The organism is Ochrobactrum sp. RH2CCR150 (assembly GCA_014138095.1).
GTDB lineage: Bacteria > Pseudomonadota > Alphaproteobacteria > Rhizobiales > Rhizobiaceae > Brucella > Brucella gambitense.
The window spans coordinates 57,672-104,337 of sequence record JACGXE010000015.1; the positions used below are offsets into that span (position 1 = coordinate 57,672).

Here is a 46,666-nt window from a genome sequence, read left to right on the forward strand (position 1 = left end):
CGAGTATCAAAGCCTTTCGTTCACTTGTCAGCATATTCATTGCACGAAAATCCTTGACTATGCATGATATTGCACGAATATCACAACGATCTGGCGACGGCTAGCGACTTATCGTGTTTGTGTGGAGGTTATTGTGAGTATTGCGCATCGTGTTCAGGTGGAGGAAGTCACCCTTCTCTCAAACGATTGGTATGTCCTGAAGAAAACCAAGTTCTCATTCCAGCGGGCTGATGGAAGCTGGCAGAGCCAGTCACGAGAAACCTATGATCGCGGCAATGGCGCAACCATTCTGCTGTACGATCCGCGTCGGCGAACGGTTATTCTCACCCGCCAGTTTCGATATCCGGCCTTCGTGAATGGGTATGACGATCTGCTGACCGAGGCGCCAGCCGGATTGTTGGATGATGTGGAACCGGCGGTACGCATTCGTGCGGAAACAGAAGAAGAAACGGGCTTTCAAGTAAGCGAAGTGCGGCAGATCTTCGACGTCTTCATGAGCCCCGGGTCGGTGACAGAACGCCTCCATTTTTTCGTTGGAGAGTATGAGCCCGGAGACCGGGTTTCACTGGGCGGTGGAAAGGAAGAGGAGGGCGAGGATATTGCAGTCTTCGAAGTGGATATCGATGCGGCATTGGGCATGATTGGCACCGGCGCAATCCGGGACGCCAAGACGATCATCCTGCTGCAATATGCAGCTTTGAACCTTTTCCGGTTTCCGAGTTGCGTCAACGACTAGGTGTCTAACGTAGACCTTCACGGCACGTGTAGCGCGCGGTCCTGCGTCTTAAGAGACGTTATCGAGAAACGTTAGTGTCGGCACAAAAAACAAACACCCGGTCACGGCTCGGCTGAAATCGAGAATGTGGTCGTACGTACCGGGGGGATTACCGACAAACATATTCTCCAGCATTTTCTCGATCCGGGATGGGGAACGAGCGAAGCCAATGAAATAGGTGCCAAATTCGCCCTTTCCGACTTCGCCGAACGGCATATTGTCACGCAGAATCTGAATCTGCTCCCCATCTTCCTCGATATTCGTCAGAACGTTATGGGCATAGGGCTTCTTCTGGGACCCAAGCTGTTCAATATCGGAGAGCTTATGCCGACCGATGATATTTTCCTGCTCTTCGACAGAAACGTTGTTCCACTTCGCCAGATCGTGCAAGTATTTTTGGGTGATCACATAGCTGCTTCCTGCAAAGTCCGGATCTTCATCGCCGATGATCGTGGCAGATAAAGCGGCCTGGTCGACCGGGTTTTCGGTGCCGTCAACGAACCCAAGAAGATCGCGATCATCAAAAAATTTGAAGCCATGCACTTCATCAACAACAGACACATGGATCGAAAGCCGTTCCATAAGGTGGCTGGCTAGCTCAAAACACTGATCCATGCTGCTCGCACGGATATGAAACAGAATATCGCCGGGCGTTGATACAGCATTGTGCACGCCATGGATTTCGCGAAACGGATGCAGCTCCTTTGGTCGTGGAGCGCCAAACAGGCGGTCCCATGCCTCCGAGCCGAACCCTGTTATGCAGGAAAGCTGCCCGTCCAAGCGCCGAAAACCAACGCCGCGGACCAGACTTGAAATATCCGCGCATAAATCACGAATAGCTTCTTCGGCTTCTGATCCAGGGTTGATCGTCACGACGAGAAAAATTGCCGCTTTCGTCAGTTTTCCAACAACGGATTGTGAAACGGGAAGCGAAGAAATGCCGTCTATTGTCATCGAGAATCCGTTTCAGCCCGTGAGTTTTTAGCGTTCACTGAAATTAAGCGTGAGGCCGCTTAATTGGCAAATGTTCTTTTTGATGGGTCTTAAGAGAATGCTCCCTGCCCGAATGACCCATTTTTGCCGGAGGGGAAAGCCGCTCAGTTGCAATCCAGCATGTTCCTTTTTTGTTCCTAATGTTCTAATAGAGATGTCTTGAGAGCACTTCGGCGGACACGCCGTGATCCAGTGATCAGATAAATTCTTGCATGACGAGGACACATGGCAGCGGCCCATCTGGAAAAACTGAATGATCGCCAGCGCGAGGCGGTCGAGCACGGCATCGCCATGCCGGATGGTGCCATTGGTGGACCGCTTTTGATTATCGCGGGCGCTGGATCGGGCAAGACCAACACATTGGCTCATCGTGTTGCTCATCTCATCGTTAACGGTGCTGACCCGCGTCGGATATTGCTGATGACGTTCTCACGCCGGGCAGCGTCTGAAATGGCGCGCCGCGTTCAGCGTATCTGCAAGCAGGTTCTTGGCGATAATTCCGCTGTCATGACGGATGCGCTGGCATGGGCAGGCACATTTCACGGAATCGGTGCACGGCTCCTACGTATTTATGCGCAACAGATCGGGCTTGGCGCCGACTTTACTATTCATGACCGCGAAGACAGTGCGGATCTCATGAACCTCGTTCGCCATGAACTGGGTTTCTCGAAAATGGAAAGCCGCTTTCCAACCAAGGGGACATGTGTTGCGATCTATTCGCGCGTGGTCAATTCCGAGAGTTCCATCGGCGAAGTTCTGAAGAACGCCTATCCATATGTGCTAGGCTGGGAAGAGCAGCTCAAGCAGCTTTTCGCGGCCTATGTTGAGGCCAAGCAGCACCAGAACGTGCTCGATTATGACGATCTTCTGCTCTATTGGACACAGATGATGTCGGATCCGGCACTTGCTGGCGATGTCGGCAACCGCTTCGATCACGTTCTGGTCGATGAGTATCAGGATACGAACCGTCTTCAGGCATCAATCCTGATGGCGCTGAAACCGAGTGGATGTGGTCTCACGGTTGTCGGTGATGATGCCCAATCGATCTATTCCTTCCGCGCTGCAACTATTCGCAATATCCTCGACTTCCCGCAGGAATTCTCGCCGAAGCCTGCCGACGTCATCACGCTTGACCGCAATTATCGCTCCACACAGCCCATTCTGGCTGCCGCCAATGGTGTGATCGATCTCGCCCGCGAACGGTTCACCAAGAATCTCTGGACCGACCGCCAATCGGAACAGCGGCCCATGCTCGTGACGGTGCGAGACGAAAGCGATCAGGCGAATTATATCGTTGAGCAGGTTCTGGCCAACCGTGAGGTAGGCGTCACGCTCAAACAGCAGGCTGTTTTGTTTCGAACATCGAGCCATAGCGGCGCGTTGGAAGTCGAACTCACCCGTCGCAATATCCCTTTCGTAAAATTCGGTGGCCTGAAGTTTCTCGACAGCGCGCATGTAAAGGACCTGCTTGCTGCCTTGAGGTTTGCGCAGAACCCGCGCGACCGCGTTGCTGGCTTCCGACTTTTGCAGATGCTACCCGGCGTTGGTCCCCAGACGGCTGGCAAGATTCTCGACACCATCGCCCTGGACCCGGAACCTTTGCAGTCGCTTGCCGAAATTCCGCCGCCGCCCAGAAGTGGTGATGACTGGCCAGCCTTTATCGATATGCTCTCAAGCCTTCGAAAAGCCGAAAGCGGGTGGCCTGACGATATCGGTCTGGCGCGCAGCTGGTACGAGCCGCATCTCGAACGTATTCACGAAGATGCCGATACACGAAAAGCAGATCTGGAGCAGCTCGAGCAGATTGCCAGCGGCTATCCTAGCCGCGAGCGCTTTCTGACCGAGCTTACGCTCGATCCACCGGATGCAACGAGTGATCAGGCTGGTGTGCCGCTTCTTGATGAGGACTATCTGATCCTCTCAACCATCCATTCCGCCAAGGGACAGGAATGGCGCTCCGTTTATATGCTCAACGTCGTTGACGGTTGCATGCCTTCGGATCTCGGAGCTGGAACGACGGCCGAGCTGGAAGAAGAGCGTCGTCTGCTCTATGTCGGAATGACGCGTGCGCGTGACAATCTCACACTCATCACGCCGCAACGGTTTTTCACCTATGGGCAAAATGTGAAGGGCGATCGGCATGTTTACGCCTCGCGGACGCGGTTCATTCCAGCTTCGCTCCTTCATTTGTTCGAGAAGACGAGCTGGCCAAAAGTTACCGCCTCTGCAAGTGAGCGCAGTTTGCGCGATGTGCGTATAGATGTCGGCGCGCGGATGCGCAGCATGTGGAAGTAAGTTCGTTCGCCGTCTGGTATGGTTTATCCCATGGATCAGGTGACGGTCTCGGTGCGTGAGGTTGTGATTTTGGTTATCGGTTCTAGAGCCTTCCGGCTTCGATAATACTTTGAAGAAATTTTCGTGTGCGCTCTTCGCGCGGGTCTCCAAATATCTGTTCCGGCGGTCCTTCCTCATGGACCTTCCCGCCATAGAGAAAGCATATCTTGCTTGCAACTTCGCGTGCAAATCCCATTTCGTGGGTGGCAAGCAACATCGTCATGCCTTCCGCAGCGAGATCGCGGACGATGTTTAGCACTTCGGACACAAGTTCAGGATCGAGCGCGGAAGTGATTTCGTCCAACAGCAAAACCGACGGGCTCATCGCCAGCGCACGGACGATCGCGACGCGCTGCTGTTGCCCTCCAGATAACTGATCCGGATAGGCCGTGGCTCTGTGTTCAAGTCCGATGCGCGTCAGCAGCGACATGGCTCTGGCCTGGGCATCCTCGCGTTTCCGGCCCAGCACTTTCATCGGCGCGAGCATGACGTTTTCGACCACGCTCATATGCGGAAAGAGATTGTAGCTCTGGAACACAATGCCGACATCGCGCCGCAGCGCATTGACGTCGACGCCAGGACCCGACATGCGGTCGCCATGGATGCAGATCTCGCCGCCCTGTATTGGCTCCAAACCGTTGAGACAGCGCAGCAACGTCGACTTGCCGCAACCGGAAGGACCAATCAGGCAAACCACCTGATGTTCGTCCACGCTGAGGTTTAGTTCGTCGAGGATTTTAACCTGTCCATAGGACTTTGTTACATCGCGGATTTCTATCATCGCCATCGTTCATACTCTCCGGAAAGGCTATGACTGCGTACGGCGCTGTTCACGCTCAAGCAGCCGATCAACGAACCGCGCCTGCGGGATCGTTATCAGGATGAAGAGCAGAGCAACCGTTGTCACAGGCGAAAGATTGAAATTGTTTGCGCCAATGATACGCGCCTGATTGAACGCATCGATCGAGCCGATGACATTGACGAGCGCGGTATCCTTTTGAAGGCCGATGAAGTCATTCAGAAGCGGCGGTATGATTCTGCGAACCGCCTGCGGCACGACAACATAACGCAATGTCTGGAAGTAGGACAGACCAAGGGAGCGCGCGGCGGCAACCTGACTGCGGTGGATACTCTCAATACCAGCCCGGTAAACTTCGGCGACATATGCGCCATAGGTGAGCGTCAAAGCGATAATCGCATAGGATTCCGGCGACAGATCCTTCAGATAAGGCAGGCCTGTCAGTGGAATTCCAAAGCCGATCAGATAGATATTGATGATCGCGGGTAAGCCGCGAAACATATCGGTATAAACCGTTGCGATCAGCCGGACGGGTCGCCCCGCTTCTCCTGGCATCAAACGAGCGATTGCAACGATGAGGCCCCAGATCAGAACCAGAATCTCTGCAATAACAAAGATATAGACGTTGACCCAGAAAGCCTTGAGCACCAGCCAGAAGGAACTGGCTATGAGCGGCAGTTGCAGAAATGTGCGGCTGACGGCAAGGTCGTTGGCCAGAAGAAACTGGATGCCGATAAGCACCAGCACCGTTACCGCACCATAACCCAATGTCGAATAGGCGGCTTCGCGCGCTATTGCCGTATTGGCACGCGCAGCAATCAGATCATTCGCAGCAAGCGCCTGGCGGGCAGCGGTCGATGTTCGCCATGATAGCATCGCAGGCTTCAACAACAGGAGTACTGCCAAGCCGCAAAGAAACAACAAAGCTGTTGCGAGAACTCCGCCCGCTCCAAGCTCTGTCAGAGCGCCGTTGACATTATGCAGGGTTTTCCAACTGGCGAATATGACGACCAGTGCGACGATAAGGGCTGTGACTGCCCAGTTCATCGTATCACGCGGCGGCGCGCTGGCGCTCCATCCGCGTTCGCTGTCATAAAGACCAAGGGTAGGCTTGGTACCGGATTGAGGAGTGTTGGCGGTCATCGCGCGAGCCTCCGTTTCTATACGTCGTAATCTCGCCTGTTCTGTATCAGGCAAAGACGAACGATCAGTGGAACGGGTGCATCGGACCGCTATTTGCAGCGATCCGATGCGCAAACGCGATTACGGCTTGAGATAAGGAATCTTGGCCGGATCAGCACCCCAGGCGTCGGCGAGATAAGTTTTGGACAAGGCAGCGAAGGTGCCGTCTTTCTTCATATCTTCGATCATCTTGTTGAAGACGGCCTCGTTGGGCGATCCTTTTGGATAGAGAGCACCATAGGATTCACCAGTGGAATACTGGAATGGCACTTCAACCATGCCATGCGAGTTCGACGCGACGCCGAGCATGATCGACGTATCGTGCAGCCCTGCATCGATCTGGTTGGCCATCAGAGCTGTCGACAGCGCGCCCGTATCGGCAAAGACCTTGACTTCCTTCGGCTTCAGCTTCTGATCGACAAAAGAAGCGCCCGTCGTGCCCTGCATCACGCCAATGCGCAGGTCCTTGACGGTTTCAGGGGTGTAGCTGGTTCCCTTTTTAATCGCCACTCCAATATCAGAATCAAAATATGGCGTGGAAAAATCGACCACCTTCTTGCGCTTATCGGTGATGGACACTTCGGCGAGCGCAATGTCAAAATCCTTGGTCTGGGCTGCAACCAGCGCATCAAAGGACACATTGACGACCTTCACCTTGTCGAGACCCGCACGGTAAGCCATGTCCACTGCCATGCAGTATTCATAGCCGTCTTTCATCGCGTCCGGTGAATCGCCATTCCACCAGGCGGGCGCAGGCAGCGTGGTCTGTACCGTGAGCTGACCTGGAACCGTTGGTTTGATTGGGTCTGAGCCCTTCGTGCCGGTGACCTCACAATTGCCGATTTTCTCGGCCTGGGCGGTTAAACTCGCGCCAAGCAGAGCTGTCGAAACGATCAAGCACTTCGCTATAGAATGTGTGGTTAAGCCAGTTTTCATGTTCTGATTTCCCCTTATTATAATTATTAGAATGTAACGATACGCAACAAATCCTTGGCCTTCACCCAAGACGTAAAGCAACATCCAGACTGTATTTGTGACTCAGTCCATTTCAAAATACAAGCGGGCCTTTTTTGCCCTTGATGATGCCGATGCATCAAAGGGATGTGTCTGATCCGCACAAGGTAGAGCTGGCAATGGTTTTGAACCATGCGGACCCTCTGCGAAGAACAGCGCTCAATAACGGTTATATAATTGCCAATTTCCGAGAGCTGTATCGATATTAATTATGTCTGACTTCGCCAATAAGAAGTTGTAATATTATTCTTGGATTTTTATGTCTTGCATTAATAATAATATTGTTTTCATTATCTGTATAAATATAAAATTTATAATAAAATATCCTGATATTTGCTTTATATAGGCGCAATCTATCAGTTGGAGCCAATCGCCAATTATCGTGGCGCATATCGTTCGATATCCCGATTGCGCAGATATATTATGATGGAAATAATCATAATATACACCATATTGTGAATATTTTTCTATTCTCCAAATTGTCTGAGAAAAATTATAGCTTGCCCCATCGAAGTTGCTTTTGGCGCGCTACGATTGAAAGGAGGGGTCCAATGGTTTCTCCGATGACCGGAGATCCGGCTTGACTACGCCGATCTCATTCACGATCATAACAACATGATTGAAAAGGACACCCATATTGTCTCCCGCTTGGCCGGTATCTCTTTCGCGGGATGCCGGGACGTCAAGCGCGTGATTTGATCAAGCGGATTGCCAATGCCGGTCTTGCCCTTTCGGATGGGGTGTTTTGGCTCGGCTGGTGCCTCGTCCAATCTTTCATAGGAATTGAAAATGGCACAAAACATCTACGACAATCCGAAATTTTTCGCCGGATATAGCCAGCTTCCAAGGCAGGTGCATGGTTTGATGGGTGCTCCAGAGTGGAGTGCAATCAAAGCGCTGTTGCCTCCCTTAAATGGCGCGCGGGTCGCGGATCTTGGTTGCGGTTTTGGATGGGCGTCGCGCTGGATACGCGAAAATGGCGCCGCGTCGGTTATGGGTTATGACCTGTCTGAAAACATGATCAATCGTGCGCGAGCGGATACAGGCGACGACCTGATTGACTATCGCATTGCCGATCTTGACACATTGGAGTTGCCCGCTGATAGCTACGAACTCATCTACAGTGCGCTGACTTTTCATTATGTCGAAAACTTCCACCGCCTTGTCAGGATGATTCACAAGGCCTTGGTAGACGGCGGCGTTTTGGTCTTCACTATCGAGCATCCCATCTTCATGGCCGCGACACAGCCGGGTTGGATTGAAGATAGCGAAGGACAGAAGACGTGGCCGGTCAATCACTATTCTATCGAGGGGGAGCGCCGAACAAACTGGTTTGCGGATGGTGTTTTAAAGTATCATCGCACAATCGGAACGACGATTAATACGCTCATCCAAGGTGGGTTTCATATCGACCGCGTGGATGAATTCGCTCCGACCAGAAGTCAGATCGATGAGAACCCGGGTCTCGCTGAGGAACTGGAAAGACCGATGATGCTGCTGGTTGCGGCCCACAAAGGCTAGTTTGAGTGGTACGTAGGGTCGTCCTGTTCACTTATAAAAACAGGGTGGCCTTTAATAGAGGCTCCAACCAGTCGGCAAAAACCTGAACCCGTTGCGAAAGGTGCTGGCGGTGCGGATAGAGCAATGTGATAGGCAGAGGTTCGGCACGGTGGGCGGGCAGGATTTCGATCAGCTCGCCCGCCTCAATATGATGACGAACATCATAAGAGGGAATCTGGATTAGTCCGAGCCCGGCAAGGCAACAGGCTATATAGGCTTCGGCATTGTTGACGGTTACCCGCCCCCGCAAGAAGACAGAATGATACTGACCATCCTCCAGCCATTCCCATGGTTCTACTCGACCGTTAGACGGCGAAGCATAATTGACTCCCACATGATTTTTGAGATCAACGGGACCGGACGGCACGCCATGCCGGGCAAGATAAGCGGGGCTGGCTACGTTGATAAGCGGGAGTTTGCCAATTGGACGCGCGATGAGAGCGGAATCGCTCAAGGGACCGACACGCAGCACGCAATCCACGCCGTCCCCAATCAGATCTATGGCGCGATCCGTCACGCCAAGATCGATATCGACATCGGGAAAAGCATCAAGAAAGCTGGATATAGCGGGGGCAATGATCAAACGGCCAATACGTCCCGGTACATCGATACGCAGCTTTCCAGAAGGCACGGCGCGATTGCGCCGGAAAAGGCCTTCCGTTTCCTCCACGTCGGCAATCAGCATGACGCAGCGATCATAAAATGCTGACCCTTCCTGTGTAGGTGCAACCTTCCGCGTCGTACGATGCAAAAGTCGAGCGCCGACACGGTTCTCCAGTTCCGCGACTGCTGTCGAGACGGATGAGCGTGGCAGGCCAAGCGTATCGGCAGCGCGCGTAAAGCTTGCCGCTTCGACGACACGAATGAAGATACGAAAAAGATCGATACGGTCCACGCCGCCTCCAAACCAATTGTTCGGCTATTTTGACATATGTTGTCAGAATGATCGTCTTTATGGAAACAATCCAGTCGATAAATTCGAGCTTCAACAGGACTGTGTCGCATATCGTCCCCAAGGAGGCCCATTCAATGACTGATCATTCCATCAAAGGTAAAACCGTCCTCATCGCCGGTGGTGCAAAAAATCTGGGTGGGCTCATTGCTCGCGATCTTGCAGCGCATGGCGCTAAGGCAATCGCGATCCATTACAACAGCGCCGCAAGCAAAGCCGATGCCGATACGACTGTTGCCGCTGTGAAGGCAGCAGGTGCCGAAGCTGTTGCCTTTCAAGCCAATCTGGCCACAGCCGGCGCGACGGAGAAGCTGTTTGCCGACGCCGTTGCTGCCATTGGCAGGCCGGATATCGCCATCAATACCGTTGGCAAGGTTTTGAAAAAGCCGATGACAGAGATTTCGGAGGCTGAGTATGACGAAATGTCTGCGGTCAATGCCAAAGCTGCATTCTTCTTCATTAAAGAAGCAGGCAAGCATCTGAATGATAACGGCAAAATCTGCACATTGGTCACGTCTCTGCTCGGTGCCTACACTCCGTTCTACTCAAGCTATGCTGGTACCAAGGCTCCAGTCGAGCATTTCACACGGGCAGCATCAAAAGAATTTGGCGAGCGCGGGATTTCCGTCACCGCTATCGGGCCCGGCCCGATGGACACGCCTTTCTTCTACCCCGCTGAAGGTGCTGACGCTGTGGCCTATCATAAGACTGCCGCAGCGCTATCAGGTTTCTCCAAGACCGGCCTGACCGATATTGGCGACATCATCCCCTGGATCCGCCTGCTGGTTTCGGAAGGCTGGTGGATGACCGGCCAGACCATTCTCGTCAATGGCGGATACACCACCAAGTAAAACGATTGCGACCGGGCAAGACCCGGTCGCATTCTATGCCTGCAGGTAAATTGGAGCATCGCCGGATCAAAGCGAGTGCTTCCCGATCATTTCTGAGCTTTCTGATATCGCTTGATAAGGCGATCGCGCTTTAACTTCGACAGGCGCTGAAGCCAGAATATGCCGTTGAGCTGATCAATTTCATGTTGATGGCACACAGCAAGCAGACCATCGCATTCTTCCTCCTGCTCCCGGCCATCCAGATCCTGGTATCGAATGCGGATACGCGCATGACGCTCGACGTCTTCTACAATACCCGGCATTGACACACTGCCTTCCTGATGGCGGATTTTTTCATCCGATACCCATAACATCTCAGGATTGATGTAGGTCTTTTCACTGCCAATGCCGGAAAGTTGCAGCACAACGACCCGTGCTGAAACTCCGATATGGGGAGCCGTGATGCCTATCCCCGGCGCAGCACGCATCGTGTCCAGCAAGTCGGCTGCGAGAGCACGCAGATCGTCGTCAAAGGTGATGACAGGTTCGGCGGTTGCCCGTAAACGAGGATCAGGATAGGCGACGATCTCTCTAACTGTCATTCTGTCTCTCTGTTCTTTCCGATATTTAGTGGCAGTGCTACCTGACTAGCGTCAGAGGTTCAATCTTTCGCGCCGGTTTGCGGGGAGACGCGTTGCCGCGCCGTAGTGACTTGCCAGCAGAAACACCACCGAAATACGCGCCGGTTGCGCTATAATAGGAACTCTTGGGCCGAGAAAGAGGTAATGCCGCCTGGCCGAAGAAGGAGTACTTTCGATGGAAACGCCCCTCAGAATTAGAAATGTCCTGCTGAAGGCCTTTGTCATCAACCTGCTGTTCATCATTTTTGCGTGGCTGATGTCGCTCACAGGCGTCACAGCCAGTGCAATGTCTGTATTTTTTGGCTTCAGCGCCGATCAAACGCACATCTATATGGCCAACATCATCGGGTTCTGGAAGGTCTTGAACGTCGTCTTTTTCCTGATACCCGCGATAGCGATTCATTGGGAATACCGAACAAAGAGATAATCGCTGGATTTCGGTATCTAAGCGAGTTCATCGGTGAGAAATTTCGAAACGAAATCGACAAAAGCGCGTACTCGTGACAACGGATAACGACTTGCGGGCCAAAGAAGATAAAATATCCCCGTATTATTGGCTGCTCCCGGGAGAACATCTATCAATGATCCGTCCAATATTTTTCCTTTAACAGCAAAACTCGGCAACATCGCAATTCCATTTCCGTCCAGGGTCAACTGTATAATAGAATCGACAGTTGTTACTGTGAGCGTCTCCGGCGCTCTGGAATTGTCGTCCTCCTGCCCCGCCAGTTCCCATGGGGCAATCTTGCCGGTTTCCGAATAACGGTGCCGGAGACAGCGATGATTCTGGAGATCGGCGACGGACTGAGGCGCACCGCATCGTGCGATATAGTCCGATGATGCGACGAGACACCACGAAAACTCCCCCACTTTTTTATAGAGCAGGCGGCTGTCCTTCGGCTTTCCCGTGCGGATCACCACGTCGAAACCTTCGTCGATGACATCGGCAAAGCGGTCGCTGATATCTATTTCGAGATCGACCTCGGGATAAGCCTTCATAAATGCGCTGACGGCTGCCACCAGCAGCGTGGAGGAAATCGGCAAGCCGATCTTCAGACGCCCATGGGTGCCCTGGGAAGATTGCGACAACTCCGCCTGCGCCACTTCCAACTCGCCCAGAATACGACGGCATCGTTCGAGAAACAGCTTTCCTTCGGTCGTCAACGTGATCGAGCGCGTCGAGCGATGAAACAGGCGCACGTCGAGCTGCTCTTCCAGCTTCTGGACCGATTTGCCGACGGCAGACGCCGAAAGGCCAACAATCTGGCCCGCTTCGCGAAAACTTCTTTTTTCGGCGGCGTGTACGAATGTCTGCAGCGCGCCGAAATGATCCAATTTCAGTTTCATACCGGAAAATCCTTCCGCAATGTTCTGAATTCAAGCCTCATTTAGCTGCCGCGTCAACGGTCATATAAAACTCCCGAGAAAAATTAATTGACGCCGTTCAGGAGAACCAGAACATGAGCAGCCTTTTCAAGCCGTTTAACCTTTCGGGTCTGGCACTGCCCAATCGCATTGTCATGGCGCCGATGACCCGTTCGCGGAGTTTCAGTGGCGCAGCCGATGAGCTGGTCGCACTCTATTACAGCCAGCGTGCGACAGCCGGACTGATCGTTACCGAAGGCACGCCGATTTCCCGCGAAGGGCAGGGCTATCTTTTCAACCCCGGTATTTTCACCGAAGAGCAGGTCAAGGGCTGGCGTCTGGTCACGCAGTCCGTCCACAGCGCGGGCGGACGCATTTTCGCGCAGCTTTGGCATGTCGGTCGCATTTCTAATCGTTCGATTCAGGAAGACGGCAAGGCACCGGTGAGTTCGACGGGTCGGGTGGCATCGGGGGCCATGTCTTTTGTTCCCAATGCCGATGGGCAGCCGGATTTCGTGCCTGTCTCTGAACCGCGCGCCCTCACCACCGATGAAGTGAAGCGGGTTATCGGAGATTTCGTTCAGGCCGCACGCAACGCGGTGGAAGCTGGCTTTGACGGTGTCGAATTGCATGGCGCAAACGGCTATCTGCTGGAGCAGTTCATCAACCCGCTGGTCAATGATCGCGACGATATCTACTCCGCTACGACTATCGAAAATCGCTTGCGTTTCGTGCTTGAAACGGTGGATGCCGTATCCGACGCTATCGGCGCCAGCCGCGTTGCCATTCGTCTGTCGCCTTATGGCACCATTCACGACAACCCGCTTTTCCCGGAACTTGAAGAGACCTATGTGGCTCTGGCTGCGGAACTCGGCAAGCGCGGCATTGCTTATGTTCACGTCATGGATCAATCTGGACAGGTCAAGCTGCCATACGGTGAACGCCCCGTCAGCGATGCGATTCATGGTCTGATGGAACAATGGCGCCCCTTGCTGCCGGATACGGCGCTCATTCTGGCCGGTAGCCTCGACCATGCACGCGCACAGCGTCTGATCGATGCCGGATTGATCGATCTGGCTGCATTCGGTCAGCCTTACATCGCCAATCCCGATCTCGTCGAGCGTCTGCGCAACAACTGGCCCCTGACCGAGCCGGATCGTGCGACTTATTATGGTGGCGGACGCGAAGGCTACGTCGATTACTCGCCTTATAGCGGACGTCCGCTGGTCGCTTAATCACGGGGTTCTCTTGGGAAAATTCACGCGCGCCTCACCGGGCCGGTGGATTGCTTCGGTCTGATCGCGCCGCCTTACAACCCCTTCATTCCTATTGGCACCGGTGTCCCTCTCATTATGCAAGTTGGGGATGCCGGGTCACTTCGCCCGAGATCATTCGTATCGGGCTTTCTCGAGAAAGGACGAAACCGTGTTTTCTAAAATCATATCCGCCGGAGCACTATTGAGCGCTACAATGCTGTTTTCGCCGCCTGTTCTGGCGCAGGAAAACGTGCTGCCTTCTATCAATACGCCGCCGGAAGTTTCCAAAGCGAACCTGGCGAAAGTCAAAGCCGAAAAGCACGGTCAGTATGCCGTTCCTGATGGCTTCAAGAGCGGCATGGTGGAAACCGATGGTATTCGCCTGCACTATGTCAGCGGAGGCGAGGGTAAAGGTGATCCGATCATCTTCGTGCACGGCTTCGGCTCTACCTGGAAAATGTGGGAACCAGCTCTGAAGAAGTTCTCAGCAAACCATCAGGTCATCGCTCTCGACCTGCCTGGTTTGGGTCAGTCGGAACCTTCTGCTGCGGGCTATGATGCAGAAAAGATGAGTACCTATCTTCTGGGCGCGATCAAGAGCCTGACCAACAACCAGCCTTTCACCTATGTCTGCCATGATCTGTGCAACTCGGCTTCCTATCCAATGGTCGCCAACAATCAGGATATCATCAAGAAGGTGGTGTTCATGGATTCGCCGATCCCCGACAAGGCGATGTGGACCTATCCAGGTTTGACTCCAAACGGTCCAGGCCTTGGCTGGCATTTCGGCTATTTCTCGTTTGGCGATATCGCTGAAAAGATGGTCTCCACCGATCCGGTCCTGTTCATGAGCTATTTCATCAAGGAATATGCAGGCAAGAAGGACGTTTTCACGCCTGAACTGCTGGATGAGCTGATCGAGCCCTATTCGACCCGTGCCAATCTGCATGCCGCCTTTGGCTATTATCAGTCGCATTCCGACAGTATCCGCCAGAATGAAGCTCTGCTCGCCGCTGGCAAGCAGTTGACCATCCCGGTCTATTCGATCAGCGGTGCAAAGGGCGTCAACGACGTTCTGCTGAAGCAGCTTGAAGCGCGCTTCGTAAAGGACACCAGCAAGCTGGGTTCGACCATTCTTCCAGATACCGGCCATTGGCTGCTTGAAGAATCGGCCCCGGAAGTCAACGCGCTGCTTGAGAACTTTATCGACAAGTAAGCTGCGCCCATCTTCATCACTGGTTTCGCGATCGTAACAAGCCACGTAACGGTCGCGAAACCATGTTGGTGTTGCAAATGGCGAATATCGTGAATGTGGTTGTTGAAACGAGCAATTGGAGACCCAAATGACTGTATCACCCATGATCCGAACGATGATGGCTGTCATCGCCCTGGGAACCGCTACGCCTGCGATGGCTGACCCTCTGCTTGGTGATTTCGACTACGGCTGGCCGGTCCAGCGACAAACCATACTTAGCCAGAACGAGGCCATGACAATGGCCTATATTGATGCCCGTCCCGAGCAGGCCAATGGCCAGACGGCCGTTCTTTTGCATGGCAAGAATTTCTGCGGCGGCACATGGGAAACGACGATCAAGGCTCTGACAGGAGCTGGATACAGGGTCATCGCTCCCGATCAGATAGGGTTCTGCAAATCAACGAAGCCAGCGCGCTATCAATATGGTCTGCACGCGCTTGCCGACAACACGCATCAGCTTTTGACCGCGCTTAACATCGAAAAACCGGTTCTCGTCGGTCATTCGATGGGCGGGATGCTGGCCATACGCTACGCGCTGCAATATCCGGATGAACTCCAGAAACTGGTCGTGGTCAATCCATTGGGGATGGAAGACTGGCGCGCCAAGGGCGTACCCAATGCGACAGTCAATGCGCTCTACGCCGGCGAACTGAAGACCACACGGGCGAGCATCAAGGCCTATCAGCAATCGACCTATTATGCCGGAACGTGGAAACCTGAATTCGACCGGCCCGTCGATATGCTGGCATCCATGTATGAAGGTCCGGGTGGAAATATCGTTGCCTGGCATCAGGCTTTGACTGCCGACATGGTTTTCAACCAACCGGTAGTCCACGAGTTCGAGAAGCTGCGTGTGCCAACCGTGCTGATGATCGGCCTGAAGGACAATACCGCCATGGGTAGGAACCGCGCCGATAAGGAACTCGCGGCAACGCTCGGCAATTATCCGGTGTTGGCAAAGGAAGCTCAGGCGCGTATTCCGAATTCGCAGCTGATCACCTATCCTGACTACGGGCATAGCCCGCAGATGCAGGATCCAGAGCGCTTCAATGCCGATCTTCTGAAAGCAATCGCACCGGCGCAATAGCGCGATGTCTGTCGTTTCGGCGGCTTCAAAAATGTGCAGAGCCAGATCGAGGCTCTCACATTCCGCTTGGTTGAGTTGCTGAACCTGACTGAAACGAGGGTCGAGAGCGGTTTTGTCGATTGGCTCTTGACTTAGAGTGCACTCTAACAATTAGCTTCTTCTGCGTCGTGACGAAAGAAGGGCTCCGATGAAGATTGGCGAGTTGGCGAAGAGATCAGGACTGTCGGCCTATACGATCCGTTATTATGAGCGGATCGGGCTGCTTCCCTTTGCCGACAGAGATCAATCGGGCCAACGTGATTACGACGCATCGATCCTGACCTGGATAGAATTTCTGGACCGTCTCAAGATGACTGGAATGCCTATTCGGGAAATGTTGCACTATGCAGCTTTGCGGGAGCGCGGCGTTGGCACGGAAGAAGAACGCGGCGCGTTGCTGGAACAGCACCGTGAGCGTGTCCGTGCACATGTGGCCAAACTACAAGCCTGCCTTGTCGTCCTCGACACCAAGATTGCCGGATATGCCGGCGAGGAACAGAGGATGAAAAACTATGACGCATCAATTACCGAACCAGGGCGAAAGCAGGCTGGAACGCGGCAAGCGCGCACTCGCTGAAATTGACGGCAATGCTGGCCACAATGTCATCGCCGCTTTGGCTGACATTGCCCCCGATTTTGCAGATTACGTTTTCGAGTTTTCATTTGGTGACATTTACAGTCGTCCCGGCCTTGATCTGCGTGCTCGCGAGATTGCGACGATTGCAGCGCTGACAGCGATGGGAACGGCCACTCCACAACTGAAAGTCCACATCGAGGCTGGGCTGAATGTTGGTCTGACCAAAGACGAGATCATTGAAATCATCATACAGATGGCGGTCTATGCAGGCTTCCCTGCGGCGCTCAACGGACTGTTTGCAGCCAAGGAAGTCTTTACCGCTCGGTTTGCCGGGCAGCAGGGGGCCGCGGCTTGAAACTGGATTGGCGATATTGCGCTCCCATTGGGGGCGCAATATGCGGCTTTGGATTGAAATCAGATTTCTTGAAGCTTCCGCACCAGCGTATAATCTCAGCCTTAGAAACGTAAGAATAAGAGAGGCGGGGTCACTTGGATATTCGCAATTTCAATGGATTTGTCGCAGCTGCGGAGCTGATGAATTTTACACTTGCTGCACAACGGCTCAATATCACCCAGTCAGCATTGTCACGCCAGATCAAGGGGCTTGAAGATTATCTGGGTGTCGAACTCTTCGAGAAAAGCGGGCGGAACGTGAAGCTCACGGCCTATGGCGATGCTCTTCTGGAAAAAGTAAACGACATTGTACGGGCTGATCGCAGTCTGAGGGTTCTGGCCGATAACCTCGGCAGCGGCGAAAGCGGTGTCTTGAAATTGGGTGCCTGTTCGCAACTCATTGAACGTTATTTACCGAAGTTTATCAAGAATTGGAGCCGGGAAAATCCGGGCGTGAGCATTCGCATTGAAGATGGCGGCGGACCGGAACTGGCTGATAAGTTGCGGGCGGGTGCTGTTCATCTGACGATCAGCGCGCGTCCTCTCGCGCCAGTCGATCTATTTGAATCGGTTTCCCTCGGGCGACTGAGCTTTCTGGCTGTCACAACAGAGGAATTTTTATCCGACGAAGTCCAGTCCATCGAATTAAACGACCTCCTGCGTTTGCCAATCCTGACACTTAATCAGCGCCACGCGTCACGTGAAGTCTTTGACGCAGCATGTAAACTGGCAGGGATTGCACCCACAATCGTGCTCGAGAGCTATTCACCGCATACATTATTCTCAATGGCCGAGGGTGGAATTGGCGTGGCCGTCGTTCCTTCTTCGGCCGTCAAATTTGGGCCGCCATTGATCGGGAAACCGATTACTTTGAAGGGCCAGCGGGTTTACTTTGATATATGCGCGATGTGGAGCTATGCGTCGCCTCTGCCCGAATACGGGATGCGTTTCGTTGAAGCATTAAAGGATCACATCATTGCCGAGACTATCTGATCGGATTCGCCCCATCTATTCATGAGCGGGCTAAGAATTCGCTGGCGCGCATAACCTATTCCAATTTCGCATTGATATTTGATAAAATTATTCATTGGACGAATTGATTTCGCACCGATTACCTTCGCTTTCTGAACCGCAAAGCAGGACATTGCATTGGGTTAGAAGGGGTTGGGCAAATGCAAAAGTCTGCTTGGGGTGTTATCAATCAAGAGAGAATAGTTCTTGCGCTGGCGATTGTCATGTTCATCGCGGCCTCCGTTGCTTTGCCCGGCTTTCTGACCGCTGAAAATCTGATTGCCGTCATACGCTCCGTTTCGGTTCTGGGCATATTGGCTTTGGGCATGGCCATCGTGATCATCGGACGAGGGATTGATCTTTCGACTGTGGCAATCATGGCGATGTCTGTCGCGTGGTATTTGCAACTATTGGGGGCGGGAACATCCGACGCCATGGCGATTGCCTTTGTTCTGACAGGCGTTGTGGGCATCGGTCTTCTCAATGGATTTCTCGTGGCCTATGCGGAAGTGCCTGCGATCTTTGTCACGCTTGCAAGCGGCTCCTTCGTTTTTGGCTATGTTCGCTCACAGCTCATCACGCAGGACGCAGTGCCCGTTCCTAGCGGTCATTGGCTCGAACTATTGGGCGGCCTTCGCTATTTCGACATCCCCGTCGAAGTGTTTATCTTTGCGGGTTTAAGTCTCGCTATCTTTGCATTTCTGCGTTTCACGAAATGGGGAAGATACGTCTATTATGCGGGTGACAACCCCGTTTCGGCTCGCAATTCCGGTATGCCTGTTCGGCCCATGATCGTGTTGCGTTATGTGCTTTCCGCGCTGATCGGTTTTGCGGCGGGTCTTCTAACGGCGGCAAGCCTGCATTCGATCAATACACGGGTCGTGAATTCTACTCTGCTGTATGACATTGTTCTGGTTGCGGTTATCGGCGGCATTGGCTTGTCTGGCGGCAAGGGTGGCGTGCGCAATGTTCTGGTCGGCGCCGCACTGATTGGCATCCTGCTCAATGCCATGACTATTCTCGATATTCCGCTGCTTTATCAGAACCTCATCAAATCCACCATTCTGCTGGCCGCTATCATCATCGACGGCATTATCAATCCGCGTGATGAACAGACAGCGCAGCAGGGCGACATATAATCGGTTTCAAGACAGTCGGAATGGCTGTTCAAAGGAGAAGGGACATTATGAAGCTTTTCAGGACAATTCTGGCGGCAACCGCCATCATGTCCACGGTTCTATCCGTGCAAATGGCAAAAGCAGCCGAAGATCCAGGTCCGGCCGCTTATGAAAAGGCGCTCAAGGGCAAGCGTGTTTTACTCGTGCCCATGACGATGGGTTTCGACCTGGCGCAAGGATGGGCGGCTTACCTCAAGAGCGAGGTTGAGGGGTTCGGCGGCATTTTCGAAACACGCGATCCAAACTGGAGTGCCGAAGCAGGTGCGCAGGCCATCACCGAAGCCATCGCGTCTGATACCAAGCCCGACGTTCTCATCGTACAATCGCCCGATCTCAACTCTTATGCCAAGCTTTTCAAGAAGGCGCAGGCAGCGGGAATTTACGTCATCGCCATTGATAATCCGGTCAACTATGCCGTCGATGCCTTCATTGGCTCCGATTGGGATCGTCTGGGGCAACTTGAAGCCGAAGCGGTTATAAAGGGTTGCGGAGCAAATTCTTCAAAGAAAATTGCGCTCATCCAGGGAGATCAGGTCAACGCATCTAGTCTCTATCAATATGCTGGCATCACCAAGGTTCTTGAAAAGAACCCGGATTTCCAGGTCGTTGCTAAACCAGACTCCAATTGGGATGCCACGACAGCACGCAATGCAACGACCACAATCCTGCAGCAGCATCCAGACATTTGCGGCATTATCGATTTCTGGGACGGTGACGCTACCGGGACTGCCGCTGCAATCCGCGACGCCAAGCTTCAGGACAAGATCTTTCTTGTGACGACGGGCGGCGGTGAAAAGACTGCAGATTGCGATCGTCTTGAAGACAACACCTATGGTGCCGTCGTGATGACAGACCTCGCGCGCCAATCGGGCGATATCAATGCGATCATCAAGTTCCTTCTGCAAAGCGGCCAGCCTGCAGGAACGTCGCACACCTATATTTACACGCTCGAAAAGGCGACGACCAAAAAGGATCTCAATCCCGCCAGTTGCTGGGATGTCAAGGCGCTGCAGGCACAGGCAGCTCAATAATATCGGCTTAACCGGCTGGAGAGTTGCCGGGGCTGATTGAAAAACCGACAGATCGCCACGCGCTTTTCTTTGGCGCATGGCGATCTGATATTTGGCGGAACACATCAAATTTCCGGAAGTCCCTATGTCGTTACGAGAACGTATCAAGGCTTGGCGCTATAACTACATTCCTGATCATCTGATCGGTGAGGTGCTGACAAAACGCTGGACTGATAACGCCATTCCCTTTGCCGTGCTTGTGGCAACGATTGCGCTTTTTGGATCACAGGTATCAGGGTTCTTCAAGATCTCGTCCTTGCAGGAATCCACACGCCAGTTGGGTGAGTTCTCCCTGGTGGTCACTGGGCTCACGGTTGTTATGCTGGGCGGTGGCATTGACCTGTCAGTCGGCTCGATCTTTGCGCTTTCTGCTTTCTCTGCGGTCACCGTATTCTTCATCTTCGAGCAGCCGGTCTGGCTAGCGCTGCTTGCTTCCATTGCTACCGGCGTAGTCTATGGTGCGATCAATGGGTATCTGGTTGGCATTTTAAGACTGCGTGCGTTTATCACCACGCTGGTGACATTTATCATCGGTCGCGCCATATACGATATTCTCGTCGTGAATTTTGCTGCCGCCGTGCAAACGTCTCTCGCTTCTTCCGATGTTTGGGATTTCATTGGTGACGAAACTGTTTTCGGTTTTTCCGCGTCGGTGATTGCGGCAATCGTGATGGCTGTCGTTACACATATCGTTCTCACGCGATCTCGGCCAGGCTGGCATATTCTGGCTGTCGGCGGCTCTCGCCGCTCGGCACATAATGCCGGTATCCGTGTGCGCCGAACGGTATTCTTCACCTATGTCTTCTCGGGATTGTGCTCATCTCTCGCTGGCTTTCTCATTGCTTGTCGTTTGAGCGGTGTTGGACCCGGCACAGGCCTGAATCTCGAAATTCTGGCGCTTACCGCAGCGGTGGTTGGTGGTAACAGTCTGGGTGGCGGTCGCGGCTCGGTCGTGAAGGGTGTGATGGGCGCGATCATCGTTCTCGTCATGACCAACGGGCTCATTCGTCTCGGTTACGGGACGGGCACAACGCAGCTTGTTCTGGGCGTCATGCTCGCCGTTGCTGTGACAGTCGATATTCGCTGGCTGAAGAACCGTCACAAAGTTCTCAACGAGATTTATGTGGCGCCGGTCTATCTCAAAATGGGTGAGACCTTGTCGGCGGCCCCGGGATCCGGCACACCATATGAACTGGATGACCGCCTTTCGGGCACAGATTATATCGGTCTTGGCGAACTCGAAGGGCCGGAAGACGTCATTCTTGATCGCAATGACAATCTCTATTGCGGAACCCGCCATGGAGAGATCATACGCTTCTTTGCTCCAGACTATTCGCGTTCGGAAGTCTTTGCTCACGTCGGCGGCTTTCCGCTCGGACTTGCCTTTGACAAGGCTGGCAATCTGATTTCCTGTGTCGGAGCGATGGGTCTATATTCCATTTCGCCAGAGCGGGAAGTGAAGAAACTGTCGGCAGAGACCGCGCGCTCATTGACGTCTATTGTAGATGACGCGCGCTTGCGTGATCCCAATGACTGCGACATTGCACCCGACGGACGCATATATTTCACTGATTCAACCAAACGCTATGACGCTCATGACTGGGCGCTCGATTCCATTGAGAACCGCCCAACTGGACGGCTTCTGGTTTATGACCCCAAAGACGGTTCGACGAAAACACTTCTGGATGGCTATCGTTACACCAACGGTGTCTGTGTGGCCCATGACGGAAAGTCGATCTATTTTGCCGAAAGCTGGGCCTGCAGGGTACATCGCTATTGGCTGGAAGGACCAAAGGCAGGAACGGCTGAATGTGTCATCAAAGACATGCCCGGTTATCCGGACAATATCAATCGCGCATCTGATGGAAGCTACTGGATGGCGTGGCTCGGCATGCGCACGCCAAGCTTTGATCTATCACTGCGCCATCCTGATATGCGCAAGCGCATGACGCGTCGTCTACCACAGGATGAGTGGCTGTTCCCTAATATCAACACCGGCGGTGTGGTAAAGTTTGATGAAACGGGAAAGATCATCGATACGCTGGGCGATTTGTCGGGTGTTTCGCACCCTATGGTAACCTCCATGCGCGAACACAAGGGTTATCTCTTTGTCGGCGGCATCCTGAACAACCGTATCGGTCGTTATAAGATCGCGGGCGCTGCCACGGACTGGACAGGTCCTGCCTCGTACTGGGGAGAAAAACAATGATCTTTGATCCGATCCTGGATTTCTTCCGCGGCAAGGCTGTGACAATACCACCGCTTGATGGTGCATTCCGTCCCAATACCCTTCTTGATGAGGCTTCGGTTTTTGCAGACCTCAACGAGGCTGATAATCTTGTTGTGTCCGGGGGCGCGCTTCTCGCTTCGAGCGGGAACGCTGTTTTCCGGTTGACCGCCAATAACGCGCCGGAAGTCGTTGAGCACTTTTCTGCCCCGGTGACGAGCCTCGCGTCTGGACCTTCGGGTGAACTCGCCGTGGCCCTCGAAACCGGAAAACTCCTCATCGACAATCACGAGCAGCCTTTGCCTGCGAAGATTGGTTGCATCACAGCTCTCAGCTACGCTGTGGATGGAACCTTGTGGTTGGCCAATGGGTCTGCGGATCACTCGGCGGCCAATTGGTCCGCCGATTTGATGCGCCATGGCTCGTCAGGCTCCATCTGGAAGCGGACTGTTGGCGCTACACAGTTTCAGCAAGTGGCTTCGGGACTCGCATACCCTTATGGGCTTTTGCCGACCGCCGGCGGCTTGGTCTTTAGTGAAAGCTGGAAGCACCGGCTGGTTTTTCTCGATGCAGAAACAGGCGAAAAACGCATCGTTGCTGACAAGTTGCCGGGTTATCCTGCTCGCCTGTCGCCAGCGTCAGGTGATGGTGCGTGGCTGGCGTTTTTTGCGCCACGCAATCGACTGATCGAGCTTGTTCTGCAGGAGAGATATTACCGTAGTGATATGATTGATCAGGTTCCGCAGGAATTCTGGATTGCACCCGCATTGTCGTCTGGACGCAGTTTTCTTGAACCACTGCAATGCGGTGGCATCAAAACAATGGGCGTTCATAAACCATGGGCTCCAAGCAGGTCCTATGGACTTGTCGTGCGGCTCGACAGGCAATTCCAACCGGTTCTCAGCTATCATAGCCGAGCCAATGGCCAGCGCCATGGTACTTGCAGCGTTATCGAACACAACGGACGGTTGCTGGCGGCCAGCAAGGGCGGCGACTGTGTTGTTGATGCGGGATGGGTCGATCATAGCCATGAGAAGGTGCACTGATGGCTCAGACAGACGATATTGTTGTCGAAATGAAGAACGTCACCAAGGAATACCGTGGCGTTCCCGCTGTGAAGAATGTCGATTTCAGATTGAGGCGTGGCGAGGTTCACTCGTTGCTTGGTGAAAACGGGGCCGGAAAATCGACCCTCACCAAGATGATTGCCGGTGTCGTTGAGCCGACCTCGGGCGTCTTGATTTACAATGGAAAAGAAGTTCGTTTTTCATCGCCGAATGAAGCGTTGGAAGCAGGCGTTGCAATGGTCTTTCAGGAGACCAGTCTGGTACCTTCCATGACAGTTGCGCAGAACCTCTATCTCGGTTCCGAAAAATTCCTTAATCGTCTCCGAGGTATCTATATTTCAGCGCAACAATTTTTACAGTCGCTGAGCTTTTCCGTAGATCCGACTGCGATGGTGGAAACGCTTGGAGCGGCCAAAAAGCAGATGGTCGAGATTGCCCGTGCTGTACATCATAATGCAGAAGTCATCATCTTCGATGAGCCGACAGCAACGCTAACGCCGGAGGAAAAACGCCATTTCTTTGCGCTGATCCGACGGTTGAAAGCCAAGGGTGTTTCGATTGTGTTCATCAGCCATGCGCTGGAAGAAGCGCTGATGATTTCGGACAGGATCACAATCCTGCGTGATGGAGAATTGGTCGCTAGCGGTGCGGTTGAAGATTTCGACCGCGAAAAGATCGTGGCCGCGATGGTCGGCCGTTCTCTTTCGGGTGAGCTATATCGCCAGCGAGATGCGTCGGGTTTGCGTCAGGCGGGCCGAAAAATACTGTCGGTTCAAGATATCTCCATGGGGAGTGCGGTTCGCAACAACTCGTTTTCAATCTTTGAGGGTCAGATCACCGGCGTCTTTGGGCTGATTGGATCTGGCCGGACCGAAACATTCAAAGTCATTTCCGGGATTTACAAACGAGACTTTCTGCGCGGAGGTACTATAGAACTCGATGACAAACCAGTTCGCTATTATGTGCCGCGCGAAGCCGTAAAATCGGGGATCGTCTACATCACTGAAGACCGGAAAAGCGAAGGCTTTTTTGAAACAATGTCAATTGCGGAAAACCTTTTTGCGGGTGTTCTGGCTGCCGATAAAGAACAGTCGAGCATCGTAAGCCTGAAGGAAATGCAGGCGCTTTCCTCGCAATGGATCAAGCAGCTCAATATTCGCGCGATCAATGACAATGCCAGGGTGGTTGAATTGTCCGGCGGCAATCAACAGAAGGTCGTTATAGGCAAAGGTCTGGTGCAGGAGCCTCGCCTGGTGATTTTCGATGAGCCGACACGTGGCGTGGATGTCGGCGCGATTGCTGAAATCCATCAGCTGATCAACGAGTTGGCTGATGCGGGGCTGGCTGTCGTTGTGATTTCGTCTTATCTACCTGAAATCATGAATCTTTCCGACCGAATTCTTGTTTGCAGACAGGGGCGTATCGTCGAGGAGTTCTCGCCAGCAGAAGCGACGGAAGAAAAGATCATGTATGCGGCAGTACACTAAGGCCGCTTTGACTACGGAACTGCTACCAAACGCACCCGCAGCTTCTATTGGGAATGGGCGCACGCCTGAGGAGAAAGACCATGGCCACTGTCAGACTGTTGAGTGATGCAGACGTTGAGAAGGATGCTGCAGTTAAAGCCGTCTTCGATGATATACGCGCAACCAGAAAATCAGATTTCGTCAATAATTTCTGGCGTGGTCTTGCTAACGATCCTGTCAATTTGAAGCGCGTCTGGGAACAGCTCAAGTCGATCATGGTTGCACCGGGAGCCCTCGATCCCGTTGTGCGTGAGATGATCTATATTGCCGTATCAACAGCCAATGGCTGTCAGTATTGCGTTCACTCTCACACAGCTTCAGCGCGCGCCAAGGGGATGACCGATGCGCAACATGGTGAACTCCTAGCGGTTATTGGTTTGGCTGCCCAAACCAACCATATCGTGACGGCCCTGCAAATTCCGGTCGACCCAGAATTTGATGTCAAAAGCTGAGGGCATTCCATGAGTGAAGCCTATGCCTATGTCGCGCGTAAGCCGGGCGGTCCAGACGTTCTTGAATGGACTGAAGTTGACGTTCCTAAACCCGGGCCGGGCGAGGTTCAGCTGCGCCATACGGCGATCGGGGTCAACTTCCTCGATACCTACTACCGCAGCGGTCTTTATCCGTGGCCGCAACCGACAATGGTTCCGGGAGCGGAAGCCGCAGGTGTTGTCACAGCCGTGGGACAGGGGGTGAACGGATTCTTGCCGGGAGACCGCGTCGCCTATGTCATGCAGCATGGCGCTTATTGCACCTTGCGGAATCTGCCGGCATCGCAGCTTGTGATCATACCAGACGGATTGAGTGATGTTGTAGCGGCAAGCGCCATGTTGAAAGGCTTGACGACACAGTATCTCGTCACTTCATCTTATACAGTAAAGCCGGGTGATGTTGTTCTCGTCCATGCCGCAGCAGGCGGTGTCGGGCTTTTGCTTGGACAATGGTTGAAGGTCTTGGGAGCTAGGACAATCGGCACTGCCGGGTCTGATGACAAGGTCGCTCTCGCACATGATCATGGATATGATCACGTCATCAATTATCGTGAAAAAGATTTCGTGTCGGAAGTTCTGTCGATCACAAAGGGGCTGGGCTGTGCTGTTGTTTATGACAGCGTTGGTGAAGACACATGGCGCGGCTCGCTGCAATGTTTGCAGCGTTTTGGCTGTTTTGTGAACTTCGGTCAGTCTTCCGGGCCTATTCAGGGGTTTGAACTGTCTCTTCTTGCAAAGGGATCTCTGTCCGCGATCCGACCAGTGCTGTTCGATTATATTGCCGAGAAAAGCGACCTGGAAAGACGATCGCAAGAGCTGTTTCGACGGCTAGCTTCAGGTGAGGTTCGGGTCGATCATATTACGCAGCGGTCCATGGATGAGGTTGTGGCCGTTCATAGTGATCTTGAGGCGCGCAGAACAACAGGATCGATAGTCCTAATTCCATCGTAACAACAGCGCGTTGAGCTGCTTGAGGGAGACGACAGTGGCTGGCTCGCTCATCGCGCAGTTGGGCGGACGATCAAAAATGAGGAAACACGAATTGCGCAGTGCTTACAAGAAATCCGGGATGCATCAGGAATAGAGCGGAACAATTGGGTGAATGACAGGTTGATCCTCATTAGTAAGAGAGGATCGTCAAATGACCGCACCACAACTCGATACTGAACGCATTTGGTCAACGGGTTTCAGGCAAATGTCGGGAAATCCCAACGAGATACCACCTCCGGAGCCGGAAAAACTGCCAGAACCGCCGCCTGAAACGATACCGGCCCCCGATGGTGAGCCGGTCAGTCCAGATGAGCCGGAGCAGATACCGCCGCTCCCTGACCCCGGGCAGCCTTCGCCAGAACCGAATAATCCGGACCAGCCAGTGATGCTCGGCCGCCGATGGAAGGCGTTCAACTTTTCGTACCGCTGATGTATCGGATTAAATCACTCCAATTGAAGCGGATAACCGGGAGTGCATTTTACTTCGCTTGATGTCGTTTTGCCCTGCGGGTCGCATTGCGAAGCAACTCTTCAACATTCACATTGGCACGCTCGTTCCCGTTCTCGTCTTCGATGGCTGTTCGGATTGCTTCGACTTCGCTCTCAGTCAAATGTTCAATGCCGATAAGCTGCGAACGCGCGCCCTTTACACAACGAAGCACCTCATCCAGCTTGGCTTCTACGGCTGTAGAATCGCGGTTCTGCGAGTTCTGGATCAGAAACACCATCAGAAAGGTGATGATCGTGGTGGCGGTGTTCACGACGAGCTGCCAGGTATCAGAAAACCCGAAAAGCGGACCTGAGCAGGCCCAAACAAGAATGAACCCCAGAGCACAGCCGAAAGCATAGGATGTTCCTGCCAGCTCTGCGATGCTCTGAGAAAGACGAGTGAAAAAATTCTCCACGACAACTCCTCCGCGTCAGTCAGCGCGCCAATTGCTATGGTTCGATACAACGCAAAGCGCTTGTTAAAACTCACGAGTTCACTTGTAAGTTCCGCATCTGGCGGATTTCGCGGCAAAAACCGATATCTTGCAGAGTGGTTGCAGTATTTGCTAAGGCCTATGGCAAGAGAGTAAGGCACCGCTGGCACACTTATCGGCGTGTGTTTGACATGGCCCTCGGCTTAAAAGCCGTGAAAAACCATATCAATGGCTGCGACGATCTCGTCATGTGCGGCCTTAAGGTTTGTCACGGGCTCGCTCAGAACCGAGACCGGAATTGCCGCCATGAACTGGGTGACGAGAATATAGGCTTCACCCTCAATCTCAAAACTGGGATTAAGGCGTTTTGCTGGGAGCGGGGCTGATGTTTTGCTGATGAGCGGAATAACAATGCGCGTTTTCAGCTCATCGAGCAGGTCGGCCTGCACGTCCAGCACATAGCCGCCGCCGGGGTTCGGGTAGACGTCGTATCGAGCCATCAGAATTGGCGATAGCGTTCGAGAGGCAGGCCGTTTGCTTCGACATAAGCGTTCGAGCTTTGTATCGCAGCGCGGTTTTCTTCTTTCCAGCGCGTCGCCTTGGCGGCTGCAACCGCCTGCGCGATTCCAAGTTCAGCCGCTCTGGAAATATTGATCTTATGCCGACGGGCCTCCGCAAGAAGCTCGCTATCGATTGAGAGATTGGTCGCACGCTTGAATATGCGTGCTGCTTCATGCTCCGACATATCACAGTCTCCTTTCTGACGAGTATATGCGCATATTCATGTGCATACAACTATGGCAGGCTTTTGAAGCGATTATCATCGCGCTTGACAAACGCATAGCTACGTAGCTATGAATTAATCCATAGCTATAGAGGTATGAATAAAGTGACTGTGACGCGAGATGAAGTTTTCAAAGCACTGGCCGATCCAACGCGGCGGGCGATATTTGAACGCCTTTGTCGCGAGGGCGAGAAAACGGTCACGGTTCTGACGGCGGGAGCAGGGGTTTCTCAGCCTGTCGTCTCAAAGCACCTTGCCGCGTTGAAGCGGGCGGGGCTTGTGAGCGATCGCCATGAAGGCCGCCAGAGCCATTACAAAGCCGAATATGCTGCTTTGGCGCCGCTTATAGACTGGGCGCGGGAAATGACCGGCTTTTGGGAGAGGAAGTTTGACGCCCTTGAAGATTTGTTGAGGAGGATGGACCAATGAGCGAGATATCAACTGAGACCCGTACGGTGGTTGTCGAGCGCGAGATACCTTATCCGCCCGAGAAGCTCTGGCGCGCACTGACCGAGCCTCATCTGATCGCCGATTGGCTGATGAACAATGATTTCGCGCCGACTGTCGGCCATCAGTTCAAGCTTCGCGGCGAGTGGGGTGGTGTGCTGGATTGTGAAGTACTGGTAGTCGAGCCGAACACGCAGCTGTCCTACACCTGGAATCATGTCCACGAGAATAGCGCTTACAATCTTAGAAGCGTCGTGACTTTGACACTCAAACCGACTGCCTCCGGCACACATTTGCGAATGGAGCAGACGGGTTTCATGCCGGATCAGACGCAGGCGTTTCATGGTGCACAACACGGGTGGCAGGGCTTCCTCGAAAAGCTCGAATCCGTGGCGGGCAATGTGGATTGAACTTGCCGCTTTGAAGACTGCTCGGAGCGCGCGAAACGGAAGATTAACAAAAGAGCCAGCCACCAAGCCTGTGGCTGGTTTCTGAAGGGGAAAGAACAAATGGCCTTGAATAGATCCATCCGGCAGGTTCACCGCTGGCTATCGATTATATTTACTCTGACCGTTATTGCGAATTTCGCCACCATGGCTTTCGGCCAACCGCCAGCATGGGTGGTCTATTCACCACTTTTGCCGCTGTTTGTGTTGCTGGCGACGGGGCTATATCTCTTTTTCCTGCCTTATTCGATGAAACGAAATGGCTGATGGAAAGCTCAGCCATTTCGCCTTCGAGTGAAGCTTAGCGGTTGTTCATCAATGCCTGCACTAGATCGGCTTCGAGATCTTCCGGATCTTCGAGGCCGATGGAAATGCGAATGAGCTGAGCGCTAATTCCGAGTTGGCTTTTCTGGTCTTCGGGAACAACTGCATGGGTCAGCGACGACGGGTGCTGAATGAGGCTTTCCACGCTTCCAAGGCTGACTGCAAAGTGGAAATAGCGTGTCGAAGTCAAAATGCGCTCGACCCGTGCGAGGTCGCCGCCGACTTCGATAGAGATTACACAGCCGAAATTGATCATCTGGTCGGCGGCCATTTTATGCTGCGGATGGCTCGTCAGGCCGGGATAGACAACCCTGTTCAGGCCCAGTTCTTCCGCTCTTTGTTCAAGGCTGGTTGCCAGCTTCAGCGCCGTTTGCGACTGCCGGATACTGCGAATTTCGAGAGTTTTCAAAGAGCGGTGCAAAAGAGCGCAATCTGCAGGCGACATGACGGAGCCGAGGGCGTTCTGCAAATAACCCACCCGCTTTGCAAGCCCCGCAGGTGCATTCGCCGATACGGCGACAACACCACCCAGCAGGTCTGAATGACCGTTCAGCATCTTTGTTGCCGAGTGAACGACGACATGGATTTCATGGTCAATCGGGCGTTGGCCAGCGGGAGATGAGAAGGTGCTGTCACAGACAGTAATCGCACCTGCCTTGTTGCCAAGCTCCGCAACCAGCGACAGATCAACAATGCGGAGCGTTGGATTGGACGGCGTCTCAAACCAGAGCAGGGCAGGCTTGTGCGTGGCCACGGCTTCACGCAGCGCGGCCTCGTCGGAAAAATCTACAAAGCGCACATTCTGCGCGGCTGTGATTGGCCGAACATCGGCGAGCAACCGGTAGACACCGCCATAGAGATCATTATGAGCCAATATGGATGAACCTGCGGGAAGCGCCTCCAGCAAGGTCGCGGCTGCGGCAAGTCCGCTCGGGAAAACAAATGCGGTTTCTGCGCCTTCAAGGTCTGCCAGACAGCGTTCAAGGTTGTTTCTGGTTGGATTGCCGCTTCGCGTATAGTCATATCCCTTGCTCGCCCCGATACCATCCTGCACATAGGTCGTCGCATGATAGATCGGCGGGATCACGGCTCCGGTCAACGGATCGGGTTCCTGACCAACATGGATCGCGCGCGTTGCAAAACCAGCCTGGTTGCGAGGAGGGTTCTTGGACAATTTTCCGTCTTTCTGTCGTTGGTCTGTCAGTAATTGGACTGCTTATCAGTTGCGTGCCCGGTCCGTGATCAATTTTCCGAATTCTTCGCGAGCAACAGGTCAGTAAATGATCAGTTCGCTCGTATCCTTCAGATATAGCGGGTGCCCCGGCGAACCATTGTTGGTGATCTTCAGCGCATGGAGCGTGATATTGTTGTTTCGCAACATGTTCGTCACGACTTCTCCGTGATGCGCCAGCTTCTTGTGAAGCGATCCATAGGCCATGACGACAATTGCCGCGCCTCTGGCCTGCTCGAGAATTGTCTGAATATTCTCATCGGTGCAGGGGATAACGCCTTCTTCCAGCAACATTTTCGGATGTGTCGCACGATAGTCCATGACGTTGCATTTTACATAGCGGCTGTAACCCCAGCGGCGTGTAAATTTCTGTTCTTTGAAAACCGTTGGATCATCAACATCATAGGCTGCAGTGCTTGGATTCATGCCAATCCAAAGCACGTACCCGTCTTGATCGCCGCCGTCCCATTCACGCGTCAAAAGCCGACGATATCGGCCACAGTCAGAAAAGAGTGCATCTCCTCTGATTTCCGGTTTGATTTTCAGACGAACTTTGCCGCCCGGATCATGGGATTCGTGACTCATAATGCCTGCTTCTCTGACTATATAGTTTTCACGACTTCGTATCGTGGACTTATCAGCCAGCGTGCCGCACGCCTAGCATATTATACAGTGCGAGTAGATTTTCTCCTGAGCTGCGCGCCACCGGGACCCTTTCAGAGATGGTGCATGAAAGGCGGCTCGATAGCCGCCTTTCTCTATCGGTGTGCGCTAAGCACCAATCAGTTGGTATGCGTTGCTCGCATTTCGAGCATGGAGAGGCGTCGTCATGCTTCGACTGACAGAGTAGATATGATGGAATGCATCGGCTCTGCCGCTGATCAGGCACACGTCGTGACGGTCCCAGTCCCATTGTTCCGCATCGAGCATTGTCTCGAACCTGGAAGATGCTGTCGCCGACCAGAAGCTTGCTGTCCCTGTTGGCGTTAAAGCTCGACCCAATGCGGTCAGGCCATTTCCGGAATAAATCGCGTTGTTTTGCTCTCGCACCAGAAAATCGGGGCCATTGTCGGTGTCCATCAAGATCAGGTCGAACGTTGAAGGGCGTTGCTTCAAGGTTTCCATGACATCACCGATTTGAAGCTCAACACGACGATCACGCAGCGGATGATCGGCGAGATGGCCAATGAATGAGCGGTTCCATTCAGCGATGTCGGGGATGAGTTCACACACTGTGATTTGTGTTTCCAGAGGAACATAATCGAGCGCCGCTCTTAGCGTGAACCCCATGCCAAGCCCGCCGATCAGAATTCTCTTTGGTGTTTGACGCAAAAACCGCAGAGAACGTTCTGCGAGAACTATCTCCGATTGAAAATTGATGTTCGACATCAATTCCAGTCCATTGTAGCGAATTTCGTAGATATCGCCTCTTTGGCGTAACAATATTTGGTCGCCAGCATCATTGCCGGCGCTCGCCAACTCAGTCCAGATAGCCATTTGAAAACCCAAACGTTTTTAAGGACGATCGGCCTTGCCAGATCGAACTTCATGTTTCGTCATGATGGGAGTGTCGGGGTCGCTGCAGCTTTATGTGTGCAGCAACCCAATGGCATCGTCTGATCTGGCATCCATCATCAGGGGAAACGACGAGGCATTCTTCAAAATGGCTGACAGATTCAGTTCGTTTTGAGAAATATTTGTCATATTCGGAATTCTGGCGCGATCCTGATTATTCAGTATGCGCTCTTACTATCAAATTACCTTCTTTAATCAAGCAGAAATATATGCGGGCTTTTTAATGAAATAGGCCGCGATTGCTTATAAATATTCTTTCGCGGCGGTCTCTTTTTGAAAGAGCGTTGTCGTGTTATTTGAAGAAAATCTTTTCGCCGTCTTCTTTGGTGAATGCCGTAATCGGATTGTCGAGAAGGTCGAGAACCAGTTCGGATGGACGGCACAGCTTGGTACCAAACGGTGTTTCAACGATTGGTCGATTGATCAGGATGGGATACGCCATCATGAAGTCGATCAATTCGTCATCGGTCCATTTTGAATCTTGCAGTTCCAGCTCTGCATAAGGCGTGCCCTTCTCACGGAGAAGTTCGCGCGGCGTCATCTGCATCGCTTTCAGCAGTTCTAGCAGTCTTTCGCGCGATGGCGGACTTTGCACATACTCAATGACGACGGGTTCTTCTCCGCTGGCACGGATCATCGCCAATGTGTTGCGAGAGGTCCCACATTTCGGATTGTGATAGATCGTAACAGTCATCAAAGTTTTCCGTTTCACAGACCGATGGCGTGGATTATCCAACCTTCATCTATGAAAAGGAACCTTGTTTCAAGATCGCGATATGCCGCCACTCAAAAATCGGGGCCGGGTAAATTGCCCGACCCCGATGTTTCCTACTTCGCCACGATTGCCTGAATACCGGCCAGTGCGCATTCTGCGTCTGTCGCGCCAGACGGTGCGCCGCCGACGCCAATTCCGCCAACCAGCGCATCGCCAATCTTGATCGGCAATCCGCCCGCTTGGATGACAAAGCGCGAATCCATATCGCGCATGCCGCTATTAGCGGGCTTTGAAGCGATAAATTCGGCAAGTTCGCCGGAGTCGCGGCCAAGAGCTGCTGCGGTAAACGCTTTTCCTACAGCACTGTTGCCGGTGTGCGGGCCGGAAAGATCGGCTTTGAGCAGGATTTTTGTCGATCCATCGCGTGCTACAACCGCAACGCTCACATTGTTGCCCTTGGCAACGCATGCATCCAGCGCAGCCTGAGCGGCCTTGGTTGCGAGATCAAGCGGCAGATAAGGCGTCGTCGGTAGGGTTTGAGCGAAAGCGGTGGCCGGAGCCAGCGACAGAGCGATAATTGCAAGTTTGCGGATCATGGTCGTTCCTCGTTTTCGATGAACGTTACCTAACTTCGCCTGTCCGAAAACTGAATCCGTAGCCCTTGCGATCTTGTCCGTAGTTCTACGGATTAGCGCTCCCTTCCAGCCACAAACGGGTCATTTCTGCCTGAGATGTGGTGCCCAGTTTCACACCGATGGCGGCGCGATGGCTGTCAATGGTTCTTGGCGAAAGGCCAAGACCGTCCGCAATTTGCCGGGTGGTGAAGCCTTGCGCTATGTGCTCCAGAACCTCACGCTCGCGTGCGGTCAGCGCATCGAGCAAGGCGAGGGTTTCAGCCTTCAATGCCTTGTTACCCAGCCTCTTTTCCAGCAATTGCTGGGCTTTTTGGATTGCATCGATCAAGTCCTGCTCATCGACAGGTTTCGAGAGATAATCCACGGCACCATTGCGAAAAGCACGGCGGCAGGCTTCGATATCGCCATGGCCGGAAATAATGATCACGGGCCAGTCGATTGCTTGTACTGCCAGCAGTTCCTGCAGTTTGAGGCCTGTCATCACCGGCATGCGAATATCAAAAATTAGGCATCCCGGCGTCAACCGTGACAGTTGTGCGAGAAACAGGGACGGATCGGCAAAAGTTCTGACCTCAATGTCGATGGTCGAGAGCAGGAGGCTGAGCGCTTTTCTGACCGCTTCATCGTCATCCACGAGATAGACAGGCTGGGCCATCAACTTCAACTTTCTCTGTCGGCAACGATTGGAAGCACCACGCGAAATAGCGCGCCTTGCTCCTGCGGGATATAGGAAATCTCACCTCCGAAGCGTTCGACAAGACGTTGGCTCAAGGCGAGACCAAGGCCAGTGCCCTCTGGCCGGTTGGTCGTGAACGGTGTGAATAGACGAGGCAGCAGTTCCGGCGCCACACCGGGGCCATTGTCCTGAACTTCCAGAACGACCGCGCTTCCATCAGCCTTCAGAGAGGCTTTGACCTGCCGATGACTGCTGGTGTCCGTATCATGAAAAGACTCGATGGAATTACGCAGGAGATTGAACATGACCTGTTCCATCTCCACCGGGTCTACTGCGGCCATCAAAGGGCTCTCGGGTATCAGAAGTTCCAGGTCTACATTTTGCCGCTTTGCTTCCGGGGCCAGTAGGGTCTGAACATTCTGCAACGAAAGACGCAGGTCAGCCTGCACGTTTTCCCTGCGTTGCGGGCGAGACCAGTTGCGCAGACGATCCAGAATGGCGGAGGCGCGCCGCGCCTGATCCACCATATCGTCAAGCGCGCCGGCCAGCGCTGTTGTATTGTTGCGGTTCAATAGCCGGCGTCCAGCCTGTGCGCCAGCGAGCAGTGCTGTCAGTGGCTGCGTCAGTTCATGCGCCATACCGCTTGCCATTTCGCCCATTGTATTGACGCGCGAAGCGTGGGCCAGCCGGGCTTCAAGGCTGCTCAGTTCAGCACGGCGTTCCGCCTGTCGCGTGCGTTTTATCTGGCGAACGATCACTAATCCGCCAAAGAAAAGCAGGTTTGTGAGAATGAGGATCGGGATCAACTGGTCCAGTGGAAGCAGGGCAGCCCAGCCTAGATTCACTGCGGTTTCGAAAAGAAGCGGCTGAGAAGCGCTTCCCAATTGCTTGGAAAAGAGCGCCGCGCCGAATGAAGCGGGGCTGCTGAAAAGAACCGCTCCATCAGGCATGAGAATACGGCGCGCGACACCGTTGCGACGCCAGAATGCATCGTCGGAACTGATAAGGGCGCCAGCATCGATCGATAGCGTCAATCCATCGTGGGGATCATCGTTATTCGGGCTACGCTTTACAATCATGTAGTGTCCGGGACGCGCTGCCGGTGTGATCAGTTTTGGGACGCCGCTCGACGAAAGTGCTGCCGCTCGTATGGCTTCGGTCAGCCCCGGTTCCAGTTCTCTTGTGCCCGTGACCGCCGCTGCTGGATTGATTGGCACAAGTTGAATTTCATCGATACGTGGATAGAAGCGCGTGATGGTCGTAGCGACCTCCAGAAACACATCGTCCTGGGAAAGTTCGGCGGTCCGCACCTTGGATTGCGCAATCGTTGAAAGCGCCGTCAAATGGGCATCATGCTGAACCGCACGCTGGGACGCTTCACGATGTAACGTGAAACTGGCCGCCTGAAGTTCGGATAATAATTCAGAACGCTGGTAAATGGCGAGGCCGCCGATCACCAGAAGATTGAGCAGCAGCCAAATGATAAATGGGAGCAAGGCAGAGTGGAATCTCGCCCATGTGCTTCCATTGTGCAGGTTCATAGTTCCATCCCGATGCCGATCTTTATTCGGGGAAAACATACCGATACAGATTTGTTGCGCCAACCGAAAATCGTGTTGCATTCATGTTCTGGTCATCTGAGAGCGATTATGCACCTTCGCAAGACCACTGGTGTTTCGTGATAATGCGATTCCAGTAGCCTATTATTTTGCTGAAAGGATATCTCGATCATGTATTCCACGCGTCGCGCATCTTTGTTGTCTGGTGCAGTGCTGTTGCTTGCCATTGCCGCTTGTCAAAAAGAGCAGGCTCCGGTCGCTGCTGAAGCTCAGGCTGGAATTTGCAAGAAGGACATTGCTGAAACTCTTGCGGGCAAGGACAAAATGACCGACGACGCTGCCATGCAGCTCACCGGCGCAACCATGGTGCGTCAGGTCAAGACCGGCGATCCGGTTACAATGGACTTCCGGCAGGAACGTATAACCATCGAAACCGATGCGAATACCGGCAAAATCATCCGCGCCTATTGCGGCTAGGTGAACAGCCGTTCGGGTAGCGCAAGAAAAACTTCGTCAAATGGCTAAGTTTTCTCTTGCGCATCCCTCCTTTATCTGAATACTTAGCGATATGGCTAAGCATGATCCAGACCTTTCACTTTTGTTCCACGCGCTGGCAGACCCGACACGCCGGTCGATCCTGACCCGTCTGGCTTCTGGGCCGACGGCGGTAACCGACTTGGCCGAGCCCACGGGGCTTCGTTTGCCGACGGTGATGCGGCACCTTTCCGTGCTGGAAGAAGCTGGTTTGATCGTATCTTCCAAGGATGGCCGTATACGCACTTGTGCTATTCGGCCCGAAGCGATGGAACCGGCGCGCAGCTGGATGGATGAACAGCGCGCCATTTGGGAAGCACGTCTGGATCGTCTTGATGCATTTGTAATGAGTGTGATGGAGGAGCGCGAAAATGACACAAATTCAAAAGCCGAGTAGCATTGAAACAGCGCCCACCGGTGAAGGCCGTTTCACGACGCTGACTTTCGAGCGAAATGTGGCCGCACCCGTCTCGGCCCTGTGGCAGGCGTGGGCTGCTCCAGCCGCACGGGCAGTTTGGGCTGCGCCAAATTCAGCCGTCGAGGTGGAGTTTCTGGAAGCTGATACGCGGATCGGTGGTCGCGAGGTTTCGCTATGCAAGGTGAAAGGTCAGCCGGACATTCGTTGCGAATGCGGCTGGCTCGAATTGCAGCCCGCACTACGAAGCGTGAATTATGAGGTGATTTCTTGCGAAGGTGTGAAGCAATCAGCCGCATTGGTCACAGCCGCTTTCTCTGACCTCGGCGAAAGGAGCAACCTGATCGTAACGGTGCAGCTGTCTTCGCTGGCGGGCGATATGGAAGCTGGCTATCGAGCAGGTTTCGGAGCCGGACTGGACAATATGGCCCTTGCTGCCGAACGCACCATGGTGTTGCAGAAAGTTATTCGTGCACCGCGCAACGTGGTCTGGAAGGCGTGGATGAACCCGGAAACCTTGCCACTTTGGTGGGGCCCGAAAGGATTTTCTTGCCGCACAAAGAGGATTGACCTGCGTCAGGGCGGCGAATGGGTTTTCGATATGATCGGGCCGGATGGCACAATGTATCCGAACCACCACCGCTACGGTGAGGTCAAGCCGGAAGAACGGCTTGGCTATACCTTGCTATGGGGTGAGAATGGACCGAAACATGCGGATGCATGGGCCTCGTTTGAGGATCAAGACGGTTTCACGAAAGTAACCCTGGGAATGGTCTTCACCACAGCCGCCGAATTCCAGACGGCCAAAGGCTTCGGGGCGATTGAGCTTGGTCTGGAAACGCTGGGCAAGCTTGATCGGTTCGTTACTGCAAAATGAAGCGCGTCAGCGCGTTTCATAAGTTTGGGAATATTGTCCACACGTGAGAGGCGTTAAAGCGCCTCTCACGAATGCAAACCTCTGATCTGTATGCCCACGATTTCCTTGGCGAGCGCGACCCGGTCGGTTTCTGTTTCCACACTGCGCGGTTGGTACCAGATTGAAAGCCAGTTGATGGCACCAAGTACAGCCTTTGCCGCTACCGACACATCAACTTGACGGATGCTGCCGTCCTCGATGCCTTCGCGAATGACCTGCTTGAACAGGTCTTCGAACCGACGCCTGATCGAAATCAGTTCGTTGAGTGTCCGGCGTTGGTCGGGTGTTGTCGCCGCAAGCTTATGCATATGAACACCCTGCACCACGACCGCTTCGAAAGCGACGTTGTTCATCATGGCCAGTGCGTGCGCCATGAGCATCTCTTCAAGTCTATGCAGGCCCGAGCCGTTCAACGTCATGACGGGTTCGACAGCCTTGAACAGTCGATCCATGCCTTCACGATGTACATCGAAGAACAAATCCGTCTTCGATGAGTAGTAGTGATAAATGCGCCCCTTGGTCGAGCCCATCCTGCGCGCCACGTCGTCAATGCTCGTTGTGGAAAAGCCTTGCTCCATGAAGCACTGAGCGGCTGTTTCCAGGATCACGACATTCCCGGTACTGTCCGTTCGGTTATTTCGGCGGCTGTCAGCCATCTGCTACTCCGATTGATGCATAGGTAAGCGGCAGCCTAGCCTAGCAAATTTCAACGACAAAATGCCACTAGACAAAGCCATGATCAAGTGCATACTACTCAGTATGTTGTTGATTAATGCGACCGCTGTCCATTTTTCAACGCTTGGAGGATTTAATTTTGGAAATAAACCCTAACTCTGCACCACACGCGGGCGCGGAAAGCCAGATCCTGTGCTCGGATTGGATCAAGATCGATCAACAGCTTGTGGATCGATTTGCGGATGTCATCGATGATCATCAGTTCATTCACACGGACCCCGAGCGCGCTGCAAAAGAAAGTGCCTTTGGTGGAACTATCGCCCATGGTTTTCTGGTTCTTGGTCTGCTGACCAAACTCAGTCGCGAGGTTTTGCCGGAAGTTGCAGCCGGTGCAGTTGAAATTAATTATGGTTTCGACAAGGTCCGTTTTCTCGCGCCGGTGAAGGTTGGTTCTTCCATCCGCGGTGCGTTCCATTCGAAATCGGTGCAGCCGAAGGGAAGCGGCCAGCTCCAAACCCTTTCCGCGACCGTTGAAATAAAAGACGAAACCAAGCCTGCGCTCGCCGCTGACTGGCTTATTTTGACCGTAGGTTGAGGAGTATATTATGTCTATTTCATTTGAAAATCGCGTTGCAATCGTAACAGGCGCAGGCGGGGGACTTGGACGCGCTTATGCGCTTGAACTGGCTGCACGCGGCGCGAGGGTTGTCATCAATGATTTCGGCGGCAGCCGGGATGGAACAGGCGGCGCGTCTGCAGCCGCGGAAAAGGTGGTCGCGGAAATTCGCGCAAAGGGCGGCGTGGCTATCGCCGATGCGGGTAACGTCACGAAGTTCGAGGATATGCAGGCGCTGGCAAAGCGCGCTGTCGAAGAATTTGGCCGCATCGATATTCTCATCAACAATGCCGGCATCTTGCGCGATAAGAGCTTCGCAAAGATGGAAATGGCCGATTTTCGCGCTGTGGTTGACGTGCATCTCATTGGCTCTGCGAATGCGAGCCGCGCTGTGTGGGATGTCATGAAAGGCCAGAACTATGGCCGCATCCTGATAACAACCTCCACATCAGGCGTTTACGGCAATTTCGGACAGTCCAACTACGGTGCCGCCAAGGCGGGACTCGTCGGCCTGATGAATGTGCTGCATTTTGAGGGTGACAAATACGACATTCACGTTAATGCGATAGCGCCGACTGCGGCAACGCGTATGACCGGTGATGTGCTGGACAAGGAAATGCTGGTGCGCCTCGCACCGGAAAACGTTGTTCCGGCGGCTCTCTTCCTCGTAAGCGAGCAGGCCCCGAGCCGCACCGTTCTTCTCGCAGGTGCAGGGACTGTAGCCCGCATGGCGATTGTGGAAAGCGAAGGCGTTTATCTGCCGAAGGGTGAGCGGACGCCCGAAGCTGTCGCTGCCGCTTTCACGAAGATCGATGATATGACCAACTTCATCGAAACCGATGCCGGATTGGCGCATGTGGATCGCATCATTGCAACGTCGAGGGTGCACGAGGTCGTCGAATGACGGCGCAAAAGCCTCGCCCGAAGGCTGAACCTCGCTCAGCCTATCGGGAGTTCTACGAGATGCAGACGCGCTGGAGTGACATGGACATTTATGGCCACGTCAACAACGTCGTTTATATGCAATATTGCGATGCGGCGTTAAACCGATCGTTGATCGCGGCAGGCGCTCTGGAGCTGAATGGCTCCACGCCAATCGGCGTCGTCGCACGCAATTCAACGAATTATTTCTCCGAGATTTCCTATCCCGACAATGTCGTTATCGGGGTTCGTGTCGAGCATATCGGTAATACAAGCTTGCTGTGGGGATTTGGCATCTTCAAGGATGGCGAAGAGCTGACTGCTGCTGTAAGTGAATATGTGCATGTCTATGTGAACCGAGACACGCGACGACCTGTTCCGCTGACCCCGGAACTTAGAGAATTAGCCGAAAGGCTTTACGTTTCGGCGTCAGTGGAGGAGCTCTGATGAGAGAAGCTGTAATCGTATCAACTGCGCGCACACCGATTGGCAAGGCCTATCGCGGAGCTTTCAACGACACGACAGCGCCAGCGCTGGCAGGGCACGCTATTGCCGCTGCTGTTGAACGCGCAGGCATTGATGGCGCGGAAGTGGAGGACGTCGTCATTGGCGCGGCGCTTCAGCAAGGCACGACCCATATGAATATCGCCCGCACCTCCTTGTTGAGGGCGGGCCTTCCTGTTTCAGTTCCTGGCCAGTCGATGGATCGTCAATGCGCTTCTGGGCTCATGGCTATCGCGACAGCTGCCAAGCAGATTACCGGTGATGGCATGACGATTGCCATTGGCGGCGGCGTGGAGCAGATCTCGCTGGTGCAGAACGATCATATGAATGTCTATCGCTGGCGCGATCCCTGGCTAACCGAGCATCTGCCCGCCACCTATATGAGCATGATTGAGACGGCCGAGATTGTTTCGGCGCGTTATGGCGTCTCGCGTGAGGCGCAGGACGAATATGCGCTTCAATCGCAGCAGCGCACGGCCGCCGCTCAGGCAGCGGGCCGGTTGAACGCCGAGATTGTACCGCTTCAATCCACTATGCTGATCAAGGACAAGGTCACAGGCGAGATATCTTCGAAAAGCGTCGAGCTGGCCATGGATGAAGGCAATCGTCCCGAAACTACACTGGACGGCTTGCGCGGATTGAAGCCTGTTTTTGCTGGTGGCCAGACTATAGCTCAGGGTGGCTTTATTACCGCTGGTAACGCCTCACAGTTGTCGGACGGGGCTTCCGCTTCCGTACTGATGGAAGCGAAGGAAGCGGAAAAGCGAGGCCTTTCTCCGCTCGGTATTTATCGGGGAATGGCTGTTGCCGGTTGTGAGCCTGACGAGATGGGTATTGGTCCGGTTTATGCCGTGCCAAAACTGCTAAAACAGCACGGCCTGACGGTCGATGATATCGATCTGTGGGAGTTGAATGAGGCCTTCGCAGCGCAGGTGCTTTATTGCCGCGACAAGCTTGGCATCGACAATGAAACACTGAACGTAAGTGGCGGCGCTATTTCGATTGGCCATCCTTATGGGATGTCGGGTGCACGTATGACCGGGCACGCCCTCATTGAAGGCAAACGGCGCAATGGACGTTATGTGGTGGTGACCATGTGTGTTGGCGGCGGCATGGGCGCGGCAGGCTTGTTTGAGATTTGCTGATAGAAACGAAAAAGGCCGGTTTAACCGGCCTTTTTTATGATGCCAACTGCGGCGATATCAATATGCGGCCTTATAAATCGCCAGAGCATCCGCCTCGGTTACCTTGCGCGGATTGTTGACCAGAAGGCGGGTTTGTTTCATGGCGTCACGCGCAAGCAGAGGCAGATCGTCTTCTGTGATGTTCACCTCGCGCAATGCCTGCGGTACGCCAAGTTCACGGCTGAGGTCTGCCAGTTTTTCGACAAAGGCTTCAGCGCGTTTTTCCGCCGATATGCTGGCGAGTTCTGGGAAAACATCGGCTGCAATTTCCGCGTAGATATGGCTCGCTTCCGGCAAGTTGAAGCGCAACACATGCGCAAGCACGAGCGCGTTGGACAAGCCGTGCGGCACATGGAAATGACCACCAATCGGGTAGGCGAGCGCATGCACCGCAGCAACCGGAGAATTGGCAAAGGCCTGACCGGCAAGCAATGAGCCAAGCAGCATGGCAGCCCGTGCATCTCGGTTCTGGCCTTCAAAGACTGCAGTGCGGATATTGGAGCCGAGCAATTGCAGAGCGTTGCGCGCCAATGAGCGCGACAGGGGATTGTTGTTGGCAGACGCTGACGCATAGGCCTCGATGGCGTGCACCATCGCATCAATGCCGGTCGCGGCGGTTACAGCTGCTGGCAGACCTACGGTCAAATCCGCGTCGAGGATTGCCATGTCCGGCAGCAGAAGCGGAGAAACAACGCCCTTCTTTTCCGATGCTCCCGTGGTGATGATCGATATCGGTGTGACTTCCGACCCTGTTCCCGCTGTTGTTGGCACCAGAACGAGCGGCAGGCGCGGGCCACGCGCAATATTGACGCCGTAGATGTCGTTGAGCGCCTCACCGCTCTTTGCGATCAGGGCTGCAACCTTTGCAACATCCATTGAGGAGCCGCCGCCAATGGCGAGGACACCTGTCGCTTCATGCGCCAGGATGTGATCTTTCAGCGCGAGAACATTACTTTCTGGCGGATCAGCCTGCACGTCGTCAAACATCGAAACGGCAATGTCTGCCTGTTCCAGCGCATTTGTTGCAGAGTCCAGAAGTCCGAGCTTGTGCAATCCCTTGTCGGTCACGATCACAACACGCTTGCCCAACAGGTGCCCGGCGATATCGGCTATCTTCGCCAGACCGCCGGTCTGTAGCACGATGGATGGCGTTGTGTTGAAGACGAAATTTTCCATGTGTTCAGTTCTTTCGATTTATCGGGGTCGAGCTTCTGCAAATCAACTTGCGCGCTTCACCTTCAACTCGCGATCGATCGTGTTTTCGGTAACCCCTTCACTGCGCAAAATATGCTTCCGGATTTTACCGCTCGATGTCTTCGGAAGAGATTCCAAAATCCGCACATAGCGCGGCACCATAAAGCGGGGTAGGCGGCCTGCAAGAAAATCCAGCAACTCTTCGGCGACAATTTCTTGTCCGTCCACCGGCGTTACGGCGATAAGGACTTCATCTTCGCTCAATTCGCTTGGGACTGCGATAGCCGCGCATTCCTTGACGCTGTCGTGGAAAAGCACTTCAGCCTCTAACGCAAAGGAGGAGATATTCTCACCGCGCCGCCGGATGACGTCTTTCAGGCGATCAACGAAGAAATAAACGCCGTTTTCATCCTTACGAAAACTGTCTCCGGTGTGAAACCAGCCATTGCGCATGGCTTCGACAGTGGCTTTCGGATTGTTGTAATAGGCTTTCATCAAAGCCCAGGGGCGGTCGGAGCGAATGACAAGTTCACCAGCCGTGCCATCCGGCACTTCGATGTCGTTTTCGTCAACGACGCGCAACTGATACCAGGGGCGCGGCTTTCCCGCGATACCCTTTTGCGTAATGCCGGGTCCAGCAACAAGCGGACTGGCTATCTCGGTCATGTTGTAGATGGTCCACGCTTCCACGCCAAATCTCTCGGCGAACAATGGGCCGTCTTCGCCAAATGGCGTGATGAATGCACGGCGTAGCGGGTGATTGTGATCATCCGATGAAACCGGTTGTTTCAGAAGGAAGCTGGCCATCACACCCAGCAACAGACAGTAGGTCGAGTTCGTTTCCCGCACCGCCTGCCAGAAATGCTGCGTTTTGAACTCGCGCATCATGCCGATGGAAAGGCCGCGCGCCAGCATCGCATAGACATAAAGCGTGGAACCGCAATGAAAGATCGGACCGCAAATCATGCAGCGATCCGTTTCATCGACGCAGTCAAAGGCGTCCGGACCCATCGTATAAAGCTGCACATAAGAGGTTACGACGCCCTTGGCATTGCCAGTCGTGCCAGAGGTGTACATGATAGCCAGCGTGTCCCACGGCTCAATCGGCGCGTCGAGAACAAGTTCGGTCTCGCTGACGGTTTCAACATCGATCAGAGGCAGGATTTCCACGCTAGCGACTGCGCAGTCAGCTGTACCCTCGACGACAAGAACTTTACGCAGTTTGCCCGGAGCGATATCTCGCAAACGTTCCACGAGGTCGACATGTGCGATCATCAACGGTGCATCCGCGTCATCCAGAATGTGTTCCAGCGGGCGCCCGAGGGCTGCGGTGTTGATCGGCACATAGACCGCGCCGATATAATTGATGGCGAACCAGGTGGTGAGTAGGTCCGGCCCGTTGCCCATAAAACAAAGCACGTGATCGCCGCGTTTTACGCCATGGGATTGCAGCGTTGCCGCGCGCTGGCGAACGCGGTCCCGGGTTGTATTGTAATCCCATTCTGTCGATGGCCAAAAATGCACGAATGGTGCTGTGGGGCGCTCCGCTGCATATTGATCGAGAAGATATCGCAACACGGAATGGTTGCGGTCGAGCGCACGCTGGTCTGGCGTCATATTCTGAATTCCTCCTGCCCCGGTCGCAACTAAACCTTCAAAAGAGGGCAGTTGCAAACCTATTTGGAATATGCAACATACTCGGTAGTATGTCAAAGCGAAAACATCTGGGAGGATGGAAATGGCCATAGTCGATATCCAGCGCGAAGGACCGATTGCGGTGGTGCGCTATGACCGTGGCGGCAAGGCCAATGCTCTCAATGAAAAAGCGATCAAAGAGCTCATAGAAGCGGCTGACGAGCTGTCGGCGGATGACACTATTCAGGTCGTTATCATCACGGGTACTGAAAGCCGTTTTTCGGGTGGCGTCGATCTGAAGGACGAAAATCTGTGGCGGAATGGTTCGGACGCTGTTTCTCGTCACACGGCCATGTCGCTTGGCGGCGTCATGTGTGATCGGTGGCGGCTGTTGCCGCAAATCACTATTGCAGCTGTCGAAGGTCCAGCCGTCGGCGGGGGCGGTATTTTGGCATTGGCGGCGGATTTCCGCGTTATGGCTGAGGGCGCATTCTTTCAGTTTCCGGAAGTTCGTCTGGGCATGACGCTGGGTTGGGGCGGTTTGCCCCTCCTGTCATCGCTCATCGGGCCGACGCGCGCCAAGCTCGCGCTTTTCACCAATGAGCGGATCGGCGAGCAGGACGCCCTCAAAATGGGGCTGTGCGACAAGATTGCGCCCGCGGGTGGCGCGGTCGAAACAGCAAAGCTTTTCGCGCAGACGATCGCTGAATGTCCGCCAATGGCCTTGCGGATGACGAAGAGGGCCATTGATCAGGAACACCGCGCCAACTGGGCCGCACCTTATGAAGCTGACCAGTTTTATCTGGCAAGGCTGATTGCGGAAAGCAACAGCCAGTCGAGCTGACACCGTTATTATTTGGGAGGAGGAAAACCATGACAATGAAATCAATGATGCTCTCTGGTGCATTTGCCGCAATGATGCTTGCGAGCCCGGCTTTGGCAGAACCAGTTAGACTGGGCGTGCTGACAGACATGTCCGGCATGAATTTCGACCTAGCCGGTGAAGGCTCGGTCGTAGCGGCCAAGATGGCTGTGGAGGATTTCGGTGGCAAGTTGAATGGAGAGCCCATCGAAGTCATCGTTGGCGACCACCAAAACAAGCCGGATATCGGCTCCACATTGGCGCGCAGCTGGATCGACGAGAAGAACGTCAAAGCCATTATCGATGTGCCGACATCGTCGGTCGCCATGGCTGTTCAAGAGATCACGCGCGATAAGGACGTAGCATTTCTGGCATCCACCGCAGGTTCTTCGGACCTGACGGGCAAAGCCTGCTCGCCAACCACGGCGCAGTGGACCTGGGACACTTATTCACTCGCCAATGGCACCGGTCGCGCCATGACGCAGGAGGGCGGTAAGAAGTGGTACTTCATCACTGTTGACTATACGTTCGGTCATGCCCTTGAACGGGATACAACAGAAGCCGTCAAGGCGAGCGGTGGTGAAGTTGTGGGTTCGGTTCGTCACCCACGTGAAACCACTGACTTCTCGTCTTTCTTGCTCCAGGCGCAAGCATCGGGTGCGGACGTGATTGCTCTTGCAAATTCGTCGGGCGATACGATGACGGCGCTCAAGCAGGCCAATGAATATGGCATTGCGCAGGGTGGCCAGAAAATAGCAGGCATGCTGCTGTTTCTCTCCGACGTCCATAGCGTTGGCCTTGAGACTGCAAAAGGCCTGACACTGACCACCGGCTTTTACTGGGATTATGATGACCAGACCCGCGCCTGGTCGAAGCGCTTCGGTGAGCGGATGAATGGCAAAATGCCAACGATGGTTCATGCTGGCGTTTATTCCGCTGTCATGAACTATCTCAAGGCGTCCGAGGCGGCAAAGTCCACCAGCGGCAAGGTAGTGCTCGACAAGATGCGCACGATGGATATCAGTGACTTCTTTGCCCGCAATGCGAAGCTGCGTGCAGACGGTCGTATGGTACACGACATGTATCTTGTTCAGGTCAAGTCGCCTGCGGAATCCAAAGGACCGTGGGACTATTACAAGGTTCTTCGCACCATTCCGGGCGACGAAGCGTTCCGTCCGCTCGATAAGGGCGGCTGTCCGTTGGTAAAGCAGTAAGAGGCTGATTTGATGATGGCTTCGACTGGGACTGATGCGGCTCTGCGTGAGGCAGGGCCGTCGGGTTCG

The 46,666-nt window shown here is 53.8% G+C and carries 52 protein-coding genes (1 of these 52 running past the window's edge); 31 read left to right on the forward strand and 21 right to left on the reverse strand.

Translation table 11 applies throughout. From position 1 onward, the window contains the following. Positions 1 to 34, reverse strand: the 5' portion of a protein-coding gene (locus FHW03_RS21640) for a DeoR/GlpR family DNA-binding transcription regulator (protein WP_182522572.1). 722 nt of this gene lie to the left of the window's left edge; 34 of the gene's 756 nt are visible here — the first part of the coding sequence; its start codon is at positions 32 to 34; its stop codon lies off the left edge, out of view. Between the two features lie 99 nt (positions 35 to 133). Between FHW03_RS21640 and FHW03_RS21645 the strand changes: the two genes are divergently transcribed. After that, positions 134 to 736, forward strand: coding sequence for an NUDIX domain-containing protein (locus tag FHW03_RS21645; RefSeq protein ID WP_182522527.1), 603 nt, complete (start codon positions 134 to 136; stop codon positions 734 to 736). Between the two features lie 48 nt (positions 737 to 784). On the opposite strand, the gene FHW03_RS21650 is transcribed toward FHW03_RS21645, so the two are convergent. Continuing rightward, positions 785 to 1,729 carry a Dyp-type peroxidase gene (locus tag FHW03_RS21650; protein WP_182522528.1) on the reverse strand — a complete coding sequence of 315 codons (945 nt, stop codon included), beginning with the start codon at positions 1,727 to 1,729 and terminating at the stop codon, positions 785 to 787. Between the two features lie 264 nt (positions 1,730 to 1,993). On the opposite strand from FHW03_RS21650, the gene FHW03_RS21655 reads away from it, so the two are divergent. Then, entirely contained in the window at positions 1,994 to 4,063 is a 2,070-nt protein-coding gene (locus FHW03_RS21655; protein WP_182522529.1) for an ATP-dependent helicase, read from the forward strand. A gap of 82 nt (positions 4,064 to 4,145) precedes the next feature. Here the strand turns inward: FHW03_RS21655 and FHW03_RS21660 are convergent, their stop codons facing one another. From FHW03_RS21660 to FHW03_RS21670, 3 genes are all read right to left on the reverse strand, one after another. Then, complete coding sequence (locus FHW03_RS21660) at positions 4,146 to 4,889, reverse strand: amino acid ABC transporter ATP-binding protein (RefSeq protein WP_182522530.1); 744 nt, start codon at positions 4,887 to 4,889, stop codon at positions 4,146 to 4,148. 21 nt (positions 4,890 to 4,910) lie between these two features. Next, complete coding sequence (locus FHW03_RS21665) at positions 4,911 to 6,044, reverse strand: amino acid ABC transporter permease (RefSeq protein WP_377515422.1); 1,134 nt, start codon at positions 6,042 to 6,044, stop codon at positions 4,911 to 4,913. Positions 6,045 to 6,164: 120 nt separating this feature from the next. Further along, positions 6,165 to 7,019, reverse strand: coding sequence for an ABC transporter substrate-binding protein (locus FHW03_RS21670; RefSeq protein WP_210277371.1), 855 nt, complete (start codon positions 7,017 to 7,019; stop codon positions 6,165 to 6,167). An 867-nt stretch (positions 7,020 to 7,886) separates the two neighbouring features. On the opposite strand from FHW03_RS21670, the gene FHW03_RS21675 reads away from it, so the two are divergent. Next, the gene (locus FHW03_RS21675; RefSeq protein WP_182522531.1) at positions 7,887 to 8,618 is read left to right on the forward strand and encodes a class I SAM-dependent methyltransferase; all 732 of its coding nucleotides are present in this window, start codon (positions 7,887 to 7,889) and stop codon (positions 8,616 to 8,618) included. A 31-nt stretch (positions 8,619 to 8,649) separates the two neighbouring features. Here FHW03_RS21675 and FHW03_RS21680 read toward each other — a convergent pair whose 3' ends face one another. Beyond that, on the reverse strand, positions 8,650 to 9,552 hold the full coding sequence (locus tag FHW03_RS21680) for a LysR family transcriptional regulator (protein ID WP_182522532.1): 903 nt from the start codon (positions 9,550 to 9,552) through the stop codon (positions 8,650 to 8,652). Between the two features lie 134 nt (positions 9,553 to 9,686). Between FHW03_RS21680 and FHW03_RS21685 the strand changes: the two genes are divergently transcribed. Then, positions 9,687 to 10,460, forward strand: a complete 774-nt coding sequence (locus FHW03_RS21685; protein ID WP_182522533.1) for an SDR family oxidoreductase — start codon at positions 9,687 to 9,689, stop codon at positions 10,458 to 10,460. 86 nt (positions 10,461 to 10,546) lie between these two features. Here FHW03_RS21685 and FHW03_RS21690 read toward each other — a convergent pair whose 3' ends face one another. Beyond that, positions 10,547 to 11,041 (reverse strand): peptide deformylase, encoded by a 495-nt coding sequence (locus FHW03_RS21690; RefSeq protein WP_182522534.1) that lies wholly within the window; start codon positions 11,039 to 11,041, stop codon positions 10,547 to 10,549. Between the two features lie 214 nt (positions 11,042 to 11,255). Between FHW03_RS21690 and FHW03_RS21695 the strand changes: the two genes are divergently transcribed. Continuing rightward, positions 11,256 to 11,507, forward strand: coding sequence for a hypothetical protein (locus FHW03_RS21695; protein ID WP_182522535.1), 252 nt, complete (start codon positions 11,256 to 11,258; stop codon positions 11,505 to 11,507). A 17-nt stretch (positions 11,508 to 11,524) separates the two neighbouring features. Here FHW03_RS21695 and FHW03_RS21700 read toward each other — a convergent pair whose 3' ends face one another. After that, positions 11,525 to 12,427: a LysR family transcriptional regulator gene (locus FHW03_RS21700; RefSeq protein WP_182522536.1), complete on the reverse strand. Its 903-nt coding sequence runs from the start codon at positions 12,425 to 12,427 to the stop codon at positions 11,525 to 11,527. Between the two features lie 113 nt (positions 12,428 to 12,540). Here FHW03_RS21700 and FHW03_RS21705 point away from each other — a divergent pair, with 113 nt between their 5' ends. The 14 genes from FHW03_RS21705 (at position 12,541) to FHW03_RS21770 (ending at position 27,042) form a co-directional block, all read left to right on the forward strand. Beyond that, on the forward strand, positions 12,541 to 13,680 hold the full coding sequence (locus tag FHW03_RS21705; protein ID WP_182522537.1) for an alkene reductase: 1,140 nt from the start codon (positions 12,541 to 12,543) through the stop codon (positions 13,678 to 13,680). A 223-nt stretch (positions 13,681 to 13,903) separates the two neighbouring features. Then, a complete protein-coding gene (locus tag FHW03_RS21710; RefSeq protein WP_210277372.1) occupies positions 13,904 to 14,917 on the forward strand; it encodes an alpha/beta fold hydrolase in 1,014 nt (337 codons plus the stop codon). Between the two features lie 127 nt (positions 14,918 to 15,044). Continuing rightward, the gene (locus FHW03_RS21715) at positions 15,045 to 16,043 is read left to right on the forward strand and encodes an alpha/beta hydrolase (RefSeq protein ID WP_280994603.1); all 999 of its coding nucleotides are present in this window, start codon (positions 15,045 to 15,047) and stop codon (positions 16,041 to 16,043) included. A 187-nt stretch (positions 16,044 to 16,230) separates the two neighbouring features. Continuing rightward, the gene (locus tag FHW03_RS21720; RefSeq protein ID WP_182522538.1) at positions 16,231 to 16,659 is read left to right on the forward strand and encodes a MerR family transcriptional regulator; all 429 of its coding nucleotides are present in this window, start codon (positions 16,231 to 16,233) and stop codon (positions 16,657 to 16,659) included. After that, the gene (locus tag FHW03_RS21725; protein WP_182522539.1) at positions 16,595 to 17,014 is read left to right on the forward strand and encodes a carboxymuconolactone decarboxylase family protein; all 420 of its coding nucleotides are present in this window, start codon (positions 16,595 to 16,597) and stop codon (positions 17,012 to 17,014) included. Before FHW03_RS21720 ends, FHW03_RS21725 begins: the two co-directional genes overlap by 65 nt. 134 nt (positions 17,015 to 17,148) lie before the next feature. Beyond that, positions 17,149 to 18,045 carry a LysR family transcriptional regulator gene (locus FHW03_RS21730; protein WP_182522540.1) on the forward strand — a complete coding sequence of 299 codons (897 nt, stop codon included), beginning with the start codon at positions 17,149 to 17,151 and terminating at the stop codon, positions 18,043 to 18,045. Positions 18,046 to 18,224: 179 nt separating this feature from the next. Continuing rightward, entirely contained in the window at positions 18,225 to 19,202 is a 978-nt protein-coding gene (locus FHW03_RS21735; protein WP_182522541.1) for an ABC transporter permease, read from the forward strand. 47 nt (positions 19,203 to 19,249) lie between these two features. Then, positions 19,250 to 20,272 carry a sugar ABC transporter substrate-binding protein gene (locus tag FHW03_RS21740; RefSeq protein WP_182522542.1) on the forward strand — a complete coding sequence of 341 codons (1,023 nt, stop codon included), beginning with the start codon at positions 19,250 to 19,252 and terminating at the stop codon, positions 20,270 to 20,272. Positions 20,273 to 20,396: 124 nt separating this feature from the next. Next, a complete protein-coding gene (locus FHW03_RS21745; protein WP_182522543.1) occupies positions 20,397 to 22,520 on the forward strand; it encodes an SMP-30/gluconolactonase/LRE family protein in 2,124 nt (707 codons plus the stop codon). After that, positions 22,517 to 23,584, forward strand: a complete 1,068-nt coding sequence (locus tag FHW03_RS21750; protein WP_182522544.1) for a hypothetical protein — start codon at positions 22,517 to 22,519, stop codon at positions 23,582 to 23,584. Before FHW03_RS21745 ends, FHW03_RS21750 begins: the two co-directional genes overlap by 4 nt. Continuing rightward, entirely contained in the window at positions 23,584 to 25,092 is a 1,509-nt protein-coding gene (locus tag FHW03_RS21755; RefSeq protein WP_182522545.1) for a sugar ABC transporter ATP-binding protein, read from the forward strand. The genes FHW03_RS21750 and FHW03_RS21755 overlap by 1 nt, the downstream gene beginning before the upstream one ends. An 80-nt stretch (positions 25,093 to 25,172) precedes the next feature. Further along, entirely contained in the window at positions 25,173 to 25,583 is a 411-nt protein-coding gene (locus FHW03_RS21760; RefSeq protein WP_182522546.1) for a carboxymuconolactone decarboxylase family protein, read from the forward strand. Between the two features lie 9 nt (positions 25,584 to 25,592). Continuing rightward, positions 25,593 to 26,573, forward strand: coding sequence for a quinone oxidoreductase (locus FHW03_RS21765; protein WP_182522547.1), 981 nt, complete (start codon positions 25,593 to 25,595; stop codon positions 26,571 to 26,573). A gap of 190 nt (positions 26,574 to 26,763) precedes the next feature. After that, entirely contained in the window at positions 26,764 to 27,042 is a 279-nt protein-coding gene (locus tag FHW03_RS21770) for a chitin-binding protein (RefSeq protein WP_182522548.1), read from the forward strand. Positions 27,043 to 27,091: 49 nt separating this feature from the next. On the opposite strand, the gene FHW03_RS21775 is transcribed toward FHW03_RS21770, so the two are convergent. From FHW03_RS21775 to FHW03_RS21785, 3 genes are all read right to left on the reverse strand, one after another. Then, positions 27,092 to 27,517: a low affinity iron permease family protein gene (locus tag FHW03_RS21775; RefSeq protein WP_182522549.1), complete on the reverse strand. Its 426-nt coding sequence runs from the start codon at positions 27,515 to 27,517 to the stop codon at positions 27,092 to 27,094. A 221-nt stretch (positions 27,518 to 27,738) separates the two neighbouring features. After that, the gene (locus FHW03_RS21780; RefSeq protein ID WP_182522550.1) at positions 27,739 to 28,035 is read right to left on the reverse strand and encodes a CcdB family protein; all 297 of its coding nucleotides are present in this window, start codon (positions 28,033 to 28,035) and stop codon (positions 27,739 to 27,741) included. After that, positions 28,035 to 28,280: a type II toxin-antitoxin system CcdA family antitoxin gene (locus FHW03_RS21785; RefSeq protein WP_113534456.1), complete on the reverse strand. Its 246-nt coding sequence runs from the start codon at positions 28,278 to 28,280 to the stop codon at positions 28,035 to 28,037. The genes FHW03_RS21780 and FHW03_RS21785 overlap by 1 nt, the downstream gene beginning before the upstream one ends. A gap of 135 nt (positions 28,281 to 28,415) precedes the next feature. Between FHW03_RS21785 and FHW03_RS21790 the strand changes: the two genes are divergently transcribed. The 3 genes from FHW03_RS21790 (at position 28,416) to FHW03_RS21800 (ending at position 29,479) form a co-directional block, all read left to right on the forward strand. Continuing rightward, positions 28,416 to 28,748: a metalloregulator ArsR/SmtB family transcription factor gene (locus FHW03_RS21790; protein WP_210277373.1), complete on the forward strand. Its 333-nt coding sequence runs from the start codon at positions 28,416 to 28,418 to the stop codon at positions 28,746 to 28,748. After that, positions 28,745 to 29,176: an SRPBCC domain-containing protein gene (locus tag FHW03_RS21795; protein ID WP_182522551.1), complete on the forward strand. Its 432-nt coding sequence runs from the start codon at positions 28,745 to 28,747 to the stop codon at positions 29,174 to 29,176. Before FHW03_RS21790 ends, FHW03_RS21795 begins: the two co-directional genes overlap by 4 nt. Positions 29,177 to 29,275: 99 nt before the next feature. Then, positions 29,276 to 29,479, forward strand: a complete 204-nt coding sequence (locus FHW03_RS21800; RefSeq protein ID WP_182522552.1) for a hypothetical protein — start codon at positions 29,276 to 29,278, stop codon at positions 29,477 to 29,479. A gap of 34 nt (positions 29,480 to 29,513) precedes the next feature. Here FHW03_RS21800 and FHW03_RS21805 read toward each other — a convergent pair whose 3' ends face one another. From FHW03_RS21805 to FHW03_RS21835, 7 genes are all read right to left on the reverse strand, one after another. After that, on the reverse strand, positions 29,514 to 30,710 hold the full coding sequence (locus FHW03_RS21805; RefSeq protein WP_182522553.1) for a PLP-dependent aspartate aminotransferase family protein: 1,197 nt from the start codon (positions 30,708 to 30,710) through the stop codon (positions 29,514 to 29,516). Between the two features lie 99 nt (positions 30,711 to 30,809). Next, positions 30,810 to 31,352 carry a DUF1643 domain-containing protein gene (locus FHW03_RS21810; RefSeq protein ID WP_182522554.1) on the reverse strand — a complete coding sequence of 181 codons (543 nt, stop codon included), beginning with the start codon at positions 31,350 to 31,352 and terminating at the stop codon, positions 30,810 to 30,812. A 186-nt stretch (positions 31,353 to 31,538) separates the two neighbouring features. After that, positions 31,539 to 32,264, reverse strand: a complete 726-nt coding sequence (locus tag FHW03_RS21815; RefSeq protein ID WP_182522555.1) for a hypothetical protein — start codon at positions 32,262 to 32,264, stop codon at positions 31,539 to 31,541. Between the two features lie 370 nt (positions 32,265 to 32,634). Next, on the reverse strand, positions 32,635 to 33,036 hold the full coding sequence (gene arsC, locus FHW03_RS21820; protein ID WP_182522556.1) for an arsenate reductase (glutaredoxin): 402 nt from the start codon (positions 33,034 to 33,036) through the stop codon (positions 32,635 to 32,637). Positions 33,037 to 33,170: 134 nt separating this feature from the next. Next, the gene (locus FHW03_RS21825; RefSeq protein WP_138786659.1) at positions 33,171 to 33,653 is read right to left on the reverse strand and encodes a heme-binding protein; all 483 of its coding nucleotides are present in this window, start codon (positions 33,651 to 33,653) and stop codon (positions 33,171 to 33,173) included. 85 nt (positions 33,654 to 33,738) lie between these two features. Then, positions 33,739 to 34,347: a response regulator gene (locus FHW03_RS21830; protein WP_182522557.1), complete on the reverse strand. Its 609-nt coding sequence runs from the start codon at positions 34,345 to 34,347 to the stop codon at positions 33,739 to 33,741. A 5-nt stretch (positions 34,348 to 34,352) separates the two neighbouring features. Then, the gene (locus FHW03_RS21835) at positions 34,353 to 35,909 is read right to left on the reverse strand and encodes an ATP-binding protein (protein WP_182522558.1); all 1,557 of its coding nucleotides are present in this window, start codon (positions 35,907 to 35,909) and stop codon (positions 34,353 to 34,355) included. Between the two features lie 189 nt (positions 35,910 to 36,098). Between FHW03_RS21835 and FHW03_RS21840 the strand changes: the two genes are divergently transcribed. The 3 genes from FHW03_RS21840 (at position 36,099) to FHW03_RS21850 (ending at position 37,753) form a co-directional block, all read left to right on the forward strand. Further along, positions 36,099 to 36,404, forward strand: a complete 306-nt coding sequence (locus FHW03_RS21840; RefSeq protein ID WP_182522559.1) for an I78 family peptidase inhibitor — start codon at positions 36,099 to 36,101, stop codon at positions 36,402 to 36,404. Positions 36,405 to 36,495: 91 nt separating this feature from the next. Continuing rightward, positions 36,496 to 36,858, forward strand: coding sequence for a metalloregulator ArsR/SmtB family transcription factor (locus FHW03_RS21845; RefSeq protein WP_182522560.1), 363 nt, complete (start codon positions 36,496 to 36,498; stop codon positions 36,856 to 36,858). Further along, positions 36,833 to 37,753 carry an SRPBCC family protein gene (locus FHW03_RS21850; protein WP_182522561.1) on the forward strand — a complete coding sequence of 307 codons (921 nt, stop codon included), beginning with the start codon at positions 36,833 to 36,835 and terminating at the stop codon, positions 37,751 to 37,753. The genes FHW03_RS21845 and FHW03_RS21850 overlap by 26 nt, the downstream gene beginning before the upstream one ends. Positions 37,754 to 37,818: 65 nt before the next feature. Here the strand turns inward: FHW03_RS21850 and FHW03_RS21855 are convergent, their stop codons facing one another. Next, a complete protein-coding gene (locus tag FHW03_RS21855; protein WP_182522562.1) occupies positions 37,819 to 38,448 on the reverse strand; it encodes a TetR/AcrR family transcriptional regulator in 630 nt (209 codons plus the stop codon). Between the two features lie 116 nt (positions 38,449 to 38,564). Here FHW03_RS21855 and FHW03_RS21860 point away from each other — a divergent pair, with 116 nt between their 5' ends. The 4 genes from FHW03_RS21860 to FHW03_RS21875 are packed head-to-tail and all read left to right on the forward strand — an operon-like array spanning position 38,565 to position 41,653. Next, the gene (locus tag FHW03_RS21860; RefSeq protein ID WP_182522563.1) at positions 38,565 to 39,062 is read left to right on the forward strand and encodes a MaoC family dehydratase; all 498 of its coding nucleotides are present in this window, start codon (positions 38,565 to 38,567) and stop codon (positions 39,060 to 39,062) included. Positions 39,063 to 39,072: 10 nt separating this feature from the next. After that, positions 39,073 to 39,987 carry an SDR family NAD(P)-dependent oxidoreductase gene (locus FHW03_RS21865; protein ID WP_182522564.1) on the forward strand — a complete coding sequence of 305 codons (915 nt, stop codon included), beginning with the start codon at positions 39,073 to 39,075 and terminating at the stop codon, positions 39,985 to 39,987. Further along, on the forward strand, positions 39,984 to 40,451 hold the full coding sequence (locus tag FHW03_RS21870) for a thioesterase family protein (RefSeq protein ID WP_182522565.1): 468 nt from the start codon (positions 39,984 to 39,986) through the stop codon (positions 40,449 to 40,451). The genes FHW03_RS21865 and FHW03_RS21870 overlap by 4 nt, the downstream gene beginning before the upstream one ends. Continuing rightward, positions 40,451 to 41,653 carry an acetyl-CoA C-acyltransferase gene (locus tag FHW03_RS21875; RefSeq protein WP_182522566.1) on the forward strand — a complete coding sequence of 401 codons (1,203 nt, stop codon included), beginning with the start codon at positions 40,451 to 40,453 and terminating at the stop codon, positions 41,651 to 41,653. The genes FHW03_RS21870 and FHW03_RS21875 overlap by 1 nt, the downstream gene beginning before the upstream one ends. 57 nt (positions 41,654 to 41,710) lie before the next feature. On the opposite strand, the gene FHW03_RS21880 is transcribed toward FHW03_RS21875, so the two are convergent. Together FHW03_RS21880 and FHW03_RS21885 are read right to left on the reverse strand one after the other, a co-directional pair. Continuing rightward, positions 41,711 to 42,868, reverse strand: coding sequence for an iron-containing alcohol dehydrogenase (locus FHW03_RS21880; protein WP_182522567.1), 1,158 nt, complete (start codon positions 42,866 to 42,868; stop codon positions 41,711 to 41,713). A gap of 42 nt (positions 42,869 to 42,910) precedes the next feature. Then, positions 42,911 to 44,503 carry an AMP-binding protein gene (locus tag FHW03_RS21885; protein ID WP_182522568.1) on the reverse strand — a complete coding sequence of 531 codons (1,593 nt, stop codon included), beginning with the start codon at positions 44,501 to 44,503 and terminating at the stop codon, positions 42,911 to 42,913. A gap of 121 nt (positions 44,504 to 44,624) precedes the next feature. On the opposite strand from FHW03_RS21885, the gene FHW03_RS21890 reads away from it, so the two are divergent. Further along, the gene (locus tag FHW03_RS21890; RefSeq protein WP_182522569.1) at positions 44,625 to 45,365 is read left to right on the forward strand and encodes an enoyl-CoA hydratase/isomerase family protein; all 741 of its coding nucleotides are present in this window, start codon (positions 44,625 to 44,627) and stop codon (positions 45,363 to 45,365) included. A 29-nt stretch (positions 45,366 to 45,394) separates the two neighbouring features. Further along, entirely contained in the window at positions 45,395 to 46,597 is a 1,203-nt protein-coding gene (locus tag FHW03_RS21895) for an ABC transporter substrate-binding protein (RefSeq protein WP_182522570.1), read from the forward strand. Positions 46,598 to 46,666: the final 69 nt, after the last annotated feature.

Excerpts from the sequence above, each read along its gene's own strand:
- FHW03_RS21650 (WP_182522528.1), bottom strand. The coding sequence starts at position 1,729 with ATGACAATAGACGGCATTTCTTCGCTTCCCGTTTCACAATCCGTTGTT.
- FHW03_RS21655 (WP_182522529.1), top strand. The coding sequence starts at position 1,994 with ATGGCAGCGGCCCATCTGGAAAAACTGAATGATCGCCAGCGCGAGGCG.
- FHW03_RS21660 (WP_182522530.1), bottom strand. The coding sequence starts at position 4,889 with ATGGCGATGATAGAAATCCGCGATGTAACAAAGTCCTATGGACAGGTT.
- FHW03_RS21665 (WP_377515422.1), bottom strand. The coding sequence starts at position 6,044 with ATGACCGCCAACACTCCTCAATCCGGTACCAAGCCTACCCTTGGTCTT.
- FHW03_RS21670 (WP_210277371.1), bottom strand. The coding sequence starts at position 7,019 with ATGAAAACTGGCTTAACCACACATTCTATAGCGAAGTGCTTGATCGTT.
- FHW03_RS21675 (WP_182522531.1), top strand. The coding sequence starts at position 7,887 with ATGGCACAAAACATCTACGACAATCCGAAATTTTTCGCCGGATATAGC.
- FHW03_RS21685 (WP_182522533.1), top strand. The coding sequence starts at position 9,687 with ATGACTGATCATTCCATCAAAGGTAAAACCGTCCTCATCGCCGGTGGT.
- FHW03_RS21690 (WP_182522534.1), bottom strand. The coding sequence starts at position 11,041 with ATGACAGTTAGAGAGATCGTCGCCTATCCTGATCCTCGTTTACGGGCA.
- FHW03_RS21695 (WP_182522535.1), top strand. The coding sequence starts at position 11,256 with ATGGAAACGCCCCTCAGAATTAGAAATGTCCTGCTGAAGGCCTTTGTC.
- FHW03_RS21700 (WP_182522536.1), bottom strand. The coding sequence starts at position 12,427 with ATGAAACTGAAATTGGATCATTTCGGCGCGCTGCAGACATTCGTACAC.
- FHW03_RS21705 (WP_182522537.1), top strand. The coding sequence starts at position 12,541 with ATGAGCAGCCTTTTCAAGCCGTTTAACCTTTCGGGTCTGGCACTGCCC.
- FHW03_RS21715 (WP_280994603.1), top strand. The coding sequence starts at position 15,045 with ATGACTGTATCACCCATGATCCGAACGATGATGGCTGTCATCGCCCTG.
- FHW03_RS21720 (WP_182522538.1), top strand. The coding sequence starts at position 16,231 with ATGAAGATTGGCGAGTTGGCGAAGAGATCAGGACTGTCGGCCTATACG.
- FHW03_RS21725 (WP_182522539.1), top strand. The coding sequence starts at position 16,595 with ATGACGCATCAATTACCGAACCAGGGCGAAAGCAGGCTGGAACGCGGC.
- FHW03_RS21735 (WP_182522541.1), top strand. The coding sequence starts at position 18,225 with ATGCAAAAGTCTGCTTGGGGTGTTATCAATCAAGAGAGAATAGTTCTT.
- FHW03_RS21740 (WP_182522542.1), top strand. The coding sequence starts at position 19,250 with ATGAAGCTTTTCAGGACAATTCTGGCGGCAACCGCCATCATGTCCACG.
- FHW03_RS21745 (WP_182522543.1), top strand. The coding sequence starts at position 20,397 with ATGTCGTTACGAGAACGTATCAAGGCTTGGCGCTATAACTACATTCCT.
- FHW03_RS21750 (WP_182522544.1), top strand. The coding sequence starts at position 22,517 with ATGATCTTTGATCCGATCCTGGATTTCTTCCGCGGCAAGGCTGTGACA.
- FHW03_RS21755 (WP_182522545.1), top strand. The coding sequence starts at position 23,584 with ATGGCTCAGACAGACGATATTGTTGTCGAAATGAAGAACGTCACCAAG.
- FHW03_RS21760 (WP_182522546.1), top strand. The coding sequence starts at position 25,173 with ATGGCCACTGTCAGACTGTTGAGTGATGCAGACGTTGAGAAGGATGCT.
- FHW03_RS21765 (WP_182522547.1), top strand. The coding sequence starts at position 25,593 with ATGAGTGAAGCCTATGCCTATGTCGCGCGTAAGCCGGGCGGTCCAGAC.
- FHW03_RS21770 (WP_182522548.1), top strand. The coding sequence starts at position 26,764 with ATGACCGCACCACAACTCGATACTGAACGCATTTGGTCAACGGGTTTC.
- FHW03_RS21780 (WP_182522550.1), bottom strand. The coding sequence starts at position 28,035 with ATGGCTCGATACGACGTCTACCCGAACCCCGGCGGCGGCTATGTGCTG.
- FHW03_RS21785 (WP_113534456.1), bottom strand. The coding sequence starts at position 28,280 with ATGTCGGAGCATGAAGCAGCACGCATATTCAAGCGTGCGACCAATCTC.
- FHW03_RS21790 (WP_210277373.1), top strand. The coding sequence starts at position 28,416 with ATGAATAAAGTGACTGTGACGCGAGATGAAGTTTTCAAAGCACTGGCC.
- FHW03_RS21795 (WP_182522551.1), top strand. The coding sequence starts at position 28,745 with ATGAGCGAGATATCAACTGAGACCCGTACGGTGGTTGTCGAGCGCGAG.
- FHW03_RS21800 (WP_182522552.1), top strand. The coding sequence starts at position 29,276 with ATGGCCTTGAATAGATCCATCCGGCAGGTTCACCGCTGGCTATCGATT.
- FHW03_RS21810 (WP_182522554.1), bottom strand. The coding sequence starts at position 31,352 with ATGAGTCACGAATCCCATGATCCGGGCGGCAAAGTTCGTCTGAAAATC.
- FHW03_RS21815 (WP_182522555.1), bottom strand. The coding sequence starts at position 32,264 with ATGGCTATCTGGACTGAGTTGGCGAGCGCCGGCAATGATGCTGGCGAC.
- arsC (WP_182522556.1), bottom strand. The coding sequence starts at position 33,036 with ATGACTGTTACGATCTATCACAATCCGAAATGTGGGACCTCTCGCAAC.
- FHW03_RS21825 (WP_138786659.1), bottom strand. The coding sequence starts at position 33,653 with ATGATCCGCAAACTTGCAATTATCGCTCTGTCGCTGGCTCCGGCCACC.
- FHW03_RS21830 (WP_182522557.1), bottom strand. The coding sequence starts at position 34,347 with ATGGCCCAGCCTGTCTATCTCGTGGATGACGATGAAGCGGTCAGAAAA.
- FHW03_RS21835 (WP_182522558.1), bottom strand. The coding sequence starts at position 35,909 with ATGAACCTGCACAATGGAAGCACATGGGCGAGATTCCACTCTGCCTTG.
- FHW03_RS21840 (WP_182522559.1), top strand. The coding sequence starts at position 36,099 with ATGTATTCCACGCGTCGCGCATCTTTGTTGTCTGGTGCAGTGCTGTTG.
- FHW03_RS21845 (WP_182522560.1), top strand. The coding sequence starts at position 36,496 with ATGGCTAAGCATGATCCAGACCTTTCACTTTTGTTCCACGCGCTGGCA.
- FHW03_RS21850 (WP_182522561.1), top strand. The coding sequence starts at position 36,833 with ATGACACAAATTCAAAAGCCGAGTAGCATTGAAACAGCGCCCACCGGT.
- FHW03_RS21855 (WP_182522562.1), bottom strand. The coding sequence starts at position 38,448 with ATGGCTGACAGCCGCCGAAATAACCGAACGGACAGTACCGGGAATGTC.
- FHW03_RS21860 (WP_182522563.1), top strand. The coding sequence starts at position 38,565 with ATGCGACCGCTGTCCATTTTTCAACGCTTGGAGGATTTAATTTTGGAA.
- FHW03_RS21865 (WP_182522564.1), top strand. The coding sequence starts at position 39,073 with ATGTCTATTTCATTTGAAAATCGCGTTGCAATCGTAACAGGCGCAGGC.
- FHW03_RS21870 (WP_182522565.1), top strand. The coding sequence starts at position 39,984 with ATGACGGCGCAAAAGCCTCGCCCGAAGGCTGAACCTCGCTCAGCCTAT.
- FHW03_RS21875 (WP_182522566.1), top strand. The coding sequence starts at position 40,451 with ATGAGAGAAGCTGTAATCGTATCAACTGCGCGCACACCGATTGGCAAG.
- FHW03_RS21880 (WP_182522567.1), bottom strand. The coding sequence starts at position 42,868 with ATGGAAAATTTCGTCTTCAACACAACGCCATCCATCGTGCTACAGACC.
- FHW03_RS21885 (WP_182522568.1), bottom strand. The coding sequence starts at position 44,503 with ATGACGCCAGACCAGCGTGCGCTCGACCGCAACCATTCCGTGTTGCGA.
- FHW03_RS21890 (WP_182522569.1), top strand. The coding sequence starts at position 44,625 with ATGGCCATAGTCGATATCCAGCGCGAAGGACCGATTGCGGTGGTGCGC.
- FHW03_RS21895 (WP_182522570.1), top strand. The coding sequence starts at position 45,395 with ATGACAATGAAATCAATGATGCTCTCTGGTGCATTTGCCGCAATGATG.